Genomic DNA, 57,671 nt, shown 5'->3' on the forward strand with positions numbered 1-57,671 from the left:
TATGCGGATTTTATCGCCAATTTTAACGATATCTTCAACTTTGTTGACACGTTCAGTATCAAGCTGTGAAATGTGCACAAGAGCGTCTTTGCCAGGGAAGAGCTGAACGAATGCACCGAATTTTTCAATGCGTCGCACTTCACCGTTATAAATTTCGCCGACAGCCGCTTCGCGTGTAATATCTTCGATAATTTTACGAGCAGCCTGTATTGCATCCTGGTCGTTTGAAGCGATGTATACAGTACCATCCTGTTCGATATCCAGCTTAACGCCTGTTTCGTCGATAATTTCATTAATTTTCTTACCGCCCGGTCCAATAACGTCGCGGATTTTAGCAGGTTTAATATGCATAACTTCAACTTTCGGTGCATGCGCTGATAATTCAACGCGCGGCGCGCTGATTGTTGCAAGCATATTTTCTAAAATGTGCAGACGGCCGATGCGTGCCTGCTCAAGTGCTTCCTGTAAAATCGCTTCACCTAAACCGTCGATTTTAATATCCATTTGAATTGCAGTAATACCTTTAGGTGTACCGGCAACTTTAAAGTCCATATCTCCAAGCGCATCTTCCATACCTTGAATATCAGACAGAATCGTATAGTTCTCACCTTTTTTAACAAGCCCCATTGCAATACCTGCAACCGGTGCTTTAATTGGTACACCTGCATCCATTAATGCAAGCGTCGAACCGCAGATTGATGCCTGTGAAGATGAACCGTTTGATTCAAGCACTTCAGACACGACACGGATTGTGTATGGGAATTCAGTTTCGCTAGGAAGAACTTGCAGTAATGCACGTTCCCCTAATGCACCATGACCGATTTCGCGGCGGCCCGGCCCGCGGATTGGACCTGTTTCACCAACAGAGAAATTCGGGAAGTTATAGTGGTGCATGTAGCGTTTCTTATCTGCTTCGCCAAGACCGTCGATGATCTGGTGTTCACCAAGACCGCCGAGCGTTGCAACAGATAGCGCCTGCGTTTGTCCACGTGTAAATAAAGCTGAACCATGCGTGCGGGGCAATAGTCCTACTTGTGAATTTAACGGGCGGATTTCAGCCGGTTCACGGCCATCAGGACGGACTTTATCGTCTGTGATCTGACGGCGGACTTCAGCTTTAACTAGCTCGTCGAATACTTTTGAAGCCTCTGAAACTAACGTTTCGTAATCTTCAGCATCTTCGTCGAAACTCGCGATAATATTCTGCTTCACTGCAGTAATATTCTCTTCCCTTGTCTGCTTGTCGTTTTCCTGAATTTTAGCATAAAGCTCCTGCGCTTCGGCCTGAGCTGTTACTTCGGCGCGGAACTGTCCATCGATTTCATCGATAGTTACTTCGCGTTTAACCGGATTAATCTGTGCAATCGCGTCGTTTTGGAACTGCACAAGTTCTTTAATGTTTTCGTGACCGAAAAGAATCGCTTTTAACATAATATCTTCAGGAATTTCCTGTGCCGCTGCCTCTACCATGTTTACTGCGTCGTAAGTACCCGCCACTTGAAGTTCAAGTTCCGATTTTTCCATCTGTTCCACTGTCGGATTGATGATAAACTCCCCGTCGATTAAACCGACAGTTACGCCGGCAATCGGTCCGTCAAACGGAATATCCGATACACTTAGCGCCATCGAAGAACCGAGCATTGCTGCCATTTGCGGAGAAGCATCGTTGTCTGCAGATAAGACCATAGACATTACCTGTACATCGTGACGGTAGCCATCCGGGAATAACGGACGGATTGGTCTGTCGATTAAACGGCTAGTCAGCGTAGCATCTTCACTCGGACGCCCTTCACGCTTGTTAAAGCCGCCGGGAATTTTCCCTGCTGCGTACATTTTTTCCTCATAAGCTACTGTTAACGGGAAGAAGCCGATATTCTTCGGTTCTTTCGACCCTGTCGCTGTAGAGAGTACTACTGTATCGCCGTAACGCACAAGTACAGAACCACTCGCCTGCTTAGCCATTTCCCCGTACTCTATAATAAGCGGGCGACCGCCCCACTCAGTTTCAAACACTTGTTTAGTCTGTTCATTCATAATTTGTTTTCTCTCCTTAGCTTTGGCACTTATAATTATCATATCATTTTTGTTCTAAAATATATATATAAAAAGGAATTGGGGACGAGGATGTTAATTTCAAGAAAAATGTTGTCTGGAATGCCGTTACCTCTGACATGAAACCCGTTCATTGGTGAGATAAACCGTTACCTCTGACATGAAACCCGTTCATTGGTGAGATAAACCGTTACCTCTGACATGAAACCCGTTCATTGGTGAGATAAACCGTTACCTCTGACATGAAGTCCGTTCATTGGTGGGATAAACGGAAAACACAACATTTATTTTATTATTTTATCCTTATATCTTTGTAATCCCCGAGTTTTCGCGATTGCTGTTTTAAAGCTGTAGTCTTTGAGCGTATATGAAGTGCAAGGTCCATTTTTATTAATATAACAGTGTTTTTGTAACGCTCTATAAACCGTATTTTCATGGAACGTATAGGCTATCAGCTCCAGTATGGACCGCTTCGTCATTGGGTGATTGTAAAACAGAAACTTATGATCGCTCATCGCGCGGAGCAGGTGCGTTTCATTACTCTCTATTGTACCGCACTTGGCACATGTTAACTGGAACCTGCCCTTCTCCAGCTCAAAACTTCCGCATTCTCCGCAGTACAGTCCTTTACGAATCTGCCCAACATTCGAACTGCCGTTAAAATACGGGTTCACTGTTTCATGCTCGCGTATCAATGCTACCAGACGATCTGCCTTCTTTGTATTATAACTGTCTTTAAACTGCCTGAAATATTTCTTCATATCCATTCGAATGACGACGTTTTTCCAAATTGACGTATCTTCCGAATACAACCTGAAGTCATCGTTTGGAAAAATCACTTTCGCCTTAATATCAACAGTAACTTTAGCATTCTTGCATCTGCGAAACAATTTCCCGACTGCCCGGTCGACCTGTGTAAATGGATTATCAGGAATGACTTCATTATTTCTAATCAGCCTGCCGTCATTAAATTGATACTCGCCGCTGTAGTTTTTAATCTCATTAACAATCAGAGTGTCATTCGCAATTATAATACTGTCATACTGAGCACCTGATTTCCCTGCAGCAAGATAAACGTCTCTAAAAACATACAAGTTATCGTGGCCGGTTTCGTCGAATAATTTATCGTATAAACACTCGCCTGAAAATCCGTTCTCATATATTTTCAGTTCACGCTTATCCTCTGCACTTAAAACCTCCCTCCTGCTCAATGCTCTGTAATGTAAAAGTTCTGCCGTTGCATTTCTGTCATTTAAATACATTCATTTTCCTCCTTTTTAAAAAGCTCCTTCTACACTATATATACGGGAAAACAGCGATTTCCTTTTAAAAAAGTTACTTAAACACAAAAATAGCAAAACTGGTTTACTTATTACACAAATCCACATAGTTTTTACATTATTTGTATGCACTGAATTTACACATCAAAAAAACCCGCTCCTCAATGAGAAACGGGTTCAAAATTATTAATAATTTATAAATTAACGACGTAGACCAAGTTTAGCGATTAAGTCGCGGTATCTAACTACATCTTTGTTACGCAGGTAAGTTAGTAAGTGTTTGCGGCGACCTACCATTTTAAGAAGACCGCGTCTTGAGTGGTGGTCTTTCTTGTGCGTACGTAAGTGTTCGTTTAATGTGTTGATGTCCTCTGTTAATACAGCGATTTGAACTTCTGGTGACCCAGTATCAGTTTCGTGTACGCGGTACTCTTCGATTAATTCAGTTTTTCTTTCTTGTGAAATTGCCATTATAATTCCTCCTAATATTTTATATACACCTGTATCCGAGCATGCGTCGGAGTTTCAACAATGCCAAGATACGGTACTTGTCATATTATATACGTTTCCCATGCCTTTTTCAAGTGTTCATTTACACGATAAAAACCGGACCTCTTTAAAAGTCAGGACTATTTATCCTGCAGCATCCGTCGTGCAATCTGCGCATCGGAATCGATTGCAGCAATCAGCGGCTCGATGCCGTCGAATTTTTCTTCGTCTCGGACGAAATGGTGCCAGTGCACTGTGACGTTTTCTCCGTATATATCGCGGGCGAAGTCAAAAATGTAAACTTCTGTCGTTAAGCGCGCATTATCGTGGAATGTCGGTTTAACACCTACACTCGCCACACCTTTATAAACAGTGTCGTCGTTTTCGATTGTCATCGTGACAGCATATGAACCTTTTGCCGGCATAAAGTAGCGGTAGTTCGGTTCGATGTTTGCTGTCGGGAAGCCGATTGTCCGGCCGCGCTTCTCCCCTTGTACGACAATGCCTTCGATATCGTAAGCGCGCCCTAATGCAGCGTTGGCATTATCGAGCTCGTGGTTATCGAGATATTCGCGGATGCGTGTCGTCGATACTTTATCATCGTCGAGTTCGTGCTTGTCGACTTCCGTCGTATTGAATTCTTCATACTGTTTTAAATCAGCGACTGTGCCGCTGCCTTTTTTACCGTATGTATAATCGAATCCTGCAATGACTTCTTTAATTTTGCTGCCGATAATATATTCCTTAACGAAATAATCTTTATCGAGTCCTGCAAATGCACTGGAAAAGTTAATGACGAAGACATAATCTATGTCCAGTTCTTCCAGTTTCTTCATTTTAATATCAAACGGTGTTAAATAAGTTGTACGCTGTTTTTTTGGATCCAGTACGACAGACGGATGCGGATCGAATGTCATGACTGCTTTTTTTAAGCCGTTGGCTTCAGCAATCTCTTTCATCGTATCGATAACATCGATATGGCCTAAATGGAGACCATCAAAAAAACCTAATGCTGCAGCTGACGGCTCTATGTTTGAAAGTACTTCATCGTTTGGGTAGTGCAGTTTAATTATTTCCATAAGTCCCCCATAAGTTGTTAAACATTTTAAATGGTTTTAACTGATCAGGTTTTTCCGGATGTGTTTTATAAATTCCGAGCGGCATCTCACCGCGGGTAAATAATACAGTATCAAGTTCAGTTAACCCCAGCATTGTTAATATATCACTTTTTACTATTTTTTGCCCGTGTGTGATTTGGAATAATAAATCTTCATTATTTTGTATGTCGCGTCTTAATATATCGTCCAGCATATCGATGATTGGAATCGGCTCTGCTTTGACTGTGCCGTCTCTTAAATCATCTAAGCGAATGGCTTCGTCAATTGAAAATCCGCATGAGCCTGTCCGCCGGAGATATGACATATGTGCTGGATAGCCGAGTGCAGCCCCGATATCGACTGCAAGTGTGCGGATGTAGGTGCCTTTTGAGCATGTAACGTCGATATCAAATGATATTGACCCGTCCTCGTAACGGACGTCTGAAGTCAGTTTTAGATTTTTAATCTGCACTGTGCGGGACGGCCGTTCAACTTCAATGCCTTCGTGTGCATACCAGTACAATTTACGTCCATTTACGCGGACTGAGCTGTACAGCGGCACCATCTGATGATAGTCACCCTTGAACTTTTCAATGGCTGACAGAACATCCTTTTTAGTAATGCTGCCCTCAATGACCTCAGCGGTCTCCATCGTTTTACCTGTCGCATCTTCAGTATCTGTTGTGCGCCCGAGTGTGACAGTCGCGATGTAGCGTTTGTCCCGCTGCTGCAGTATTTCAGTCAGTTTTGTCGCGTCACCGATAACGATTGGAAGAACACCTGTAACGGAAGGATCGAGCGTACCTGTATGACCGACTTTTTTCGTGCCGAGTACGCGGCGCATTTTGTAAATCACGTCGTGTGAAGTCATGCCTGCGGGTTTATCGACAGGAATCACGCCGTGTATATTATTGTTTGCCATTATCTTCACCTGCTTATTTTATGTAAAAAAATAAAACCGCACCCGACTCCCGGCCGGGAAAACGAGTGCGGCTTATATTGTTTTGATTATTTATCCTGGTCTTTAATGTCGCTTAACAGTGATTCGATTTTTTTACCGTAGTCGATTGAAGTATCGTATTTAAATTTAACTTCAGGTGCTTTACGTAAACGAATATTAGATGCGACAGCTTTTCTGAATAGGCCGTTAAACTTATCCAGAGTTTCCTGGACGAATTCTCTATTATTATTTAATGACGTATAGTAAGCCGTCGCTGTTTCGTTTTCTTTCGTTACTTCGACTTCGGTCACTGTAACCATACCGATGTCCGGTTCTTTATCTGTAACTGTTGTACGGATTTCTTCGCTAAGCACTTTTTTAATTTCTTCTGCTATGCGTTCATTTCTCGTTGACATAATTATTTCCTCTCAATCTCTACCATAATGAATGGCTCTATTTGGTCGCCTTCTTTGATATCGTTGAAGTTCTTAATTGTAAGTCCACATTCATAACCTGTCGTTACTTCTTTTGCATCGTCTTTAAAACGTTTCAGCGTATCGAGTTCACCTTCGAATACAACGATGCCGTCACGAATGACGCGCACACCGCTGTCACGTGTAATCTTACCGTCTGTAACGTAAGCCCCTGCAATTGTACCCACTTTAGATACTTTGAAGATTTCACGCACTTCAACGTTACCGATAACTTGTTCTTCGAATTCAGGATCAAGCATACCCTTCATCGCAAATTCAATTTCTTCGATAACTTTATAGATAATACGGTGAAGTCTCATATCGATCTGGCTTTGGTCTGCTGCACGTTTAGCGTTAACATCCGGGCGGACGTTAAAGCCGATAATAATCGCGCTTGAAGCATTTGCTAAAGTAACATCTGATTCGTTAATTGCTCCGACACCCGTATGAATGATGCGGACGTTAACGCCTTCGACATCGATTTTCATCAGTGAAGCAGCAAGTGCCTCAACCGAACCTTGAGCGTCACCTTTGATGATAATGTTGAGATCTTTCATCTCGCCTTCTTTCATCTGTTCGAACAAGTTATCGAGTGACACTTTCTGGTTTACTTCTCTGTCTTTCATAATCTTGTTTTCGTGGCGTGCTTCACCGATTTGACGTGCTTTTTTATCGTCTTTGAAAACTACGAAACGGTCGCCCGCTTCAGGCACATCGTTAATACCCGTAATTTCAACAGGTACAGACGGGCCTGCTGATTTAATACGCTGGCCAGTGTCTGAAACCATTGCACGGACTTTACCGAATGTAGAGCCGACAACGATGGAATCTCCGACGTTAAGCGTACCGTGCTGGACGAGCAGGCTCGCTGCAGGTCCGCGTGATTTGTCGAGTTCCGCATCGATTACTGTACCGACTGCAGGCATGTTGCTCGTCGTTTTAAGTTCAGCCATTTCGCCGACTAAAGTAATCATTTCAAGCAGGTCGTCTATACCGTCGCCTGTTAATGCTGAAAGCTGAACGAAAATAGTGTCGCCGCCCCAATCTTCAGGATAAAGACCGTGCTCACCAAGTTCAGTCATTACGCGGTCTGCGTTTGCTGTTGGTTTGTCTGTTTTGTTTACCGCTACGATAATCGGCACTTCAGCCGCTTTCGCGTGGTTAATTGCTTCGATTGTCTGAGGCATTACACCATCATCTGCTGCAACAACAAGAATAGTAATATCAGTTACCTGAGCACCACGTGCACGCATTGTAGTGAAAGCTGCGTGTCCAGGTGTATCAAGGAAAGTGATTTTCTTATCGCCGTGTTCGATCTGGTAGGCACCAACGTGCTGAGTAATCCCGCCAGCTTCACCTGCAGTCACTTTCGTGTTGCGGATTGAATCAAGCAGTGTTGTTTTACCGTGGTCAACGTGACCCATAATTGTAACAACGCTTGGACGTTCTTCGTCGAGAGTCTGTTCTTCTAAGTTAAAGAAGTTTGTCAGATCGGTATCATCTACAAACACTTCAAGTTCAGAAGTGAAACCGTAGTTTTCAGCAACCACTTCAACTGACTCCTGGTCGAGTGACTGGTTAATGTTTGTCACAATACCTAACATGAATAAGTCTTTTACGATAACTGAAGATTCTACGCCGATTTTTTCTGCAAGTTCACCAACAGTGATACCTTCTTCGTAAGTGAAGTGTTTTGATTCAGGTTCCGCTTGTTTCGGTTCCTGTTTTTTAGCTTCAGCCTGTTTAGGCTTCGCAGTATTTGGCTTATTTTTCTGGTTTTGTTTTCTGTTGTTATTATTATTTTTTTGCTGGTTTTGTTTCGCATTGTTCTGTTTAGCTGCAGGTTTATTAGCAGCCGGCTTTGCATCAGCTTTTTTAGCGTTCTTTTTAAACTGAGCGTCGAGGACTTTAAGTACATCATCTTCTAATGATGACATGTGACTTTTTACCTCGATATTTTTCGATTCCAGGAAATCGATAATTTCTTTACTTGTTAATCCTGTTTCTTTGGCGTACTCATGAATTCTAATTTTACTCATTGAACCAATCCCTTCTATAGGAGCTCTTTTATCTTTCTGGCGAATCCCTTGTCGGAAATTGCCATTACGACCCTGTTATATGTGCCGGTCGCATGTGAAAGCTCTTCGTTTGTGTACTTGTCAATTACTGTGACATCATACGTTGCACATTTGTCTTTAATTCTCTTAGCTGTACTTTTACCCGCATTTGCCGCAAGTAACACAACTTTTGTTTTACCGGTTTTTATTGCCTCGAGTGTTTTCTCTTCGCCGGTAACAGTTTTCCCTGCGCCGGTTGCAAGCCCGATATAATTTAAAATTTTATCATTCATCGTTTTGGAATATCCTCTCTGTAAATAAGACGGATAATTTCATCGTATACCGGATCAAGTTCCTCAGTATTTTTACCGAGTGATTTTTCCAGCATCTTTTTGGCGCGTGCATTATTCACTTTGTCGAGATCTTTCACGACATAGCTGCCGCGTCCATTTTTCTTGCCTGTTTTGTCAGCGGACACTTCGCCTTCTTTTGTTACAACGATGCGGATTAAATCTGCTTTAGGATGCATTTCATTCGTCAGGATGCATTTGCGCATCGGAATTTTCCGTGCCATTTCTTCACCTCTAGTCGTGACTGATGCCAGCCTCGGCAGCATCTGTTTCGCTTTTAATATCGATTTTCCAGCCAGTGAGTTTTGCAGCAAGACGTGCATTCTGTCCTTTTTTACCGATTGCTAAAGACAACTGGTGGTCAGGAACGACAACGACTGTGGATTTAGAATCTTCATCAACTTTAACACTCACTACCTGCGACGGGCTGAGTGCATTTTTAACGAATACTTTCGGATCTTCATCCCACAGGACGATATCGATTTTTTCACCGTTCAGCTCATCAACGATAGCTTCAACACGTGCACCTCTGGCACCGACACATGAACCGACAGCGTCGACATCAGTGTTTTTTGCGTGAACGCTGATTTTTGAACGCTCGCCCGCTTCACGTGCAACGCTCATAACTTCAACAGTACCGTCAAAAATCTCAGGCACTTCTTCTTCAAATAAACGCTTCAGAAGATTCGGGTGTGTTCTCGACACGAAAATCTGAGGACCTTTAGTCGTCTGTTCCACTTTGTTGACGTAAACTTTAATACGTTCGTTTGGAATGTATGACTCATTCGGCATACGTTCTGATTCAGCAAGCACTGCATCAGTTTTACCAAGCTGAACATAGACGAAACGGTGATCTACACGGTCGATAAGACCTGTCAGAACTTCGTCTTCTTTGCTGATAAACTCGTCGTACAAAATGCCGCGTTCAGCATCGCGGATACGCTGCATAACAGCCTGTTTCGCAGCTTGTGCCCCTACGCGGTTGAAGTCTTGCGGAGTCACGTCTTCATCAAACGGATCGCCGATTTCATAAGCTGGGTTATAATTCTGTGCTGTTAACAGATCGATTTCTGCAGTCGGATCTTCGACTTCAGCCACAACATCTTTACGTGAAACCACATGGTAAGCACCTGTCTCCATATTTAAATCAATCGAGACGTTTTTATGATCTGTATAGTTTTTCTTATATGCAGTAATCAGCGCTGCTTCAATGGCATCCACAAGCACTTCCATCGGAATGTTTTTCTCTTTATGAATAAATTCCACTGCATTAATTAGTTCCTGATTCACTCAATTTTCCTCCATTCTAAAATAAGACGGCTTTTCTTATTGTTGCTATTTTTTCACGTTCCACTGTAATAGTTTTTTTGCGTGTTTTTACTTTGTAATCAATTGTTACTGAATTTTCATCGTAAGCAGTCAGTATGCCTGTCCACTCTTTTTCACCGTCAATTTGCTTATACGCCTTAACGTAAATACCTTTGTTCAGTGTGAGTTCCAAATCTTCTTCATCCTTTATCGGACGTTCTGCTCCGGGAGATGACACATCTAAGTAGTACGCGCCTTCGACAATATCCCACTCATCCAGTTCAGCACTGATTATTTCTGCAAATGCTGCACAGTCGTCGAGTGTAATACCACCTTTTTTATCCAGGAAAATACGCAGGAAAAAGTCTGGTCCTTCTTTAACGTAGTTAACTTCAACCAGTTTTAAATCGTTGTCTTTGGCAATTGGCTCGACATGAGTAAATACTTTTTGTTCGATTGCATTCATGTCAAAGTCCCCCTTTCAAAACTAAGAGAAGAACGGGGCAAACCCGTTCTTCTCCTGCAGACTGAGTATTTTTATTCACTAATATTATACCATAGGCTCCCATGGCGTGCAACAATGCTAGATGTCAAAGATTGACAGCTGAGCTTTGTCCGGTAAATGATCGAGACTGCCGAGTTCAGTTAAGTACTCGATCAGTTTCTGTGATACGCCGGCTTTCTTATTTAAATCTTCTTTAGAGATAAAGCCCTCGTCACGACGAGTTTCGACAACCCGTTTCGCAACCGAGGCGCCGAGTCCCGGTACTGAAATAAACGGCGGAATCAGCGTGTCGCCTTCGATAATAAAGTCGAACGCGTCCGACTTATCGATGCTGACAGGCTGCACTTTAAAGCCGCGCTGTGCCATTTCATTAACGAGTTCCAGAACAACGAGTGTATCTTTCTCTTTCTTTGACAGCTCCTGGAAGTTCTGGTTCAGTTCGTTCACACGGTGACGGATTGTATCTTTATCTTTGACCATCGTTAAGAGATCAAAATCCGTTGCACGTACTGTAAAATAGCTCGCATAGTAAAACAGCGGATGGTGCACTTTAAAGTAAGCAATTCTTACTGAGTTCAGTACGTAGGCAGCAGCGTGAGCTTTCGGGAACATGTATTTAATTTTCTTACATGAATCGATGTACCATTTCTCAACGCCGTTATCTTTCATTGCCTGTTCGTGTTCTTCTGTTAAACCTTTACCTTTACGCACTTTCTCCATAATATTAAATGCAACACTCGGCTCAAGTCCTTTATACATCAGCGTTACCATGATGTCGTCACGACAGCCGATAACGTTCGACAGATCACATGTACCTTTACGTATTAAGTCCTGTGCGTTGCCGAGCCATACGTCTGTACCGTGAGACAGTCCTGAAATCTGTACGAGTTCACTGAACGTCGACGGCCTGGTATCTTCCAGCATCTGACGCACGAAACCTGTGCCGAACTCCGGAATGCCGAGCGTTCCCGTTTTACATAAAATCTGGTCCGGTGTTACTCCGAGTGATTCAGGGCCGCTGAACAATTTCATCGTTTCCTGATCATCTGTCGGGACTGTAGTCGGATCAATGCCTGACAGATCCTGCAGCATGCGGATCATCGTCGGGTCATCGTGACCGAGTATATCCAGTTTTAATAAGTTACTGTCTATTGAGTGGAAATCGAAATGCGTCGTCATCCATTCAGCTTCAACATCATCCGCCGGATATTGAATTGGTGAGAAGTCGTATATATCCATGTCGTCCCGGACAACGATAATACCGCCCGGATGCTGCCCTGTTGTACGTTTAACACCGCTGCACCCAAGTACGAGACGGTCAACTTCCGCGCCCCGTTTGTGCAGACCGTTATCGTTTAAATAACCTTTGACGTAACCGAATGCTGTTTTCTCGGCAACAGTTCCGATTGTACCGGCTTTGTAAACGTAATCCACCCCGAACAGATCCTTCGTGTACTGGTGTGCTTTAGACTGATACACACCACTGAAGTTTAAATCGATATCCGGTACTTTATCCCCTTTAAAGCCAAGGAATGTTTCGAACGGTATATCCTGTCCTTCTTTAATTAAATCCACATTACAATTGCTGCATTTTTTATCAGGTAAATCATAACCGCTCGATACCGAACCGTCAGTAAAGAACTCTGACTCTTTACATTCCGGACAGACGTAATGCGGCGGCAGCGGGTTCACTTCGGTAATTTCAGTCATCGTTGCAACAAGACTTGAACCGACAGAACCCCTTGAACCGACGAGATAGCCGTCATCAAGCGAGCGTTTAACAAGCTTGTGGGAGATCAGGTAGATTACAGCAAAGCCGTTACCGATAATACTCTCGAGCTCTTTCTCAAGCCGGTCTACGACAATCTGCGGCACGTCTTCACCGTATAAAGCTTTCGCATTATCGTAAGTCATCTCTCTGATTTCTTCTTCCGCACCGTCAATTGTCGGCGGATATAAATCCTTTTTAATGACTTCAACGTTGCCGATCATATTAGCAATTTTCTGCGTGTTAGAGACGACAATTTCAAATGCTGTCTCCTCATCCAGAAAATCGAACAGCTCGAGCATTTCCTCAGTTGAACGGAAATGTGCTTCCGGCAAGTTGCCGCGGGACAGCGGATTACCCGGATTCGCTCTGACTAAAATATCACGGGACAGTTTATCAGATTCTTCCAGATAATGCACGTTGCCTGTTGCGACAACTGTTTTGTCCAGTTCTTTGCCGAGTTTAATAATATTTTCAATAATTTCTTCAAGCGTTGCTTCATCGCGTACGACTTCTCTGTCTAACAGCCGCTGGTACAGCGGTTTCGGGAAGACTTCCAGATAGTCGTAAAAATGCGCTTTTTTCTTCGCTTCTTCATATGACTTCTGCATCATTGCAGTGAATACTTCACCGTTATCGCAGGCGCTGCCGATTAACAGTCCTTCACGGTGTTCTTCAAGCACCTGGCGTTTAATACGCGCAGATTTATAAAAGTGGTCGGTCAGTGACAGACTCACAATTTTAAATAAGTTTTTTAAACCTGTATTGTTCTGCACTAATATCGAAATGTGTGTCGGCATCGCCCGTTTGTACGAGTCGCTGTTCGACAGACTCTTATTAATGTCTTTATGATTTGTAATACCATAGTCCGCTTTCAGCTGTGCCATCATCTTAATGAATATATAAGCTGTTGCTTCAGCATCGTAAATCGCCCGGTGATGCTGTGTTAAATCGACATTATATTTCTTCGCTAGAATATTCAGCCCGTGCTTTTTCATTTTGGTATTTATCGTTCTTGACAGCTCAAGCGTATCGATAACACCGTTTGTCGACTTGCCGAATCCTTCTTTACCATAAGCTTCATCGATAAAGCCCATATCAAAACTCGCATTATGCGCGACGAATATTGCATCGCCGACCCAGTCTTTAAAGTCTCTGATAACTTCACTGATGTCCGGCGCACCGACGAGCATATCGTCAGTAATTCCCGTCAATTCTTTAATCAGTTCGGAGAGCTTTTCTCCCGGATTGCTGAAGCGTTCAAATTTATCGATAACTTCACCGTTTTTAACTTTAACACCGGCAAGCTCAATAATTGAATCATATTTAGATGATAGTCCTGTTGTCTCAACGTCAAACACGACGAATTCATGATCTTCCAGTGAATAATCCTGCGGACGGTAGGCAATTGGTGCACCGTCATCGACGAGCAGGCCTTCCATGCCGAAAATCATTTTAAAATCATCATCGCTGTTCGTAGCGTTAAAGGCATCCGGAAATGCCTGGACGTTATTGTGATCCGTAATAGCGAGTGCTGAATGTCCGTACTGTTTTGCACGTTTAATATATTCTGTCACACTCGTCATGCCGTCCATCTGGCTCATCGTTGAATGCAGATGAAGCTCAACACGTTTCTCGTCTGCATTATCGCGTTTCGGTTTTTTATTAACCGCTGTTAAGTTGCGGATATTTAAGACCATATCCTTCGTAAACTCATCGTATTCCACGCGGCCTTCAATAATTACCCAGTCGCCTGATTCAAGTACTTCAAATACTTCATCGTCGTTTTTACCGTGGCGGGAAAACATTTTCGCCATAATTGAATCAGTATAATCCGTCAATTTCAGCTGCAGAATTTTACGGCCGCTTCGAAGGTCACGCACTTCTTTAGAGAAAATATGCCCTTCGATTTTCACGCTGTACTCTTCATCGAAAATATTTTCAAGCGGACGCACACCGTCGAAGTTTTGCGGCTTGCCGATTTGTTTTGGCACATTGCCTTGACGCTCCATCTGTTCGTCCATTTTTTCCTTGTCAGAAATAAACTGCGTAATGAGTGCTTCCCGTTCATCGCTGATACTTTTCTCCAAAGCTTCTGAACGCGATGATTGAAGTTCATCGTCAATTGTTACTTCAAGACCGTTTAAATGGATGCCGAAGTATTTATATGCATTTAACAGATTGCCGTTAATATGCTTATTGAAATGCGACTGTTCAATCGCATTTTTAACTGCGATATAAAGCACACCTTCATTCAATTTTATTTTAGTGCGTTCGAGCTGATGCTTTATATTATCATTGATCGACAGACTGTTTACTGCGGTCATGAAATAATCCAGAACGAGCTGTTCATCGAATTCACCCTCGGCCATAATCAGTTCTGTTTTCGCAATGTCCCTAAATGCTTTATTTATATTAGTACTCATCATTTGATACAGCGCGCTTGGTATAATGCGGTCTGTAGTCAGATGGAATTGCCAGATTCTGTTATCGTCATCGACGACAACGCGTGACAGCTCGGCATTTTCCAAATAGTTATTTTGAGTAATATTTGCCTGTTCAAGTAAAATCTTTAATTTATCGTGGCTTTCCAATTAGAAAACACTCCCAGTTAAAAATTCCATAGCCTGCACCGGTTTCCTTAGAAAAACGCGTAAATCTAAGATTTACGCGTAGTCATTGTCTGCAAGATATGATGTTAAGTCTGTAATCTGCACTTCTGTTGATTCTTCTTCCAGACGGCCTTTAACTTCTACAATGCCGTCTTTTGCACCGCGTCCGACGACAATTCTTACAGGCAGTCCAATTAATTCTGAATCGGCGAATTTAACTCCCGCACGTTCGTTGCGGTCGTCATATAATACCCGGTTTGTCTTCGATAAAATATCGTATAATTCCGACGCAGTATTTGTAATCGTCTCATCTTTCGTATTCGCTGTAATAATGTGAATATCAAAAGGTGTGACTGATTTAGGCCAGAAAATCCCTTTATCATCGTGGTGACTTTCGACAATAGCCGACAGCACACGTGAAATTCCGATACCGTAGCAGCCCATTAATACTGGTTTTGCACGGCCGTTCTGATCCAGCACGTTAAAGTTCATCGCCTCTGAATATTTAGTGCCCAGTTTAAATACCTGACCGACTTCAATACCGCGCATAAATTTAGCAGGACCTGATCCGTCAGAGACCATCTCACCTTCGTTAATAAATCTGAAATCAGCTATACCCGCCGCTTCAAAGTCACGTTCGTGGTTCACATTTAAAAGGTGGTAGCCTGTTTCGTTAGCGCCGACAGGATAGTTTCTCATCGCTGCCACCTGGTAATCCAAGTAAACCGGAATTGAAGACTCGACAGGACCAAGTGATCCTGGTGAAGCATTCAGTTCAGCTGTGATTTCAGTGTCTTCTGCCATTTCGATAATTTCTGAGTTAAAGTATGCTTTTACTTTAATATCGTTTAACTCCTGATCTCCACGGATAACAATCATTTTCAGTCCGTCATCAGTTTTAACAACCATCGTTTTAGTCGTTAACGTTAAATCTGTATTTAAGAAATCAGCAAGTTCTTTTACTGTGCCGATTTCAGGTGTTGCAATTTTTTCAGTATCTTTCATTTCTTCAGTGCTGTTTTCAGCCGGAGCTGTACATTCTGCTTTTTCAATATTTGCAGCATAGCTGCTTTCATCTGTATAAACGATAGTATCTTCACCGATATCAGCAAGTGCCATAAATTCATGTGTATGGCTGCCGCCGATAGAACCGCCGTCTGCTTCCACTGCTCTGAAGTTAAGGTCAAGTCTTGTAAAGATACGGCTGTATGCATCGTACATATCTCTGTATGTTTTATCGAGTGAATCTTCATCGATATGGAAGGAGTATGCATCTTTCATTATAAACTCGCGTCCCCGGAGCAGACCAAAGCGCGGTCTTAACTCATCGCGGAATTTCGTTTGAATCTGGAATAATGTTAACGGCAGTTTTTTATAGCTTTTCAGTTCATCGCGGACAAGTGAAGTAATAACTTCCTCATGTGTCGGTCCAAGTGCAAATTCTCTGTCGTGACGGTCGCTGACTCTCATCAGCTCTTTACCGTAAGCTTGCCATCTGCCTGATTCTTCCCATAATTCACGCGGATGAAGAACTGGAAGATGCACTTCGGCACCGCCGATATTCATCATTTCTTCGCGTACAATATCCTGAATATTGTTCAGTACCAGCTGTGTAATTGGCAGGTATGCGTAAATACCGCGTGCGAGCTGTTTAATCATGCCTGATTTCAGCATCAGACGGTGACTTAAACTTTCGGCTTCTGTTGGTGTCTCCCTAAGTGTAGGGATAAACATTTGTGATTGCCTCATACTGTTTCACTCCTATAAGAAAAATGTTTTAATGTCGTTCCAGGTGACAAGCACCATAATAACTAAAACGAATAATACGCCTATTAATTGTATGTTTAATTCTACTTTGCGGTTTAATGGACGTCTGAAGATTCCCTCGTATAAAACGAATAAAATTCTTCCCCCGTCGAGCGCCGGAATCGGCAGTAAGTTCATTATACCTAAATTCACACTGAGCAGTGCAGTGAAGTTCATCAGCACTAAAATACCCTGTGAAGCAACGGATTCCGTCACTTTATAAATACCGACCGGTCCATTCAGCATATCAAAACTGAATGTGCCTGCGAAAATTGTCCCGATCATATTAACAACGAGTTCAAATATTAGTGACATACTGGAGACCGTTTCCTGAATTCCCCACCATACCGGTGCGATAATTCCATTTTCGAAATCTCTGCCGACACCGATAATCAGACGTTTCTGTTCCGTACCGTCCGGCAGCTCTGTTGCTTCAACAGCAGGAACAAGCGTTTCTGTATGAGTGTTTCCTCCTGATTCAATAACGAGTTCCTGAGGGCTGCCTTCGCCTTCTTGAATCAGCTGTGTCATATGCGCCCAGCTGTCGACTATTGTCCCGTCGATAGACTGAATGCGGTCGCCTGCTTCAAGATCAATATCTGCTGCTGGCGTATCTTCCACAACTGTGCCGACAATCGGTTCATCCATCGGTTTACCCTGAATATAGAACAGAATTGTAAACAGTACAAATGCCAGCAGGAAGTTGAATAAGGGACCGGCAAACAGCGTTAAGAAACGCGCCCATACACTTTTCGTTTCAAATCTTCCCGACAGGGGCGCAATGCGTTCAAGCTCGGAGTTTTCTACGAAGTAGCATTCCTCGCTGAAATGATAAGTCACTTCGCTGTTATCATTCAGTTTTAAACCTTTTACATACATCGCTTCTGAAATGTCGCTTTCAACAACTTCAATTTCTTCGACGTGCTGGAAATTATGTTTATCATCTAATAGAATATGTGTAATTTCATCGTTCTCATTTAACTTAATATTGATACGCATACCGGCATTCAGCGGATTGACTTCCATATCTTTTGATGCCATTCGCACGTATCCGCCGATAGGCAGAAGACGCACCGTGTATTGCGTATCATTGTATTTATATGAAAAGATTTTCGGCCCCATGCCAATGGCAAACTCCGGACACATAATGCCTGCGCGTTTTGCGAAGAACATATGCCCGAATTCATGCACGGTAACAAGCAGACCGAAAACGACTATAAAAGCTAAAATTCCTGTCACTTACTTCACCTCATATTTGATTTATAGCGCGCGTCAAGGCTCAGTATCGTTTCAAGATCGGGATTTTGAATATTCTCGTGCTGCAGCATGCGGGATTCAACGATTTCTTCAATTTCCAAAAATGAAATTCTGCCCTGTAAAAATTCACCAACTGCATATTCGTTCGCAGCGTTCATTACAGTAGCGAGAGTACCGCCTGCTTCCAGCGCATCATAAGCGAATTTTAACATTTTAAAGCGGTCAAAATCCATTGGTTTGAAGTTAAGCTGTGATAATTCATTTAAGGACAGCGGATTATTTTTATGTAACCGCTCCGGATGAGTAAATGCATATTGAATGGCCGTTCTCATATCGGAGTTGCCAAGCTGTGCCATAATACTGTTGTCAATAAATTCCACCATCGAGTGAACGATGCTCTCTTTATGAAGAAGTGTTTTAATCTGGGCAATTTCGACATCGAATAAATGCTTCGCTTCAATGACTTCAAAACCTTTGTTCATCATCGTCGCAGAATCAATTGTAATCTTTTGCCCCATCGACCAGTTCGGGTGATTTAATGCATCTTTCAAAGTGACATTGCCGAGGTCAGCACGCGTCAGATCTCTGAATGAACCGCCGCTTGCTGTTATAATAATATTGCTGATTTCTTTTTCATTTTCACCTTTTAAACATTGGAACAGAGCTGAATGCTCTGAGTCCACAGGAATAATCTGCACATTTTTGAGAGCCGCACGCTCCATCACAATAGCGCCTGCTGCAACTAATGTTTCTTTGTTCGCGAGTGCAATATCAATGCCGGCGTCTATTGCAGCAAGTGTTGGTTTTAGGCCGACACTGCCGAGAATTGCTGTTAAAAGTAAATTGCTGTCAAATGTTGCAACATCGATAAGACCTTTGTCTCCCGATGTAAATTCAATATGCGGATACTGAACTTTCAGCCCGCTGACGGCATTCTCATCCTGTACTGAAACGAGCAATGGTTTAAAGTCATGTAAAATCTCATGCAGTTTAGAAAGGTTCCGTCCGGCTGAAATTGCACCGAGTTTAAAGTGTTCCGGATTATTTTTAATGACGTCAAGCGCCTGGGTTCCGACAGAACCCGTGACACCGAGTATAGAAATGGTTTTTATCATATAATTCACCTGTTATTATGAAATAATCGGTAAGATGTTCATCAGGGGCAGTACGAAGATGAAACTGTCAAAGCGGTCTAGAATACCGCCGTGTCCCGGTAAAAATGTGCCTGAATCTTTCACGTCAAAGTGACGTTTTAATGCGGATTCCACGAGGTCCCCCATCTGCCCGAATATACTGAGAACTACCGTAAACGGAATTAAGAGCCACAGTGACCCTTCCATCAAACCCGCCATAACGAAAACAATCGGTATAATTATCGATACAAGCGTACCGCCGAGTGAACCTTCAATCGTTTTGTTTGGACTGATCTGCGGCCACAGTTTACGTTTGCCGAATGATTTACCGAACAAGTAGGCACCCGTATCTGTAAGCCAGACAATCAGCAGTGCATATAAAATATAAATAAGTCCTGATTCACGCGTTTCAAAAAAGTACATAAAACCGATGCCGATATATGCAACTGCCATGACGCAAAAACTCATATCGACAAAGTTAAATCTGTTCTTCGAAACAACTGTCGTCGACAGCATAATAAGTGCGAGTGCAACGATAATCTCCAGCTGGAAATCAGCGATGGCCGGGGAATAGGATTCCTGCGGTATTAAGACCATACAGAGAGCAATTAAAGATAAAACCCCCGGCAGAGAAAATATATGGATACGGTTCATCTTTAAAATTTCGTAAAGAGCCGTAATTGCCATGAGGTAGACTAATATTAGCAGCGGCCATGAGCCGAGAATTACAATCGGCAAAAATAACAGCAGCGCAATGACTGCAGTTATCGTTCTAGTCTTCATCTATTACATCCTCCTCATTTAAGCCTCCAAAACGCCGTTCTCTCTTTTGATACTGGCCGATTAAATCATCCAGCTCAGCAGTCGAGAATTCCGGCCACAGCGTATTTGAAAAGAATAATTCGCTGTAGGATGCCTGCCATAATAAGAAATTACTCAGCCGGTATTCACCTGACGTTCTAATAACCATTTCAGGGTCCGGCATATCTTTAGTCATTAAATAATCTTCGAATCTTTTGCTGTCGAGTGAATCAGCATCAAGTCTTCCTGCCTGAACGTCAGCGATCATCTCTTTGACCGCGCCAATCAGTTCGTCACGTCCGCCGTAGTTCAGTGCAAAAACGAGTGTTAGACCGGTATTTCCGGCAGTTTTATCGATGGCAGTCTGAACTGCTTTACGCGTATGTTTCGGCAGTGCTTCGAATTCACCAATCGTTTTAACAATAACGTTTTTTTCGATCAGTTCCGGTAAAAACGTACCGAGAAAATCGGTCGGCAGTTTAAGTAAGTAGTTCACTTCACTTTTTGGACGGGACCAGTTTTCAGTTGAAAACGCATAGAGCGTTAAATACTTTAGTTTTATATCTGCAGCATGTCTCACGATGCTCTTAATATTCTGCATGCCTTCATAATGGCCTTTTATGCGGGGCATGCTGCGCATCTTCGCATATCTGCCGTTGCCATCCATAATAATCGCAATATGTTCCGGTATTGGTCTCTCAGTCAGAGATTTGTTTTTAGTCGCATTAAACATGACGATCCTCCGTGCCAAATATGTATCTGTAATTAATTTTAATATACTTCTTCAATTATTTTATTTTAACATAGTTATACAATAAAAAAACAGGTAAGTCCCCTTACCTGTTTTTATAATTAAACTTCCAGAATGTCTTTTTCTTTAGCGTTACACATTACGTCGATTTCAGCGATGTGTTTATCTGTTAATTTCTGAACGCTTTCAGTCAGACTTCTAAGTTCATCCTCTGAGATATTACCTTCTTTTTCTGAAGCTTTCAGCTCGTCATTTGAATCGCGGCGCACGTTACGGATTGCAACTTTAGCGTTTTCGCCTTCTTTGCGGGCATCTTTAACAAATTCTTTACGTCGTTCTTCAGTCAGCTGAGGTATAGATATACGAATCAGCGTGCCATCACTCGTTGGATTCACGCCGAGGTCCGCCATTTGAATTGCTTTCAATACGCTGTCAACTGAACTCTTATCGTAAGGTGTCACTACAAGCATACGTGCTTCAGGAATACTGATGCTTGCCAGCTGATTAAGCGGCGTTGGTGCACCGTAATATTCAACATTTACACGGTCAAGCATACTTGAGTTTGCAGCACCTGTACGGATTGATGCAAGTTCTCTCGCCAGACTGTCAATTGACTTCTTCATTTTGTCTTCGGATGTTTTCAAAACGGATTCACTCATATTAATATCTTCTCCTATTGCTTTGTAATTGTCGTACCGATTGTTTCTCCTGCAACGGCACGCTTAATATTACCTTCTTCTGTAATCGAAAATACCACAAGCGGGATGTCATTGTCCATACAGAACGATGATGCTGTTGCATCCATTACCTGAAGATTTTCCTGTAACATTTCAATGTAAGTCAGTTTGTCGTACTTAACAGCTGACGAATCGAGCTTCGGATCTGCAGAATACACACCATCTACGTTATTTTTACCCATCAGGATAACATCTGCTTCAATTTCTGCTGCACGGAGTGCTGCTGTCGTATCTGTGGAGAAGTACGGGTTGCCTATACCGGCTGCAAAAATAACGATGCGCCCTTTTTCAAGATGACGAATTGCACGTCTTCTTATATAAGGTTCAGCGACCTGTTTCATTTCGATTGAAGTCAGCACTCTTGTCTCATGACCGAGCTGCTCTAAACTATCCTGCAGTGCAAGGGAGTTCATTACTGTTGCAAGCATTCCCATATAATCCGCTGTACCGCGGTCCATACCGAGATCGCCGCCTATTTTGCCGCGCCAGATATTCCCGCCGCCGACGATAATCGCCATTTCAACGCCTAATTTCTGAGCTTCCGAAACCTGTGATGCGATATTTTTAATGATTACCGGATTAATTCCGAAACCATCGTCGCCAGCAAGTGCTTCCCCGCTGAGTTTTAACACGATTCGTGTAAATTTAGAAGATTCAGCCATGTTTTTCAATCCTTTTCATTGAATTTATTACTTAGAAAAAAAGACACCGAAGTGTCTTTTTTAATAAAATTATTTTTTAACTTGTCCGAGTACTTCTTCAGCGAAGTTTTCTTCGCGTTTTTCAATACCTTCACCCAGTTCGTAACGAACGAATGAACGGATAGATGCATTTTTAGAATCTAAGTACTGCTGAACAGTCTGATCAGAATCTTTAACAAATGGCTGATCTACGATGCAGATTTCTTCTAAATACTTACGAACTCTTCCTTCAACCATCTTGTCGACGATTTTTTCAGGTTTACCTTCGTTTAAAGCCTGCTGACGCAGTACTTCACGCTCGTGATCAAGTTCTGCCTGATCAACCTGGTCGCGTGAAACGTATTTAGGGTTTAATGCTGCAGCGTGCATCGCAACATCTTTTGCGATAGTTTCGTCAGTTGTACCTTCTACTACTGTTAACACACCGATACGCCCGCCCATGTGCATATACTGGCCGAATGAGTCGTTATCAGTCTTAGTTTCAACTGCAAAACGTCTGATGTTTAAGTTCTCTCCAATTGTTGACACTGCATTGTTCATGATCGAAGTAACAGTTTCACCGTCAATTTCAGAGTTATATAAAGCTTCTACATCTGCAGGTTTAGTTGCAAGGATGTGTGCAGCAATTTTCTTAACAAGTTCCTGGAAAGATTCGTTACGTGCTACGAAGTCTGTCTCAGCATTGATTTCAACGATTACTGCTTCGTTTCCTTCTGCAGCAATGTAAACAGCACCTTCTGCAGCAATGCGGTCAGCTTTTTTAGCTGCTTTCGCAATACCGTTTTCACGTAGGTAATCGATTGCTTTATCGATATCTCCATCAGTTTCTACAAGCGCTTTTTTACAATCCATCATACCTGCGCCAGTTTTATCACGTAGTTCTTTAACTAATTTTGCTGAAATAGCCATTATTCAGTCCTCCATTTAATTGTTGTAAAAAAGGTGATAAGAGTATTACGCTTATCACCAAGATTTCAATTAATTATTGTGCTTTCTCTTCTTTAGTCTCAGCTGAAGCATCTTCTTTTAAGTCGATATTTTGTTCTGCTGCTACTTCTGCGTCAGAAATACCACGCTGACCTTCTAAAACAGCATCTGCCATTTTGCTAGTCATCAGTCTAACCGCGCGGATAGCGTCGTCGTTAGCTGGGATTACGTAGTCGATTTCGTCCGGATCACAGTTAGTGTCGACCATTGCAACGATAGGAATTCCTAATTTTTTAGCTTCTGCAATCGCATTGCGTTCTTTGCGTGGGTCAACGATGAAAATTGCGCTAGGCATTTTCTTCATGTTGCGGATACCGCCAAGGAACTTGTTTAAGCGTGCATATTCTTTACGTAATTCAACAACTTCTTTTTTAGGAAGTACGTCGAAAGTACCGTTTTCTTCCATTCTTTCGATTTCAGAAATTCTCTTAATACGTTTGTTGATAGTTTGGTAGTTAGTTAAGAGTCCACCTAACCAGCGTTGGTTGATGTAAAGCTGACCAGCACGTTCCGCTTCTTCTTTAATAGCGTCCTGAGCTTGTTTTTTAGTACCGACAAAAAGAACTTGTCCGCCTTCTTCAGAAACTGACTTAACGAAGTCGTATGCTTCTGCAACTTTCTTAACTGTTTTCTGTAGGTCGATAATGTAGATGCCGTTACGTTCCGTAAAGATATATCTGCTCATCTTAGGGTTCCAGCGGCGTGTCTGGTGTCCGAAATGTACACCTGCTTCAAGCAATTGTTTCATAGTAATTACTGCCATGATTTGTTTCCTCCTAATGGTTTATACCTCCAGCATCGTGCTGAATAACCACCTGTTTAAAGGCACCGGTTAATCCCTTACTCTGCTGTGTGTATTTGGTCTTTTGACCGATTAATACTATATCATATATATTGTCTTTTTGCAACCTTAGCTGTCTTTACGAAGCTCGGGCAGGAAATCTTCTTTTTTAACTTTGATAAACGTCCCTTTCATTCCTAATGAACGGGATTCGATTACGCCTGCACTTTCAAGTTTACGAAGTGCGTTAACGATAACTGAACGCGTAATGCCGACACGGTCTGCGACTTTAGAAGCAACAAGTAGTCCTTCGTCTGCATTAAGCTCATCAAAAATGTGCTCGATTGCTTCACGTTCAGAATATGATAATGAACGGATCGCCATAGAAATACTCGCTTTATCGCGCGCTTTCTGTTCAACTTCTTCATTTTTCTCGCGCAGGATTTCCATACCGACAACTGTACCGGCATATTCAGCAAGTACTAAATCGTCTTCTGAGAATTCATTTTCTCTGCGGCCGAGTACTAATGTACCTAAACGGTTGCCTCCGCCGTAAATCGGCACGATGCACGTTTCAGAATCCTGATACGAATCTTCCGCCGGGAAGATAGTTAAATCATCTTCGAATGCGATGTTTTCGCGAGTTTCTGTAATACGCATAATCTGGTTAACGTAATACTCAGGGAACTGTCTGTTTTCAAGCATATCGACAATACGTTCGTTTTCGATAGTCTGTTCAACACCGATTCCGAGTAACTTACCTCTTTTTGACACGATGAATGTATTACATTCTAAAATACCGCTTAATTTGTCTGCGACTTCTTCGAAATCTACTTTAATATTTGAACTGCCTTGAATTAAATTGTTAATCTCACGTGTTTTCTGTAATAAACTAGCCATGATATTTCACTCCTGTTATTTTATAAAATAAATTCACTTAAATCTTTATCTGTAGAAATATGATCCAGTTTCGAATCGACGTAGCGCTTCGTAATCTCAACGTGCGCACCCTGCATACTGCTCGCTTCAAACAACAGCTCTTCGAGCAGTGTTTCTAATATTGTATGAAGTCTTCTTGCACCGATATCATCTGTCGATGAGTTTACCTTGTAGGCAATCTCAGCAAGTGCTCTGATTGCTTCATCTGTAAATGACACCGATACTTCTTCTGTTTTCAGCAAGGCTTCGTACTGCTGCAGCAATGAATTCTTCGGTTCTTTTAAAATGCGTTCGAAATCATCTGTCGTCAGTTTGTTCAGTTCGACGCGGAGCGGGAAACGCCCCTGCAGTTCAGGAATTAAATCACTTGGTTTGGCAACGTGAAATGCACCTGCTCCGATAAATAAAATATAATCCGTTTTAATCGAACCGTATTTAGTCTGCACTGTTGAACCTTCAACGATTGGTAAAATATCGCGCTGCACACCTTCGCGTGAAACGTCACCCGAGTTCTGGCTGCTTTTAGCGATCTTATCAATTTCATCGATAAAGATAATTCCCGTTGTTTCTGCCAGTTCAATCGCCTCGTCATTTACATTATCGAGGTCGATCAGCTTTTCAGCTTCTTCATCGATTAAATACTGACGTGCTTTTTTCACTGTCATCGTGCGTTTGTTTTTCTTCTTCGGCATTAAGTTTTGCAGCATGTCGCCCATGCCGTTGTTATCCATACCCGGCATCATCATGCCAAGCTGATTTGAACTTTCAGCCACTTCAATCGTCACTTTTTCATCTTCAAGCTTGCCGGCCAGGAGCTGACTTTTTATATCGCGGCGTTTCAGCCTGATTGAATCATCTATTTCTTCCAGCTCTTCTTCTTCATTCTGCTGGTTCATCAGCATTTCAAACGGGTTATTACTTGCCGGTTGTTGTTTTTTTCGTCCCGGTGCAATTAAACCTGTCAGACGTTCATTTGCTAAATCCAGCGCATCATCGGCGACTTCATTTTTCTTAGCCTCTTTGACCATGCGGACAGCACTGTCGACCAGGTCTCTGACCATAGATTCAACATCGCGGCCGACGTAACCGACTTCCGTATACTTAGTCGCTTCAACTTTTGTGTAGGGGCTGCCGGTAATTTTAGCAATGCGTCTTGCGATTTCTGTTTTCCCGACACCGGTCGGTCCAATCATCAGAATATTTTTAGGAATAACTTCCTCTTTCAGTTCATCGTCAAGCAGCATTCTTCTGTAGCGGTTGCGCATTGCAATCGCGACTTTTCGTTTTGCTTCATCCTGCCCGATAATACTTTCATCGAGGCGGGCTGTAATTTCTCTTGGAGAAAGATTGGTGTTTGACATTTATCTCACTCTTTCTTTAATCGATTGTTTCTACTATTATATTATCGTTAGTAAATACGCAGATTTCACTTGCCAGAGTCAAGCTGTCACGCGCAATCATTTCAGCACTTAAATCTGCACCGTGTTTCTTCAGTGCGCGTCCTGCTGCGAGCGCGTAATTGCCGCCGGAACCAATTGCCAGAATGCCGTCATCCGGTTCAATCACTTCACCTGTACCGGAGACGAGCAGCAAATCGTTTTTATCCATTACAATCAGCATCGCTTCCAGCTGGCGGAGCATTTTATCACCGCGCCATTCTTTAGCCAGTTCAACTGCAGCACGCTGCAGATTGCCGTTGTACTCATGCAGATTCGCTTCAAATTTTTCAAACAGTGTAAAAGCATCTGCCACACTGCCTGCAAAACCTGCTACGACCTGATCGTTAAATAAACGGCGGACTTTTCTTGCGGTATGTTTCATTACGACCTGATTGCCGAGTGTTACCTGGCCATCACCTGCAATCGCCATTTGGCCATGATGCTTAATCGCGAATATCGTCGTCATCTTGTCACCTCTTTTTATTACTCGGGTGTGCATTTAAATAAGTCTTTTTAACCTGATCAGTCGTCACGTGCGTATAACGCTGTGTCGTTGATAAAGACTCATGGCCGAGCAAATCCTGCACTGCCCGTAAATCTGCTCCGTTGTTCAGTAAATGCGTTGCAAACGTATGCCGGAAAGTATGCGGATGAATGTCCAAGTGGAGTGCGCTGCGCTTCACCGTCATATCGATAATATGGCGGAGTCCGCGAACTGTGAGCGGCCCTCCTCTGTGATTTACCCACATTGCATCATTCTTAAGTATTTCTTCGCTGTATGTTTCTGCATAACTTTCCAAAGCACGGGCTGCACGGTCATGAAACGGTACGACCCGCCATTTGCGTCCTTTCCCGAGCACCCTGACAATCTGTACTGTGAAATCAATGTCCTTCAGCCTTAAACCAATCAGTTCACTCGCCCGCATACCGGTGGCGTAAAGCAGTTCCAGTATTGCGAGGTCACGTTCATACATTTTATGATTCTGATCCAGACTTTCAAATAGCGCTTCGATTTCATTCTCGTACATAAAATCCGGGAGCACTTCTTCCTTTTTTGGAAAAGGCAGTGCCGTAAACGGATTTATATCGACGCATTCTCTGTCAGCTAAATAATTATAGTAGCTTCTAAGCGTCGATATTTTTCTCGATACGGTTGATTTTTTAAAATTGCGGTCATACAGCATTGCCAGGTAGTTTCTTGCATCCATATATTTAAATGCTGGTACCGATAAACTTTCAGTCTTCAAAAAAGTTATGAATTCATGAATATCATGATCATAACTTTTTATAGAATGATCGGAAAAATTACGCTGATACTTAAGCATTCGTAAATAATCATTGACGTAAATTTCGACCACCTCATCCTTTGTCTGAATTTTATCATAATTTAAATTATTTAGCCAAGCAATACAATGTAAACTAGTCCGCAAGTAAACAACAGTAGTTATATTAAACCATTTTTAATTAAATTGCACTTAATTGTACAAATATTTATAATTCTGTCAAAAAGGAAGACAATAAAGGCGCTTTCATTTCGTTTACCTTGTAATTGCCTGCAGGATGGGATTCAGAGTGGTGTTCAAATAAAGTTAACACATACCGAAGATTTAAAAAAACCGTCCCCGAATCACCGGGGACGGTTCATTAATTAGCTTGCGTCTTCTTTATATTCACAGTTCGTACATTTAACCTGTGCTTTTTTACCTTTTTTCGTTTCAACCAGGTGATGTTCACATTTCGGACAGTCGCGACCGATTGGACGATCCCACGATACATAGTCGCATTCAGGATATCTTTCACAGCCGAAGAAAATACGGTTTCTCTTCGATTTGCGTTCGACGACTTCTCCTTCTTTACAAGTTGGGCATTTAACGCCGATTTCTTTGACGATTGCTTTCGTGTTGCGGCAGTCAGGGAAATTCGAACATGCCATGAATTTACCGTAACGTCCCATTTTGTAAACCATCGGAGAACCGCATTTTTCACAGTCTTCTCCAACCGGTTCGTCTTTAATTTCGATTTTTTCCATTTCTGCTTCCGCGCGGTCAACCTGCGGACTGAAGCCTTTATAGAATTCGTCGATAACTTCGCGCCATTCTTTTTTACCGTCAGCTACTGAGTCGAGGCTTTCTTCCATATTGCGGGTAAAGGCAATATCGATAATATCCGGGAAGTATTCCACAACCTGCTCGTTGACGATTTCACCGATTTCTGTCGGGATAAAACGTTTCTGGTCCATGCGGACATAGTTACGTTTTTGAATGGTATCGATTGTCGGTGCGTAAGTTGACGGCCGTCCGATTCCCGATTCTTCCAATGTCTTAACTAGACGAGCCTCAGTAAATCTCGGCGGCGGCTGTGTGTAGTGCTGCGCCGGTTCAATTTTTTCTGATGTTACCGTCTCTCCTTCATTCATTTCAGGAAGTTTACTGTTTAAATCATCTTCAGTGTCATCAGTGCCTTCGATGTAAATTTGCATAAAACCTTTAAATTTAATCGTCTGGCCGGTACTTCTGAAGAGTACGCCGTTGTTGCTCAAATCTATTTTAACTGTATCTAATATTGCCGGCGCCATCTGGCTTGCAATGAAGCGGTCCCAGATCAGTTTATACAGACGGTGCTGATCGCGGCTCAAATACTGCTTCATATTATCCGGTGTACGGTTTGCAGATGTCGGACGGACTGCCTCGTGCGCATCCTGTGACGCAGCTTTAGCTGCTGATTTCTGCGTGCCGGTATATTCTTTGCCGTATGTCGACTCGATTAAATCGTATGCTTCATCCTTGGCAGTATTTGAAATACGTGTCGAATCCGTTCTCATATAAGTAATCAGACCGACTGTACCTTCTTTTTTAATATCGATACCTTCATACAGCTGCTGAGCGAGCATCATTGTTTTACGCGCTTTGTAGTTCAGCTTGCGCGCTGCTTCCTGCTGCAGTGAAGAAGTTGTAAACGGCTGTGCCGGATTACGTTTTTTCTCTTTTTTCTCAACAGAATCGATATTGAAATCCGAACCTTTTATTTGACCCATGACTTTATCGACATCGTCTTTATTCTGAAGTTTAGTTTTCTGCTTATCTGAAGCAAGCTTGTTAAATTTACCTGTGAATTTCGAGCGGCCAGTTTTAAATGTTCCTTCAATAGACCAGTATTCTTCAGGAACGAATTTACGGATTTCGTTTTCACGGTCGATAATTAATTTCAGTGCAACCGACTGAACACGTCCTGCCGATAATCCTTTTTTAACTTTCTTCCATAATACAGGTGAGATGTTGTAACCTACAAGGCGGTCAAGTATGCGTCTTGCCTGCTGCGCATCTACCAGCTGCATATCGATTTCAGATGGTGTTTTAAAACTTTCTTTAACTGCATCTTTTGTAATCTCATTAAAGACCACACGGTAGTAATCATTGTCTGCCCCAAGTGCATGGCTCAGATGCCAGGCAATTGCTTCCCCTTCTCTGTCGGGGTCACTTGCTAAGAATACTTTCTTCGCTTTTTTCGCTTCTTTTTTCAATTCTTTTAGTAACGGGCCTTTACCGCGTATCGTAATATATTTAGGTTCGTAATTATTTTCTGTATCAATTCCAGTCTGACTGCGCGGAAGATCTCTCACGTGTCCCATGGAAGCAATTACTTTATAACGTTTACCGAGGTACTTTTCAATCGTCTTTGCTTTCGCAGGTGATTCTACGATCACTAAATTGTCTGCCACTCTGCTGCCTCCTAATTTGCTTTTAATCTATTCAAGTCCAAATGATACACAGTTAAATTTTACTTTGTCAATGAAAATCCACTTATTATAATATTTCGTCTTGCTGCTTTCAGTCGAAATCTCTCTGAATATCATCTGCTTCTGTCACAACTGATGCGCCTTCTTTTATACGTAAATTTGTTCCTTTTGACAGTGCGGATGTAATATTTCCCGGCAGACAGTATGCGTTCCGGTTATCGTCGAGTGCCATCTCAAGCGTAATTAAACTGCCGCTTTTTTCTTCCGCTTCTGTTACAAGGACACCTCGGGCAGAGCCGGCAATAATTCTATTGCGTGCAACGAACTGCCATTTCCGGATTGGTGTGTCCGGCGGATATTCGCTGATTGTCAGATGACTCTGTTCCATCTCCCGGCGGATATCCGCAGTTGTTTTTGGATAGTGTGTACTGTGCCCGAATGCAAGCACACCAATCGTCTTCATATTATTGCCGATTGCCGTCTTGTGTGCCGCTTCATCCGCACCGTAGGCAAGTCCTGATATAATAGCAATGTTTTTAAGACTCGGCAAGAGCACCTCCAGAGATTTAGCTGTATAGCTTGTCGATTTTCTGCTGCCAACGACACCGAGCATATCTTCCATTAAGTACCTGGGGTTCCCGCGGTAATATAATATGTAGGGAAAATCATAAATTTCTTTCAGTAAAGGCGGATAAAGTGAGTGTTCATGCGTAATATAGCTGATATTCAGCCTGTCCAGATCTGTGATAATTTTCTTTCTGTCAAGAGTATTTGCAAACTCAATTTTGCGCTTTAATTCAGGCGAAATAAAACCGTTATTTAAGAGTGATAAATATTCTTTTGAAGTAACCCCTGCATAGCTCATAAGTAGTAAATCCATATGTGCCTCCCCTGATATTATGATACTTATATTATAAGAGATTTCAGGCTTATTCAGATTTCAATTTACCGACAAATATTTCCAGAAAAAGACAAAAAAAGACGATAATCCATTAGGATTACCGCCGTTTTTCACTCACATGCACGAGTTATATTACATTTATTTTACTGTTAAACATTTTTCGTAAAGACCGTCTTCTTCTTTGATGCGCTCGATAAGCGTTTCACCAATTTCAGAAGGTGTTGCAGCTGTTTTAATTCCGCATTCGTTCATGACACGGATTTTTTCGTCAGCTGTCCCTTTACCGCCTGAAATAATCGCACCGGCATGGCCCATACGTTTTCCTGGAGGTGCAGTTTGTCCGCCGATGAAGCCGACAACAGGTTTAGTCATGTTATCACGAACCCACTCTGCAGCTTCTTCTTCAGCAGTACCGCCGATTTCCCCGATCATTACTACAGCGTAAGTTTCTGGATCTTCGTTGAATTCTTTAAGCACATCGATAAAGTTCGTACCGTTAACAGGGTCTCCGCCGATACCGACAGCAGATGTCTGGCCGACACCTTCCTGAGTTAACTGATGAACTGCTTCATAAGTTAGTGTACCTGAACGTGATACGACACCAACGTGTCCTTTTTTGTGGATATAGCCGGGCATAATACCGATTTTAGTTTCATCGGCAGTAATAACACCTGGACAGTTCGGTCCGATAAGACGCGTGTTTTTACCTTCTAAATAACGTACTACTTTAACCATATCGAGTACCGGAATATGCTCAGTAATACAAATTACGAGGTCCAGTTCAGCATCTGCAGCTTCAATGATTGAATCTGCAGCGAATGGTGCCGGCACGTATACTACTGATACTGTTGCGCCAGTTTCTTTTTTAGCTTCTTCTACAGTGTTGAATACAGGAACGCCTTCAACTTCCTGTCCGCCTTTACCAGGTGTCACACCAGCAACGATTTGAGTACCATACTCAAGCATCTGCTTTGTGTGGAATAGTGCTGTTGAACCGGTAATACCCTGTACAATTACTTTAGTATTCTTATCTACAAATACAGCCACAATATATTCCTCCGTTATTATTTATTTTCGTTTACAGCAGCGATGATCTTCTCGGCACCTTCAGCCATTGTGCTTGCCGATGTGATTGCAAGACCTGAATCTGCAAGAATCTGTTTACCTTCTTTAACGTTTGTACCTTCCAGACGAACGACAAGAGGAATTTCAAGACCAACGTTATTTACAGCCTCAACGACACCTTCAGCGATAACGTCACACTTCATAATACCGCCGAAAATGTTTACAAAGATACCTTCTACAGCTTTGTCACTTAAAATAAGTTTGAATGCTTCGGTAACTTTTTCAGCAGTCGCGCCGCCCCCTACGTCAAGGAAGTTGGCAGGTCTTCCGCCGAAGTGGTTAATCGTATCCATCGTTGCCATAGCAAGTCCGGCACCGTTAACCATACAGCCGATATTACCTTCTAAAGCGATATATGCTAAATCGTGCTTAGAAGCTTCGATTTCTTTTTCATCTTCTTCATCAAAGTCGCGTAATTCAACGACATCTTTGTTTCTGTATAATGCATTCGCATCGAAGTTAACTTTCGCATCAAGCGCAATAACTTCGCCGTCACTTGTAGTTACAAGCGGGTTAATTTCCATAATTGCAGCATCTTTTTTGATAAATACATCGTATAAAGAAAGCATTAATTTAGCTGCTTTGTTTACAGACGCTGTTGGAATATTAATATTGAACGCAAGTCTCTTAGCCTGGAACGGCATAAGACCTACAGCAGGATCAATAACTTCTTTAAAAATCTTTTCAGGAGTTGCTTCTGCTACTTCTTCGATTTCTGTTCCGCCTTCTTCAGAACCCATTAATGTAACGCGGTTCGTCGCGCGGTCAATTACAAAACCTAAGTAGTATTCGCTGTCGATATCGCAGCCTTCTTCAACGAGAAGACGTTTGATTTCAGTCCCGTCCGGACCGTTCTGATGAGTAACTAAGACTTTGCCTAATAATTCTTCAGCATATTCCTTAACCTCATCGACAGATTTCGCTATCTTAACGCCGCCTGCTTTACCACGGCCACCTGCGTGGATTTGAGCTTTAACAACGTAGACATCTGAATCAAGTGTTTTTGCAACTTCAACTGCTTCTTCTGGTGTAAGAGCAACGTCACCTTTAGGTACGTTTACACCCATTGAGCGAAAAATTTCTTTTCCTTGATACTCATGGATATTCATGATTTTCCTCCTAAGACTTTTTAATAAAGCTTACATTCCTAATTATAGGAAACACTCACTCGAATGTAAACGTGTAAGTGGCAACTAATCAAACAAATTATTATTATTTTGCGAAAGTTTGAAAAATAAATCACAAGTTACCCGGAATATGGTTCGAAACCGCAGTATTATTGAAATTTAGAACGTTTATCGCGCTAATGATTGTGAAATAAAACACTTAGTTAATTTAGAAACATACTTTTTACCGGTTCAAATGTCTTCCGGTGGATGGGCGTTGCTCCGTATTTTTCAAGTGCTTCAAGATGCGCTTTCGTACCGTAGCCTTTATGATTTAAAAATCCATATTCCGGATATTCTATAGCGTATTCTTCCATCATTAAATCACGCGTCGTTTTCGCAATAATTGAAGCTGCAGCGATAGAGTTCGACACTGCATCTCCTTTAATGATAGACGTCTGCGGCACACCGTTGTCGAGCGTCATTGCATCGATCAGTAAATGTTCAGGCTGACCCGATAAATTATCAAGCGCACGCTGCATCGCAATTTTCGTTGCCTTGTAAATGTTATGCATGTCGATTTCTTCAGCTGTTGCAATACCCACTCCGTAATCGGCATATTCCATAATTTCTTCACGCAGTGCGAGCCGTCTCTTCAGCGGAACTTTTTTAGAATCATCGAGTCCGATTATTTTATAATCCTGCGGCAGAATAACAGCTGCTGCCACGACATCGCCTGCCAAGGGACCCCGCCCAGCTTCATCGATACCGGCAATAATGATATCCGGGTGTTTGTTTTCATGCATCATCATCGCGTTGAAATGTTCAGCGAGCGCCACTTCTTTTTGGAGTACGCGCGCCCGAGATTTAAGCGCGCCCTGTACACCTTTGCGCTCGTCTTCGTTATAGGCCGAGGCCGTTAAATCGGCCATGGTTTTTATCTTGTTAATCTCCAGTTTAATATCGCTTATCTTCATATTATTATTCAGCATCCTCAGGCAAATCGAATGTAAACTGACCGATTTTCGCATCGCGTGTATCGTAAATCACTTTTTCCGCAACGCGTTCGTAGTCGATTTCATTGCCGCTAATTTTAAAGCCGCGCGACTGGCCGATGGCGTCAAAGATTTCCACGATTTCAGAATTTTCATCGATATTAATATTATAAAATTTATTAATTGCATCAAGGTGATGTTCCCGCATGAATTTGAGTGCAAATATCGCAATGTCATCAAGGTTTACGACGTTATCTTTAATCGCACCTGTCAGAGATAGTTTACGGCCGATCGACTCATCTTCAAATTTGGGCCAGAGTACGCCCGGCGTGTCGAGCAGTTCCATTTTCGACCCTGCTTTAATCCACTGCTGTGCTTTAGTTACGCCCGGTGTATTACCCGTTTTCGCAACTTTACGTTTTGCTATATTGTTAATAATCGTTGATTTCCCAACGTTCGGAATTCCGACAATCATCGCTCTGATGGCGCGCGGATTAATGCCTTTTCGTTCCATACGTTCAAAGATTTCCTTGGTCGCTTCGACTACTGTATTTTCAATCTTCTTCAGCACGTTCGGCTCCTTGCCGTTCAGTGCTATAGGATAAACTCCGTCAGCTTTCAGCCGTTTAATCCAGCGATCCGTCTCTTTATTGCTGGCCATATCCTTCTTGTTCAGCACAACGACTCTCGGCTTGTCACCGATAACATGATCCAGCATCGGATTTTTGGAAGCATACGGTATACGCGCGTCCAGTATCTCGATAACTACGTCCACTTTCTTCAGACTCTCTTCAATTTGGCGGCGAGCCTTCGCCATGTGCCCCGGGAACCAGTTAATAGACATATCAGGTTGCCCCTTTCTGTATTGTTTCGATTTTGTAGTTTGTTTTATATATTCCTTTTACATTTTATCATGATTTTGACGTGTGATGTGAGGATGATTGGCTTGCAGAGTTTGTTATTTACTGACAGTGTCTGACAAATCCGTTTATCGGACAGTGTCAGTTCTACAGTGTCTGACAAATCCGTTTATCGGACAGTGTCGCTTCTACAGTGTCTGACAAATCTGTTTATCGGACAGTGTCAGTTCTACAGTGTCTGACAAATCTGTTTATCGGACAGTGTCAGTTCTACAGTGTCTGACAAATCCGTTTATCGGACAGTGTAGAACCAAAAGTATTAGATAATATCGAATTAGCTGAGATAGTCCTTATATTTACGGGTTTGCTGCTCTTTTCTCATGGCTTCATCGAAATCAAAATACTTAAATATATAATTACTAGTTTTATAGATTCCTTTGACATAACAATACTTATTCAGTACTCGCTGAAGAGTGCGAACATTCACGGCATTTCCCGTAAACTCCATCAGCCGCCTGCTTGTCATGGCTAAATCTCCAAACAGATATTTAAAATCGCTCATTGCCCGGACGAGATGCGTCTCATTGCTTTCACGTGAACCGCAGGTCATGCACAGCAAATGAAATTGCTGTTTTTCCAGCTGAAAACTCCCGCACCCGCCGCAGTACAGCCCATGTCTGACTGAATCGAATTCGACTCGATGTTTAAAGTATGGATTCTGCACGATGTGCCGTTCGATTATATCGGCAAGCTTAGATGCGCCTTCTCCGCTGTATTCGTTATAAAATCCGTTAAAGTGTCTTTTGAAATCAGCACGGAGTACTACTTGATTCCACACTTGGTCATCCTTCGTGAACAGCCGGAATGATTCGTTTGGGAAAATTAATTTCCCCGAAACTTCAAACTTAAATCCAGCGCCTCTCTGCAGATTCATCAGTTTTCCAACGGCCCGCCTGAGCTGACTCATCGGATCGTCGGGCAGCGTTGCCCCTCCACTTCGTGTCCACATGGAGGCTTCCACTTGATAGTCTCCAGTAAAGTTTTTAATTTCATTAACGATAATACCGGATTCACTGACAATCAGCGTATCGTACTGTGTAACGGACCCTTCAATCAGCAAATATAAATCACGGAATATGTACAGGTTCTCATGCCCTGCTTCATCTAAAATCATATCATAAACGCGTTCTCCTTCAACTCCCCGTTCCAGTCTGTGCAGTTTATCGAGATGATTTGCTCTCTGTATTGAACGATGCTTCAGTGCATAGTAGTGGAGCAGTTCCTCAGGTAATTTTCGAGCAGTTATAAACAAAATCTAACCCCCCTGTCGTTTCAGTTAACATAGTTATACACTAAAAAATAACATTAACACAACAAAATTTAACATATTGATAAACAACCATCTTATAATCCTCGATTAACTTCACTCATTTCCGGGTATAAACTAACAAACAACAAAAGGAGACATATTATGGGCAGACCGATTATTGGAATTACAACGGCAATAGAAGAGAAAAACATGAGTTTAAGACCGCACTACATAGAAGCGGTGACAGATCTCGGCGGTGTGCCGCTGCTGCTGGCGAAAAATGATGACGAACAGTCGATAAAAGAACAAATTGATGTGCTGGATGGTTTATATTTAACGGGCGGCAAGGATATTAATCCGAGTACTTATGATGAAGAACCGCATCCAAAACTAGAGGCTGTCGAGCACGGGCGTGATGAGTATGAAATTGAAGTCATTAAACATGCATACAAAAGAGGAATTCCGATTCTGGGAATTTGCCGCGGCAGCCAGCTGCTGAACAGCTTAACCGACGGCACGATGTATCAGGATTTGGAAGCTCAGTACGAAGGTGAAGATTTAATTCAGCATAAGCAGAAGTCAAACAGAGATTATCTTCAGCACAGCGTGCTGATTGAAGAAGGCTCCAGATTGCACAAAATCGTCGGCACGGATAAAATCAGGGTTAACAGTCACCATCATCAAGCGAACAAAGACGTTGATAATAAGGACTTTATCGTGTCTGGACGCGCGCCGGACGGTGTGATAGAAGCGCTCGAGGGTACGGGCAATACTTTTATAATGGGGCTGCAGTTCCATCCGGAGGATTCGTATAAATTTGATGAGCCTTCGAAGAAAATTCTGGAGGCCTTTCTGTCGGAAGCTCAGCAGTTCAGAGCTGAAAATAAATAAAAAAACACCCGGACCTCTAAAGGTTCGGGTGTTTTTAAAGCGGTCTTATCGGATTTCTCTAATACGAGCAGCTTTACCACGCAGGTTGCGCAGGTAGTAAAGTTTAGCACGACGTACGCGTCCACGGCGAACAACATCGATTTTCTCGATTTTAGGCGTGTGAACTGGGAATGTACGCTCAACACCGACACCGTAAGAAATCTTACGTACAGTGAAAGTTTCAGAAATTCCGCCTCCGCGGCGTTTGATTACAACACCTTCGAAAAGCTGGATTCTTTCGCGGTCTCCCTCTACAATACGAACGTGTACTTTAACTGTATCTCCTGATTTGAATTCAGGAAGATCAGATTTTAACTGGTCTTTAACGATAGAATTTAATAATTCCTGTGACATAATATATCTTCTCCTTCTTCCAGTTATCTTGCCCAATTTCTAAGCAGCGGATGACTGTGATATTTACGTGTATTTACACTCGTACAATATTACCATACAAACCCCAGTCCTTCAATCACTTTTACGAATAAAATTGAGCTTTATTCGTCTAGTAAATCCGGACGGCGTTCTCTTGTTCTTTTCAAGCTTTGTTCGTGACGCCATTCATCAATTAACTTATGGTTTCCCGATAATAGAACGTCCGGCACTGTCATGCCGCGGTACTCCCTCGGACGGGTATAATGCGGATGCTCAAGCATGCCCGTTGAGAATGAGTCTTCCTGGTGGCTGGCTTCATTGCTCAGCACATCGGGGATTAAACGGACGATAGCATCAGTCATTGTCAGTGATGCCAGTTCGCCGCCTGTTAAGACATAATCCCCTATAGATACTTCATCGGTTACAAGCGTACGGATACGCTCATCGTAACCTTCGTAATGACCGTTAATAAAGACAATATTGTCTTCTTCAGCCAGTTCCTCAGCCAGTTTCTGATCAAATGGTCTTCCCTGCGGACACATTAAAATAACGCGCTTCTTGCCTTTAATTTCAAGACTCTCCATTGCGTTGAATACAGGTTCCGGTTTTAAGACCATACCTGCCCCGCCGCCGTATGGATAGTCATCGACTTTGTTATGTTTATCATTTGAAAAGTCACGGAAATTAATCATGTGATAATTAACGATACCCTTGTCTTCAGCGCGTTTTAAAATAGAAGCACCGAGTATACCTTCATACATGTCCGGGAACAGTGTTAAATAATATATATTCATTAATCCAACAATCCTTCGAGTGGTGTAATTTCAACTATCCCGCGGTCAAAATCGACAGTTTTAACAACCTGTTCGATATAGGGAATTAAATATTCGCGCTCGCCGTCAATCACCCAGACGTCATTGGCGCCGGTGAACATGACATCTGAAATTTTACCAAGTTCTGTATTATCGTCCAGATTAATGACGGTTAAGCCGACAATATCACGGACGTGGTATTCATTGTCATCGAGTGCTAATTCTTCAGCATGGTCTTCGATAAAAACATCTTTGCCTTTTAGATGGATAATGTCATTTATGTTCGACACACCTTCAAACTTCAGCATATGAAAGTTTTTATGCGTGCGGTAAGATTCAATCGTCAGCTCGCCGCTGCCAATTTCAACTTTATTTCCCGCCTTGAAGCGTTCAAACAAAAAATCCGAGTCGCTTAATATTTTAACTTCGCCGCGCACACCGTGGAAATTTACCAATTTACCAATTTTAATTCGCAAGATGAACACCTCTTATAAAGAATAAAAAGACACACTGTTAAAGTGTGTCTTAATGCAAATCAACAAACACTTTCTTTGACGCGTCTCTGTCAGCGTTTGAAACTACAATGCGGAGCGCTTTAATAAAACGGCCGCCGCGGCCGATTATTCGTCCGACATCGGATTCATGTACGCTTATTTTATACGAAACTTTATGCGGCGTCTCATCACGCTTAATGACGAGTTCTTCCGGATAATCCAGCATCGGTTCAAGAATTGTTTGAAGTAATTTGTCCATCGGAATTATTTCCCGAATTTAGCATTGTGGAACTGTTCCATGATGCCTTTGTCACTGAAAATATTACGTACAGTGTCGCTTGGTTTAGCACCATTTTGCAACCACTCTAACGCTTTTTCGTTGTCTAATACAACGTTATCTTCAGATTTTGAAACCGGGTTATATGAACCGATTTGTTCGATGATTCTACCATCTCTCGGGCTGCGTGCATCTGCAACAACGATACGGTAGAAAGGATTTCTTTTAGAACCCTTACGAGTTAATCTAATTTTTACTGCCATGTGTGAAAACTCCTCTCTATACTTCTTTTCGACTTACTTATCATAACAAACGACAACACACATGTAAAGAGTTTATTCTTTACATGTGTGTATTTTATTTTAAAATGGAAGACCCATGCCGCCAAACGGATTTTTGCCTTTCTTTTTACCGCTTGTCATCTGTTTCATCATTTTCTTCATATCGTTAAATTGCTTCAGCAGGCGGTTAATTTCCTGCAGTGAACGGCCGGAACCTTTTGCAATACGCTTTTTACGGCTGGCATTCAGTTTTTCCGGGTGCTCGCGCTCATCGAATGTCATCGATCGGATAATCGCCTGGACGTGGTCGATTTCCTTGCCTGAGAACTGCATTTTATCGAGTCCTTTAATTTTATTCGCACCGGGCATCATTTTTAAAAGATCATCAAGCGGGCCCAATGTTTTCACCTGGTCCATCTGGCTGAGGAAATCATCCAGCGTGAAGCTTGAATCCTTAAGTTTTTTCTCGAGCGCTTTCTGTTCGTCTTCGTTCACATTATCCTGTGCTTTTTCAATAATAGAAAGCATGTCACCCATACCGAGTATACGTGAAGCCATGCGTTCCGGATGAAATGCTTCCAGTCCGTCCATTTTCTCTGACACACCAATAAATTTAATCGGTTTTTGTGTCACGGAACGGATAGACAATGCTGCCCCGCCTCGTGTATCGCCGTCGAGTTTAGTCAGCGTTACGCCGGTAATATTAAGCAGATCGTTAAAGCTTTCTGCAACGTTAACTGCATCCTGCCCTGTCATCGAGTCGACAACGAGCATAATTTCATCAGGATTAGTAATATCTTTGACGTTTTTAAGTTCATTCATCAGCGTTTCATCGATGTGCAGACGGCCTGCCGTATCGATAATTACCGTATCGAGATGTTCTTCTTTTGCATGCTCAAGTGCTTTCGTCGCTATTTCTTCAGGTTTAACCTGATCACCGAGCGAGAATACCGGCACATCAATCTGCTTGCCGACTGTTTCGAGCTGATCGATTGCTGCCGGACGGTAAATATCTCCCGCCACTAAGAGCGGACGCTTATTGTGTTTTTTACGCAGATGCAGCGCAAGTTTCCCTGCTGTCGTTGTTTTACCTGCACCTTGCAAACCGACCATCATAATGACTGTTGGCGGTTTCTGAGACAGATTAATCTTCTGATTTTCTCCGCCCATCAGTGATGTTAACTCTTCCTGTACGATTTTAATGACCTGCTGGCCGGGTGTTAAACTGGTCATTACATCCGAACCGAGTGCGCGTTCTTTAACGTCGTTGACGAACTGCTTCACAACTTTAAAGTTAACGTCGGCTTCAAGCAGTGCAAGGCGCACTTCGCGCATCATTAATTTAACGTCAGATTCAGTAACTTTACCTTTACCTTTTATGCGGTCCATCGTGGACTGCAGTCGTTCTCCAAGACCTTCAAAAGCCATAGTGCCATCCTCCTTAATCCAATTTCTCTAAGCTCTCAATTATTTTTTTAACGTCTCTTGTTATATTGTCGCCGAGCTTATTTTTAAGCTCCGCATACAATTCGAGGCGTTTGTTAAAGTTTTTATACATACCAAGTGTTTCTTCATATTGCTCCAGCATATCGCGCGAGCGTTTAAGATTATCATACACAGCCTGCCGTGTCACGTTCATCTCTTCTGCTATTTCACTGAACTGAAAGTCTTCCAGATAATACAGTTCAATGTATTTCTGCTGTTTGTCAGTTAACAGAGACTGATAAAAATCATACAGATAATTCACCCGCATCGTGCGTTCTAAATCATTTGTCATCTGTATCTTCCTCTAATTTTTCTTCTAGTGTATCGCTCTCCTGAATCATATCAGCAAATAAGCCGTACACATAGTTTTCCGCATCGAACGGCTGCAGATCATCGAGCTGTTCACCAAGTCCGACAAACTTAACCGGAATACCCAGTTCATTTTTAATCGCCAGCACAATTCCGCCTTTAGCAGTACCGTCCAGTTTCGATAAAATAATCCCCGAAACATCAGTCACTTCTTTAAATGCCTTCGCCTGGCTGAGTGCGTTTTGTCCTGTCGTGGCATCGAGTACAAGCAGCACTTCATGCGGTGCTTCCGGCACGACTTTTTGAATGACTTTTTTAATTTTAGACAGTTCATTCATTAAGTTACCTTTGTTTTGCAGACGTCCTGCAGTATCACAGAATAGAATATCAGCGCCGCGTTTTTTCGCAGCGTTTACCGCGTCGTACATTACTGCCGCCGGATCAGATCCTTCTGCCTGTTTAATGACATCGACACCTACACGGTCGCCCCATACTTGCAGCTGGTTAATCGCGCCTGCACGGAACGTATCTCCCGCAGCGAGCATAACTTTCTTGCCTTCTTGCGTATACTTGTGTGCGAGCTTGCCGATCGATGTCGTTTTGCCGACACCGTTCACACCGACCATTAAAACGACAGTCAGGCCGTCTTCGTTAATCGTCATCTCATCTGAAACGTCACCATTACGCTCATAGATTTCAACCATTTTTTCAACGATTGTCTCACGCAGTTCTGACGTTTCAGTAATATTTTTAAGCTGTGCTTCACGACGAAGTTCTTCAGTTAATTCCATTACTGTATTAAAACCGACATCAGCTGAAATTAGTACTTCTTCAAGTGCTTCGAAAAAATCTTCATCAACAGTACGGTAGCGGGACATTAAAGCGTTGATATCCTGCTGGAATTTGTCACGGCTCTTTTTAAGACCCATTTCAAATTTATAACTGAGCTGATCCTGTTCCCATTCCTCGAACTCATCAATCGATATCAGGCCGTCGTCCAGTTTATCCGTCTGTGTTTCGAGCGACGCAGGTTTTTCTTCCTGTATTTTCTTTTTACGTTTAAAACGGTCAAAAATACCCATTAATTCCCTTCCTCTCTTACTGGTTCTTCGTAATTTTTTAAATCAACACTGATTAGTTTTGTTACACCTTTTTCCTGCATCGTGACGCCGAACAGGCGATCCGCTTCTTCCATCGTCCCTTTGCGGTGTGTAATAACGATAAACTGTGTATCAGCTGACAGTTTTTTCAAATACTTCGCGTATCTCGTTACATTTGCTTCGTCGAGTGCTGCTTCAACTTCATCGAGAATAATGAAAGGGCTGACTTTCACACGCAGCACACTGAATAACAGACTGATTGCAGTCAGCGCACGTTCGCCGCCTGACAGCAATGACAATGAAGACAGCTTTTTACCAGGCGGCTCAGCAAATATTTCTATGCCTGAATCCAGATAATTACCTTCTTCCAGCAGTCTAAGCTCCGCACGGCCTCCGCCGAACATATCGGTAAAGACTTCCTGGAAGTAATGGTTCACCTGATAGAACGTCTCTTTGAAACGTTCTGCTACTGCTTCATCCATTTCACTGATCACATCTAAAAGTGTCTGGCGTGCATCGATTAAATCTTCTTCCTGTTCTTTTAAGAACGTAAACCGTTCATTAACGACACTGAACTCTTCAATCGCACCGATATTTACCGGCCCGAGTTCTTCAATACTCTTCTTATTCAGTGTTATTTTTTGACGTTTCGCTTCAATGTTATCAAATGACTCAAATTGTTCACGTGCCAGTTCATAAGTCATTTTATAATTGTCGCTTAAGTATGTCATTTTATTTTCAATCTGCGTACCCAGACCTTCACGAGCACCGGAATCAGTTCTTAACTGCTGCTGGCTCATGTCTGCGGCTTTACGCAGTTCACTTTCTGCTTCGGTGTTCTTCTTATGGTCCTCTTTTATAGTCTTCAGCTGATCAGTTATCGACTGCAGCTTATTGTTAACCTGACTGAGCACTTTGGATAATTCCTTTTTGTTCTCCTCGAGTTCTGAAATATTCAGCGCTGAGAGATCATCATTAATCATATCCGCTTCCGACTTCGTGTTATCGATGTTGTGCTGCACATTATCTATGTTTAAAGAGATACGTTCGATTGCTGCATCGGTAAAACGCATTTCGCCGTCCAATGTTATTTTATCATTGTTCAGCTGCTGCAGTTCACTCTGAAGCTGTGTAATTTGTGTATCTTTTTCACTTTGCGAGCGGCTCATCATATCGATACGTGTAGTGATATCGGTCATCTGATGAGTATAGTCTTCTATCTGCTCATCATAATTGCCAGTTTCTTCATCAGGTGACAGTCCTGCCACTTCACTTGTCAGTTCGTTTACTGCATCTGTTTTACTCGATAGTGTAAAGCCAAGCTGCGTAACTTCCTGCTGAAGGATATCGTGGGTTTCACCGAGCGCCGCTCCAGATTCTTCGAGCTGTTTAAGCTTGACGGTATAATCCGCAATCTGCTCTCCGGCATCGTCGACTGCTTTTTTCAATGACGCTGTCTGCGATGTGTATTCTTCAATTTTTTCGGTAATTTCCGCAATCTCTTTCTTCGACTCCATAATTGAGCCTTTACGGTTTTTTGAACCACCGCTCATCGCCCCGCCCGGCATAATCGTTTCGCCGTCCATCGTAATAATGCGGACTCGCTGATTCGTTGCTCGTGCTAGCGCTGAAGCATCACTCATATTTTTAACGACGACTGTCGTATTTAACAAGTGCAGAATTACTTTGCGGTATTCACGTTTAATATCCGCAACTTCCGATAATACCTCGTAATCAATATTCGACGCTTCAAGCGATTTTTCCACGTCGACCGACAAGTGGCGTTCGCGGATCGTATCAAGCGGCAGGAATGTCGCAAAGCCGAAGTTTTTCTGTTTTAAAAATGCGATTGCCGTGCGTGCATTATGCTCAACATCCATAACGATGTTCTGGCTCGCCTGGCCAAGCGCTGTATCGAGCGCCGTCATATACTCTGAAGGTGCCGATATCAGTTCACCTACTGCACCGATCACCCCCGGAATACTGTCTTTATTTTTCAGTACTGCACGGACTCCCGGATAATAGCCCTGATAGTTTTCTTCCATATTTTTCAGCATATCGAGTTTCGACTGCTGATTCTGGATGAAATTCGCTGCACGGTTATAATCATTTTTAGATTTATCATACAGCCCGTTCAGGTCAGTCAATTCTTCCCGGACATTTTTATAAGCAGTACGCGCAGCAGTTAACTGTTCATCCGCTTCACTGAGCGCCTGTTTTTTCTCAATTAGAGTCTGTTCGAGTTCCGATACTTCAGCACTGAGTATTTCCAGACGTTCTTTTTTGTACTGAATGCTGTCTGCCAATTTTGACTGTTCATCGCGGCTGCGGCGTTTATCGTTTTCGAGCGTCGTCTTTTTAACCATCAGCTCGTAATATTCATCTTTCAGCTTTTCAATGTTGCTGTCATCTGTCGACTGTACAGCGGCAAGTTCTCGCCTTTTATCTCCCTCCGACTTTTTCTGTTCTGTTCTTTGTTCAGTTAATGCAGTTTTCTTACTCTGTTCACTCTCCAGTGATGCGGTTAATTCTGTCAGTTGTGCTTCGTACTGCTGTAAACGGGTCTTTAAATCTTCTTTCAGCGTTTCTTTGTTCGTTTCACGCTCTGCGTATAAAGCAATGCGTCCTTCGATTTTTTCAAGCTCACGCGTCGTTCTAAGAAGCTCCTGATTTTCGGCACGCTCTTTTTGCTGCAGTGTTTCCCGTTCTTTTTCAAGTGTATCAAGTACCGTGAGCACTTCTTTTAACGTTTGACGTGCAGTTTCCAGTTCTGATTCTTCTTTTTGAATACGTGCTGTAATATCATCAAGTTCTGTCAGCAGGTGCATCGTATCGTAGACATTCACTTCGATATCGCTCTGTGTCATCTCTTCCTTTAAGGCAAGATATTCTTCTGCAATCGCACTTTCACGCTCCAGTCTCGCCACCCGTGAACTGATTTCTTCAATGATATCGTGTACACGTGATAAGTTCTGTTTTGTTTCATCGAGACGTTTTTCAGACTCGTGTTTACGGTTTTTATATTTCATTACGCCGGCAGCTTCTTCGATGATTTTGCGGCGTTCGACTGGTTTCGCTTTTAGTATTTCATCGACCTGGCCCTGGCTGATAATGTTATACGCATTTTTACCGAGACCAGAGTCTAAAAATAGTTCTGTAATATCTTTCAGTTTTGATTTTTCACTGTTGATAAAATACTCACTGTCACCGCTCCGGTACAGTTTTCTTGAAATAACGACTTCCTTATCTTTACCGAGTGTATAATCGTCATTGTTTAAAATCAGACTGACCGATGCATAGTTCATCGCCGTACGGTTTTCTGTACCATCAAAAATGATGTCTTCCATTTTCGCACCGCGCATCACGCGCGCCGACTGTTCACCGAGCACCCATCTGATGGCGTCGGTAATATTACTTTTGCCGCTCCCGTTAGGACCGACGACAGCAGTCACGCCGCTGTCAAATTTTATATTGACCTTATCTGCAAATGATTTAAAGCCATGTGCATCGATCTGCCTTAAAAATACCATATGTCTCTACACCTCTTGGCCAAGTGCTTTCAATGCACTCTTAGCTGCTTGTTGTTCTGATTCTTTTTTCGATAAACCCGCACCGGTACCGTGTACTTTATCACCAATAGAAACTTCTGTTTCAAACTGGCGGTGGTGGCTCGGTCCCGTCGAGCTTACGAGTTCGTATGTGACACTTTCTGAAAACGCCTGATGCGAATATTCCTGCAGCATCGTTTTATAGTCGATAACTGCATTATAATCCTCAGATGAAATATGCGGAAAGACGAAATCGCTTAAAAACTGCCATGCGCCTTCATTTCCCTGATCTAAATACAGTGCGCCTAAAAATGCTTCAAACGCATCGCTCACTATCGACGGACGGCTTCTGCCGCCTGTTTTTTCTTCGCCGCGTCCGAGCAGGATTAATACCGGCATATCGAGTTTCGAGGCAAATACTACAAGTGAAGGTTCACACACGATATTTGCACGAAGTTTTGTCAGTCTGCCCTCAGGCAATTCTTCGTACTTGTTAAAAATATGATCTGACACCATCAATTCTAGTACTGCATCGCCGAGAAATTCGAGCCGTTCATTGTTATATCTTTTATCGAGTCCTAAATCATTAATATAAGAACTGTGCATAAATGCCTGCTGATAAAGACCGATTCTGTCGACGTTAATATTAACTTTGTCCGCAAATTCTTTAAATTTCACGTTAAATTTTTCGAGCCTTATTTGTGCTGCTGAATCCGTTTTAACTTTATCCAGCACTATTTGGAAGTCCATATATCCACCTCATTCATTTTACTATTTTCTGCATTTATTCACAAAGAAAAATCCACTTCATCATAAGTGGATTTTTCAAGTGTTTTATTGTTCTTTTTCTATTTTGTCAATGAAATTCAATGCGTCGCCTACTGTGTTGATTTTTTCAGCTTCCTCATCAGGAATTTCCATATCAAACTCATCTTCAAGTTCCATCACTAGTTCAGCGATATCAAGTGAGTCAGCACCAAGGTCATCTTTGAAAGATGCTTCTGGTGTTACTTTTTCTTCATCGATTCCAAGTTTGTCAACGATGATGTCTTTAATTTTGTCAATATTAGCCATTGTTTCTTCACCTCCCTTAAATAATATCACAGCTTTTAACCCATGTACATACCGCCGTTGACGTGTATTACCTGTCCTGTGATATAAGATGCTTTGTCGCTCGTTAAGAAACTGACAGCATTCGCAATATCTTTCGCTTCACCGAAATGTTTCAGTGGAATCTGCTGCAGCATGCCGTCTTTAATATCATCTCCGAGGACATCTGTCATATCACTTTTAATGAATCCGGGTGCCACACCGTTAACAGTAATATTTTTTGATGCCAGTTCACGTGCCACTGATTTCGTCATGCCGTCGATTGCCGCTTTTGTTGCAACGTAGTTCGTCTGTCCCGCATTGCCGAGTGACCCGACGATGCTTGAGATGTTTACAATGCTGCCGGATTTCTGACGGATCATCGGACGTGACACGCTCTTAATAACGTTAAAGACACCTTTTAGGTTTACATCTACAACGTCGTCGAACTCACTCTCTTTCATGCGCATAAGAAGATTATCGCGTGTAATTCCAGCATTGTTGACAACGATGTCGATTGAACCGTACGTATCTGTAATATGTTTAATCATTGCTTTCACGTCATCTGCGTTCTGGACGTGACACTGATAACTTTCGGCAGTACCGCCGTTTGATTCGATTTCTTTAACCACAGCGTCTGCTTTATCTTTTGAACCTGAATAGTTCACAATAACCGTGTGGCCTTCCTTACTAAGTGTCAGTGCAATTTCACGGCCGATTCCGCGTGAAGCACCTGTAACCAATGCTATTTTACTCATTTAAAAACACCTCTGCCTGTTCGAATGTATCGATATTTGAAGTAGATATTTCTTTCGTAATTTTACGCACCAAGCCGGATTGAACTTTTTTCGGACCGACTTCAATTGCTTCAGTCACACCGTGTTCTGCCGCAGTTTCAACGCACTCCACAAACCGTACCGGATGTGTAATCTGCTCAACGAATTGATGTTTAATCGTCCGAGCGTCTGTTTCAGCTTGTGCACTGACGTTTTGAATAACCGGAATTTCTGCATCTTTAAAATCAATCGTGTCGACGAATGATTTAAACTGCACGCGTGCCGGCTCCATTAGGTGAGAGTGGAATGCCCCCGATACTTTTAAAGGAATAATACGTCTTGCACCGCGCTCTTTTGCAAGTTCTTTAAAACGCTCAACCGCAGCTGTATCTCCCGATACGACAACCTGATCTGGTGCATTAATGTTGGCAGGTGCAACTTTAGAGTTATCATCCGACGCACTGATGCATGCTTCTTCAAGATCTTTAAAGCCCATACCGATAACAGCAGCCATTGCGCCGCTGTCTGCTTTACTCATTAACTCACCACGTGTTGTGACGAGTTTAACCCCGTCTTCCAGTGAAACAACACCTGCATGTACAAGTGCAGGCAGCTCACCAAGCGAGTGTCCGAGGAGGTAATCTCCTGTCAGCTCAGTCGCAGCCAGTACTGCAAGACTGTGAGCGAATAAAGCGGGCTGTGTGTATTCCGTATCGTTCAGTCTCGCATCTTCTTCTGAAAACATAATCTCTTTTAAGTCAAAATCAACATATGAAAAAATTTCATCTAGTACAGCTTTGGCTTTATCGTTGTTCTCGTATAAATCTTTTGCCATGCCGCCGTACTGGGCACCTTGTCCCGGAAAAATAATTAATCTACTCATTATCTTCACCTATTAAGTCTTTTATTTTGTCAATCGTCCCTGAGTCTGCCATAATTTTCGCTTGTTTTACAGCATTGACAATTGCAGTAGCATCCGATGAACCATGTGCTTTAATAACATTGCCCTGCAGTCCCATCAACGGCGCGCCGCCGAATTGTCTGTAGTCGAGCATATTTTTAAGTTCTGCAAAGTCTTTTTTCATTGCCAGTGCCGCAAGTTTATTTACGGGGTTTTTCAGCATAATTTTCTTCACTTCACCGAGCAGGCTTGAAGATGTTCCTTCAATTGTTTTTAAAACGACGTTGCCGGTAAAGCCGTCAGTCACCGCGATATCTACATCGCCAGTTAAAATATCGCGTGTTTCAAAGAAACCGTGGAAATTAAGGCCGCTGTGTTTTAACAGCTGATACGTTTCTTTAGTCAATTCAGTTCCTTTAATTTCTTCACTGCCGTTGTTGATCAAACCGATTGACGGGTTTTTACGCCCTTCAATATTTTCCATATACACGCTTGCCATCTGTGCAAACTGCAGTAAATGATTCGGCTTGTTTTCAGAGTTCGCACCCATATCAAGCATCAGCATACCTTTACCTGAAGTTGTCGGCAGCATAGTCGTAATTGCAGGACGTTCTATTCCTTTAATACGCTTAACGCCAAACAGTCCGGCACTCATAATCGCTCCGGTATTACCCGCTGACACAATTGCATCCGCTTGACCGTCAGCTACAGCTTTCACTGCTCTAACGAGCGAGCTGTCTTTTTTTCTTCTGACAGATTTAACCGGATCATCTTCCGATTCAATTTTTTCCGTTACTTCGATAAAAGTTACACGCGGATGATTTCCGCTGTAGCTCCCCGGTATGCCGAATGCCAGAATTTCTATATCCTCAAAAGTATCAGCCGCCTGGATTATACCTTCTTCTATCGCTTTTGGAGCATTATCTCCGCCCATTAAATCTACAGCAATTTTAGTCATGCTCTATTCACCTTCATCTTTATAATACATTTCAAATTTACCAATAAAAATTACTTTGCCGTCGACTTTTGATTCCACTTCGATGTGCGCTTTATTATTGTCCATCGCCGTTACTTTCGCTTTCGCAACGACTTTATCGTTTAATTTCGCCGGACGCTTAAAATCCACCGCCGCATGCTGCGTTAACGCCAGCGGCTCGTCGATTAAAGCAACGCAGAGCGAGTTCGCCTGCGCGAACAAAAAATGCCCCCGTGCAATATGATTCTTTTCAAACACGTGGCTCTCTTCAACGATAAAAAGCGACAGCGCGCTCTTATTAAGCTCAATATCGATAATCTCTCCGACTACTTCCTGGATAGAAAGTGAGCGGATCTTATCAACACCCTCACGCGCTACATTTTTAATGCGTGCACGCAGCTCAGGAATGTTCAGTTCCAGTCGGTCAAGACGTATCGTTTGAATCGACACACCGAAAATATTCGCCAGCTGCTCATCCGTTAAAAACGGATCCTCGGAAATATGAGACTCTAAACTCGATTGACGCTCCTGTTTTTTTAGCTTCACCATTCTGATTCCTCTTTTTAGTAGTTGGTATTAATATCTATATATAGCACTAGAATCAGTATATAAAACCTGGCTCCTGATTTCAATTAATTTAAAGAAGTATTTTAAATTTCGCCGTGGAATCTGATCGAGTTTTTAAAGTTTACCGTTGAATGTCGGAAACGACACTGTCCGATAAATGGATTTGTCAGACACTGTAGAAGTGACACTGTCCGATAAATGGATTTGTCAGACACTGTAGAAGTGACACTGTCCGATAAATGGATTTGTCAGACACTGTAGATATGACACTGTCCGATAAACGGGTTTGTCAGACACTGTAGAAACGACACTGTCCGATAAACGGGTTTGTCAGACACTGTAGAAACGACACTGTCCGATAAACGGATTTGTCAGACACTGTAGAAACGACACTGTCCGATAAACGGATTTGTCAGACAGTGTCGCCCGGGAAACACGCTGAAAACTCTGTCGAGTGTTATGGGGTTATTCTCGTCACAGCCCAATATAAAAAGCACCTAAATCCACTCGATAAAGGGATTCAGATGCTTATGAGTTTACATAACTTCAAATTCACTAACGCTCTTGCACCAAATATATTAGCCCTCAACAATTTCGGCTTTCACTATCAGCCGCTTTTCAAACAGCAGCGTTTCCGGGTTATACTCCTCGCATGTAATCAGTGTGAGTTCCTGCGGGTCGCCCGCAGTCTGATCGAGGACACCGACTTCCGATGGATCGACTTCGAACATTTCAGTAATTTCATAGACGCGGGTTTCATCCCGTGTAATGAAGTTTATCTCGTCGCCGACGCTCGCACGGTCAATATAGTTGAAGCGGATACCGGCGCCTTCGACGCGGTGGCCTGCTATCGGGATGTTTTGCATATCAAGATTGTCCGTGTCTTCTAAAAAGCTCACACCATTGCGCAATTTTTCTTCTGACAGAGGACCCATGTAGACGGGCTCGAGTATATCCGCACTGGCAATCTCAAGGACGCCGGCCATATCGTCACCGATATTAATGCCTTTAGTGTCCTGCCTGGCGCCGGTGACGAATGTTTCAATCGGGTTCAGCTTAACATCGTCGTCACCGGCCTGGTAGGCGGTTATTAAACGGTCGTTGACCTGATCTGTAAAATATTCGCGTATATCCTGCCAGAAAAACAGCACGATCGCAGCGAAAATCATTAATACACCAGCGGTTCTTACTAAGACTCTCATGGGGGCCCTCCAATCATCTGCACATTTTATAAATTATTATTTTCATATACTTTAACCGCTTCTTCACGTGCCACTTCAAGTATTCTGTAATCTTCTGTAATATCCGCTACTTTAAACTGAGGCAGTCCGCTTTGGCGTACGCCGAAGTAATCGCCGGGCCCCCTCATTTCAAGGTCGCGTTCACTTAAGACAAAACCATCTGTCGTGCTCGTCATAATATCCATACGCTGTTTCGCATTTTCCGTTGCCGGATCGCTGACTAAAATACAGTAACTCTTTTTACTGCTTCTCCCGACCCGCCCGCGCAGCTGGTGCAGCGTGGACAGTCCGAAACGTTCAGCATTAAATATGACAATCGCAGTCGCGTTCGGCACGTTAATGCCGACTTCAATTACCGTCGTCGAGACGAGCAGTGGTTTTTCCAGCGCTTCAAACGAACGCATTGCTTCATTTTTCTCTTCAGCTTTCATCCGCCCGTGGACTAAGACAACATCTTCCGAACTGAAATATTCTTCAAAAATTTCGTAAATTTCATAGACATTTTTCAAATCGAGCGTCTCCGATTCTTCAATTAAAGGCGCAACGATATAGGCGCTGTGCCCTTTATCGATTTCGGATTTAACGAACTCCAGCACGTAGTCGATTTCTTTAAACCGGCGCCATTCAGTGTCGATTGGAATGCGGCCCTTCGGCATTTCACGTATTACGGAAACGTCCATATCACCGTAAGATGTAATCGATAAAGTTCTCGGAATCGGTGTTGCGGTCATGTACAGCACGTTTTTGCGGTAAGCCTTGCGGTTCAGTTTTTCCCGCTGATTGACACCAAAACGGTGCTGTTCGTCGGTAATTATAAATGATAGACGATCGAATACAACGTCGTCCTCTATCAGCGAATGTGTCCCGACGAGAAGATCAATTTCACCTGAAGCGAGCCGCGCAAGTATTTCCCGTTTCTCGGCAGGTTTAGTCGTCCCCGTGAGTTTAGCAATTGTCAGCTCGCTGCCGTACGTATCTTTAAAGCTTTCGTAGTGCTGATTCGCCAGCACTTCTGTCGGCACCATCACGGCACTCTGCTCGCCGATTGTTTTCACGGCATATACACAAATGCCCGCGACTATCGTTTTACCGCTCCCGACATCTCCCTGCAGAAGCCGGTGCATCGATATATTCTGCTTAAAGTCGCGGCATATATCATTGACACTTTTTTTCTGATCACCTGTTAAATCAAAAGGCAGCGTGTCGATAAATTCTCTTAACTCATCGATTTTATAATCGACTATAAACTTCTCGTTTCTGACGCGTTCTTTTTGACGGCGCTCCATAATTTTAAGCTGATATTGATACAGCTCATAAAATTTAATCGTCCGCCTGGCGGCAGCGACCATTTCATGGCTGTCCGGGAAGTGCAATGCATACAGCGCATCACGCACCGGCATCAGCTTGTACTTCCTCTTTAAATCCTCCGGCAGATCAACATTAAACGTTGCACTCTCAAATGCTGAACGGACAATTTTCTGGAAAGTTTTTGCCTGCATCACACCGCCAAGCGAGTATTTCACCTGATAGCCGCCGCCTGCTTCAAAGATTAATTTTGTGCCGTTAATTTCAAGCTTATTGCGGTTAAACTTACCGTACAGCCGCGCAAATTCACCATTGATGATTTTACTCTTTAAATACGGCTGATTAAAAAATGTTACTTTAACGTAAATACCATCGACATCCATAAAGAACGTCAGACGGCTTTTACCCTTACGGAAAAAAGCCACCTGAGGTTCTGTCTTTACCGTACCTTCAACGGTCAGGTTTGCACCATCTTCTGCGTCATTTAAGTTGACGACACTGTGATCTATGTAAGCCGTCGGCAGGCAGAAGAGCACATCGTTCATGCCCGTAATTTCCAGAGCAAACAATTTATCCGCCACCTTGTCGCCGACGCCTTTTAATTCTTTAATACTTCTATCGGGACTTTGAACAGCGTGAATGCCGCTCATTATTTCGCACCGAAAAGTTCAGCTTTCAAGCGTTCTCCCGTCGGAGTTGCAGCAAGTCCGCCGCGTCCTGTTTCACGTAGTGCCGACGGCATTGTTAAACCGATTTTGTACATCGCTTCAATAACTTCGTCAGCAGGAATACGTGATTCAATACCAGCTAAAGCCATATCTGCCGCAGTCAGCGCGTTCGTTGCACCTGCTGCGTTACGTTTAACACATGGCACTTCTACGAGTCCTGCAACAGGGTCGCACACCAGACCCAGCATGTTCTTCATTGCAATCGCGAATGCATGCGCACTCATGTCAGGCGTACCGCCTGCGAGTTCAACGAGTGCGGCTGCAGCCATTGCGCTGGCACTGCCGATTTCCGCCTGGCAGCCGCCTGCAGCACCTGAGATACTTGCATTATTCGCAACAACAAAACCGAATGCTCCCGATGTAAACAGGAAGCGTATTTTCTGTTCTTCTGTAATCGATGGATCTTTTTTAACCATCGCAAATAATACTCCCGGCACAACGCCCGCAGAGCCTGCTGTCGGTGTCGCACAGATTTTACCCATTGCTGCGTTTACTTCATTCGTACTGACTGCATACGCAATCGCCATAAGGTTAAGATCACCGCTCAACCCTTTGCCTGACTCGATGTACTTTTGCATTTTAACTGCATCCATACCTGTCAAACCTGTCGTTGAATTTACACCTGCAAGGCCTTCTGTGACTGCACTTTCCATCGTCGTTAAGTTAGTTTTCATTAAATTATATATATCGAGGTAACTTTGACCCGTCGCTTCCATTTCCTGTCTGACCATTACTTCCGACAGTGAAATACCTTCTGACAGTGCACGTTCTGTTAATTGATTTATACTGTTAAACATGAATTATCCTCCTGTCATTTCAATTACGCGGTCGACACCTTTAACAGCTCTTATTTCCTCTAATGCGCCCGGTAAAATTGTATCATCGAGTTCAACGGTCATTAAAGCAACCTGTCCCTTTTCTTTACGGGACACACTCATCTGTGAAATGTTCAGCTTTTCATCGCCGAGTTTTGTCGTTACCCGTGCAATCGTTCCAAATTCATCTTTATGAAACACGAGCAAGGCGTGATAGTTACCTGAAATATTAATGTTGTAGCCGTTAATACTCACGAGCTCTATCTTCCCGCCGCCAATTGATACTCCTTCGATGACGAGCTCTTCTTCGCCTTTATATAAATGGAGCACCGCTGTATTCGGATGAGAGCGTTCTTCATTCATTTCGATAAAACTATAAGTTAAGTTATTGTTTTCAGCTTCTTTTTTGGCGTTGATAATTCTTTCGTCGTCGGTGTCATAGCCGAGAATTCCGCCAAGGAGTGCAACGTCTGTCGCGTGTCCCTGATATGTATCGCGGAACGAGCCGTACAGATAGATGTCCACCTTGTCCGGCTGACCGCCGAACAGACTTCTTGCAAGCAGCCCAATTCTTGCAGCTCCTGCTGTATGTGATGATGACGGTCCGACCATTACTGGACCGATTATATCAAAAACACTTTTAAACTTCATATATATCCCCCCCTAAAGTCCAAAAAGCCACATCGGAATCACCGATGTGGCTGATATTGCTATTCTACAGATATTAAATAGCTGTAGACTGGCTGTGCACCATTATGAATTTCAAATTCAACATCTTCATGTGCGCCTTCAATATCTTCAATTACTGATTCAACTTCTTCTTCAGTACCGTCTTCACCGATCAGTATTGTAATGATTTCAGTATCTTCGTTAATCATTTTACTGATAAGCGTATGAAGTGCGTCCTTTTTAGAATCGTTGGCAGTAATAATCTTACCTTCGGCAATACCCATATGCTGGTCTTTTTTAATGTCCACACCATCTATTTTAGTGTCTCGGACTGAATAAGTCACCTGTCCTGTTTGAACATGTTCAAGTGACTCGCTCATTGCAGCTTTGTTATCTTCAAGTGATGCTTCCGGATTAAAGCTTAGCATGCTTGCAAGTCCTTCTGGAATCGATGTTGACGCTACAACAATCGCCGGAATTTCAAGTACTTCCACCGCTTGTTCTGCTGCCATGATTATATTTTTATTGTTCGGCAGAATAATAACCTTTTTAACATCCTCGCCTTTAATAACGTTCACAATATCTTCCGTTGCCGGATTCATCGTTTGACCGCCGTTAATGACGTGTGTAACACCGATACTCTTGAACAGTTCATTGATGCCGTCTCCTGAAGAAACAGTAATAATTGCCGTATCGTAAGACTGCTTTTCAGCAGCTTTATTTTTCTCACCGTGAACAGTTCTGAATTGTTCACGCATGTTTTCGACTTTCATCTTAATGAGCTCACCGTAAGTTGCAGCATAAGTGAAAGCTTCTCCCGGTCTCTCAGTGTGCACGTGTACTTTGACAATTTCATCGTCATTTATTACGAGCAGTGAGTCACCGAATTCACTCATTTCATTACGGAAGTCATCTTCATTGAACTGGCGTTTATCATCTTCAAAACGCACCATAAACTCCGTACAGTAGCCGTGTTCAATGTCGTCTACGCTCATAAAATCGTTAAAGTCGTTATCGTGGTCATGCCCATCGTCAGTAAATGACTCGACTGCCTGTGCAGGATTATCGGGAATTTCTTCGCCTGTAAGTGCGCTTAAGAAACCTTCATATACGTACACGAGTCCCTGGCCGCCTGAATCAACAACGCCGACTTCTTTCAGTACAGGAAGCAAGTCTGGTGTGCGTTTAAGTGAAGCTTTTGCTTCTTCAAGCGTCGTAGTGATCAGCTCGACCATCGATACATCACTTCCATTAAACTCTTCCGCTTTTTTCCCTGCATCTTTTGCGACAGTTAAAATTGTACCTTCAACTGGTTTCATTACCGCTTTATATGCAGTGTTTACACCTTGCTTTAACGCTTCGATAAAGTCATCTGTGTCGATTTCTTCTTTTGTTTCGATCGCTTTAGAGAATCCTCTAAATAATTGCGAAAGAATGACACCTGAGTTCCCGCGTGCACCCATAAGAAGTCCTTTAGAGAAATGTTTCCCTACGTTTCCTATATGAGCGTCGTCAAGCGGTTCAACTTCAGCTGCCCCTGAAGACATCGAAAGATTCATATTAGTACCCGTATCACCGTCAGGGACGGGGAAAACGTTTAATGAATCTACATAATCAGCATTTTTTTTCAGGTTACTCGCCCCGCTCAAAATCATCCGGCGGAACATCAAGCCATCTATCTTATCCATTGTATTGTAAATCCTCCCTAACTATTCGTCTCCGCCGATAATGCGTACACCTTGTACGTGTATATTTACAGCTTCAATACTTAAGCCTAATGTTTTTTCAAGTTTATATTTTACTGTTGATTGTACGTTTGTCGCCACTTCTGAAATTTTCACGCCGTATCCAACGATAATATACAGTTCAATCGTCAGTTTACCTTCATTGTGCTCGACAATTACGCCGCGTGAATAATTTTCTTTACCAAGCAATTCCGCAAATCCGTCGCGGACCTGGTTTTTAGAAGCCATACCGACTACGCCGTAAGATTCGACGACGGTACCGCCAGCAATGTTTGCTATTACGTCTGTAGAAATCTCAATTTTTCCTAATTCATTTTCAATTTCCAGCGCCATTTATTTCGCCTCCTAATACATCATTTAATTATAAGCAAATCACCGGTGTAAATACAAGTGTTATTATAGTATTTACCAGGCTCTTAAGTTAACTTTTCGTTTGTTTGTTATCGTTAATATTATATCATACTGCATTTTGCTTAAACACTCATAATACGTCCTCAGGAGAAATTCTGCAGCCGATAAAAGCATTCTCAAGCCTTTCATATACATCGCAGTTATAAAAAACACGCTCAGTCCCAGAGGAACAGTGCGTGTTTTATCAATATTTTTTATTCTTCTGCTGCTTCTTCCTCTGGCTCGGCCTGCGGCAGATCTACGATAACACCTTCGCCGCCGATTGAGATTGGCTGTGTACCATTCCATTTCTCAATTAACTGCTGCATCAATACTTCTTCGCTTAGGGATTCCTGAACCACTCTGTTGGCCTCGGCTTCACCTTCTGCTTCAATACGTTTACGTTCAGCTTCTTCAGTTGCAATCAGCTTGTCTGTTTTTTTGCGCTCCAGCTCCTGAGTTGCTTTCACACGGTCATCTATCGCTTTTTGAGTTTCAGCATCCGGCTGAGGTGCGCTCAGCATAATGTCCTCAATAATAATTCCGTCTTTTTCAAGATCGTCTTT

55 protein-coding genes (2 of these 55 running past the window's edge) are annotated in these 57,671 nt (G+C 42.7%); 1 reads left to right on the forward strand and 54 read right to left on the reverse strand.

The annotated features are described in order from the left end of the window. The 32 genes from pnp to H625_RS13180 form a co-directional block, all read right to left on the reverse strand. Positions 1–2,034: the 5' portion of a polyribonucleotide nucleotidyltransferase gene (gene pnp, locus H625_RS0101915; RefSeq protein ID WP_026858381.1), read on the reverse strand. Its footprint begins 87 nt before the window's first position; 2,034 of the gene's 2,121 nt are visible here — the first part of the coding sequence; the start codon lies at positions 2,032–2,034; its stop codon lies off the left edge, out of view. A 302-nt stretch (positions 2,035–2,336) separates the two neighbouring features. Further along, positions 2,337–3,314 carry a nuclease-related domain-containing protein gene (locus H625_RS0101920; protein ID WP_026858382.1) on the reverse strand — a complete coding sequence of 326 codons (978 nt, stop codon included), beginning with the start codon at positions 3,312–3,314 and terminating at the stop codon, positions 2,337–2,339. Between the two features lie 219 nt (positions 3,315–3,533). Further along, on the reverse strand, positions 3,534–3,803 hold the full coding sequence (rpsO, locus tag H625_RS0101925) for a 30S ribosomal protein S15 (protein WP_026858383.1): 270 nt from the start codon (positions 3,801–3,803) through the stop codon (positions 3,534–3,536). A 158-nt stretch (positions 3,804–3,961) separates the two neighbouring features. Further along, on the reverse strand, positions 3,962–4,900 hold the full coding sequence (ribF, locus tag H625_RS0101930) for a riboflavin biosynthesis protein RibF (RefSeq protein ID WP_026858384.1): 939 nt from the start codon (positions 4,898–4,900) through the stop codon (positions 3,962–3,964). Continuing rightward, on the reverse strand, positions 4,887–5,840 hold the full coding sequence (truB, locus tag H625_RS0101935) for a tRNA pseudouridine(55) synthase TruB (protein ID WP_035784938.1): 954 nt from the start codon (positions 5,838–5,840) through the stop codon (positions 4,887–4,889). Before truB ends, ribF begins: the two co-directional genes overlap by 14 nt. Positions 5,841–5,926: 86 nt before the next feature. Next, entirely contained in the window at positions 5,927–6,274 is a 348-nt protein-coding gene (gene rbfA / locus H625_RS0101940; RefSeq protein ID WP_026858386.1) for a 30S ribosome-binding factor RbfA, read from the reverse strand. Between the two features lie 2 nt (positions 6,275–6,276). Next, the gene (infB, locus tag H625_RS0101945; RefSeq protein WP_026858387.1) at positions 6,277–8,370 is read right to left on the reverse strand and encodes a translation initiation factor IF-2; all 2,094 of its coding nucleotides are present in this window, start codon (positions 8,368–8,370) and stop codon (positions 6,277–6,279) included. Between the two features lie 14 nt (positions 8,371–8,384). Continuing rightward, positions 8,385–8,681: a L7Ae/L30e/S12e/Gadd45 family ribosomal protein gene (locus tag H625_RS0101950; RefSeq protein WP_026858388.1), complete on the reverse strand. Its 297-nt coding sequence runs from the start codon at positions 8,679–8,681 to the stop codon at positions 8,385–8,387. Continuing rightward, positions 8,678–8,962, reverse strand: coding sequence for an RNase P modulator RnpM (gene rnpM, locus H625_RS0101955; RefSeq protein WP_026858389.1), 285 nt, complete (start codon positions 8,960–8,962; stop codon positions 8,678–8,680). The genes H625_RS0101950 and rnpM overlap by 4 nt, the downstream gene beginning before the upstream one ends. Positions 8,963–8,972: 10 nt before the next feature. Beyond that, positions 8,973–10,028 (reverse strand): transcription termination factor NusA, encoded by a 1,056-nt coding sequence (gene nusA / locus H625_RS0101960; protein WP_026858390.1) that lies wholly within the window; start codon positions 10,026–10,028, stop codon positions 8,973–8,975. Positions 10,029–10,044: 16 nt separating this feature from the next. After that, positions 10,045–10,512, reverse strand: a complete 468-nt coding sequence (rimP, locus tag H625_RS0101965; protein ID WP_026858391.1) for a ribosome maturation factor RimP — start codon at positions 10,510–10,512, stop codon at positions 10,045–10,047. Positions 10,513–10,629: 117 nt separating this feature from the next. Then, a complete protein-coding gene (locus tag H625_RS0101970) occupies positions 10,630–14,913 on the reverse strand; it encodes a PolC-type DNA polymerase III (protein ID WP_026858392.1) in 4,284 nt (1,427 codons plus the stop codon). Positions 14,914–14,985: 72 nt separating this feature from the next. Next, on the reverse strand, positions 14,986–16,680 hold the full coding sequence (locus tag H625_RS0101975) for a proline--tRNA ligase (protein ID WP_026858393.1): 1,695 nt from the start codon (positions 16,678–16,680) through the stop codon (positions 14,986–14,988). 12 nt (positions 16,681–16,692) lie between these two features. Further along, on the reverse strand, positions 16,693–17,976 hold the full coding sequence (gene rseP, locus H625_RS0101980) for an RIP metalloprotease RseP (RefSeq protein WP_026858394.1): 1,284 nt from the start codon (positions 17,974–17,976) through the stop codon (positions 16,693–16,695). Between the two features lie 5 nt (positions 17,977–17,981). Next, on the reverse strand, positions 17,982–19,106 hold the full coding sequence (locus H625_RS0101985; protein ID WP_026858395.1) for a 1-deoxy-D-xylulose-5-phosphate reductoisomerase: 1,125 nt from the start codon (positions 19,104–19,106) through the stop codon (positions 17,982–17,984). Positions 19,107–19,124: 18 nt separating this feature from the next. After that, positions 19,125–19,910: a phosphatidate cytidylyltransferase gene (locus H625_RS0101990; RefSeq protein ID WP_026858396.1), complete on the reverse strand. Its 786-nt coding sequence runs from the start codon at positions 19,908–19,910 to the stop codon at positions 19,125–19,127. Then, complete coding sequence (locus H625_RS0101995; protein ID WP_026858397.1) at positions 19,900–20,661, reverse strand: undecaprenyl pyrophosphate synthase; 762 nt, start codon at positions 20,659–20,661, stop codon at positions 19,900–19,902. Before H625_RS0101995 ends, H625_RS0101990 begins: the two co-directional genes overlap by 11 nt. Positions 20,662–20,780: 119 nt before the next feature. Continuing rightward, a complete protein-coding gene (gene frr / locus H625_RS0102000; protein WP_026858398.1) occupies positions 20,781–21,338 on the reverse strand; it encodes a ribosome recycling factor in 558 nt (185 codons plus the stop codon). Positions 21,339–21,352: 14 nt separating this feature from the next. Then, positions 21,353–22,078 carry a UMP kinase gene (gene pyrH / locus H625_RS0102005; protein WP_026858399.1) on the reverse strand — a complete coding sequence of 242 codons (726 nt, stop codon included), beginning with the start codon at positions 22,076–22,078 and terminating at the stop codon, positions 21,353–21,355. A 69-nt stretch (positions 22,079–22,147) separates the two neighbouring features. After that, positions 22,148–23,026, reverse strand: a complete 879-nt coding sequence (gene tsf, locus H625_RS0102010; RefSeq protein WP_026858400.1) for a translation elongation factor Ts — start codon at positions 23,024–23,026, stop codon at positions 22,148–22,150. Positions 23,027–23,099: 73 nt separating this feature from the next. Beyond that, positions 23,100–23,867: a 30S ribosomal protein S2 gene (rpsB, locus tag H625_RS0102015; RefSeq protein WP_026858401.1), complete on the reverse strand. Its 768-nt coding sequence runs from the start codon at positions 23,865–23,867 to the stop codon at positions 23,100–23,102. Between the two features lie 147 nt (positions 23,868–24,014). After that, positions 24,015–24,785 (reverse strand): GTP-sensing pleiotropic transcriptional regulator CodY, encoded by a 771-nt coding sequence (codY, locus tag H625_RS0102020; protein WP_026858402.1) that lies wholly within the window; start codon positions 24,783–24,785, stop codon positions 24,015–24,017. Between the two features lie 20 nt (positions 24,786–24,805). Continuing rightward, a complete protein-coding gene (gene hslU / locus H625_RS0102025) occupies positions 24,806–26,185 on the reverse strand; it encodes an ATP-dependent protease ATPase subunit HslU (RefSeq protein ID WP_026858403.1) in 1,380 nt (459 codons plus the stop codon). Positions 26,186–26,201: 16 nt separating this feature from the next. After that, positions 26,202–26,729: an HslVU peptidase proteolytic subunit gene (gene hslV, locus H625_RS0102030; protein ID WP_035784944.1), complete on the reverse strand. Its 528-nt coding sequence runs from the start codon at positions 26,727–26,729 to the stop codon at positions 26,202–26,204. Positions 26,730–26,733: 4 nt separating this feature from the next. Beyond that, the gene (gene xerA, locus H625_RS0102035; RefSeq protein ID WP_281170638.1) at positions 26,734–27,612 is read right to left on the reverse strand and encodes a site-specific tyrosine recombinase/integron integrase; all 879 of its coding nucleotides are present in this window, start codon (positions 27,610–27,612) and stop codon (positions 26,734–26,736) included. Positions 27,613–27,911: 299 nt separating this feature from the next. After that, entirely contained in the window at positions 27,912–29,981 is a 2,070-nt protein-coding gene (topA, locus tag H625_RS0102040; RefSeq protein WP_026858406.1) for a type I DNA topoisomerase, read from the reverse strand. Between the two features lie 109 nt (positions 29,982–30,090). Then, on the reverse strand, positions 30,091–30,879 hold the full coding sequence (gene dprA / locus H625_RS12410; protein ID WP_035784947.1) for a DNA-processing protein DprA: 789 nt from the start codon (positions 30,877–30,879) through the stop codon (positions 30,091–30,093). Positions 30,880–31,038: 159 nt separating this feature from the next. Further along, positions 31,039–31,947, reverse strand: coding sequence for a succinate--CoA ligase subunit alpha (gene sucD / locus H625_RS0102050; RefSeq protein ID WP_026858407.1), 909 nt, complete (start codon positions 31,945–31,947; stop codon positions 31,039–31,041). Positions 31,948–31,964: 17 nt separating this feature from the next. Further along, complete coding sequence (sucC, locus tag H625_RS0102055) at positions 31,965–33,134, reverse strand: ADP-forming succinate--CoA ligase subunit beta (RefSeq protein ID WP_026858408.1); 1,170 nt, start codon at positions 33,132–33,134, stop codon at positions 31,965–31,967. Positions 33,135–33,355: 221 nt separating this feature from the next. Then, positions 33,356–34,108, reverse strand: coding sequence for a ribonuclease HII (locus H625_RS0102060; RefSeq protein WP_026858409.1), 753 nt, complete (start codon positions 34,106–34,108; stop codon positions 33,356–33,358). A gap of 4 nt (positions 34,109–34,112) precedes the next feature. Next, positions 34,113–34,970 (reverse strand): ribosome biogenesis GTPase YlqF, encoded by an 858-nt coding sequence (gene ylqF / locus H625_RS0102065; protein ID WP_026858410.1) that lies wholly within the window; start codon positions 34,968–34,970, stop codon positions 34,113–34,115. Between the two features lie 350 nt (positions 34,971–35,320). Then, positions 35,321–36,298: a nuclease-related domain-containing protein gene (locus tag H625_RS13180; protein WP_026858411.1), complete on the reverse strand. Its 978-nt coding sequence runs from the start codon at positions 36,296–36,298 to the stop codon at positions 35,321–35,323. A 159-nt stretch (positions 36,299–36,457) separates the two neighbouring features. Here H625_RS13180 and H625_RS0102075 point away from each other — a divergent pair, with 159 nt between their 5' ends. Further along, the gene (locus H625_RS0102075; protein ID WP_035784950.1) at positions 36,458–37,186 is read left to right on the forward strand and encodes a gamma-glutamyl-gamma-aminobutyrate hydrolase family protein; all 729 of its coding nucleotides are present in this window, start codon (positions 36,458–36,460) and stop codon (positions 37,184–37,186) included. 45 nt (positions 37,187–37,231) lie between these two features. On the opposite strand, the gene rplS is transcribed toward H625_RS0102075, so the two are convergent. The 22 genes from rplS to H625_RS0102185 form a co-directional block, all read right to left on the reverse strand. Continuing rightward, the gene (rplS, locus tag H625_RS0102080) at positions 37,232–37,579 is read right to left on the reverse strand and encodes a 50S ribosomal protein L19 (RefSeq protein WP_026858413.1); all 348 of its coding nucleotides are present in this window, start codon (positions 37,577–37,579) and stop codon (positions 37,232–37,234) included. A 140-nt stretch (positions 37,580–37,719) separates the two neighbouring features. After that, positions 37,720–38,391 (reverse strand): tRNA (guanosine(37)-N1)-methyltransferase TrmD, encoded by a 672-nt coding sequence (gene trmD / locus H625_RS0102085; protein WP_026858414.1) that lies wholly within the window; start codon positions 38,389–38,391, stop codon positions 37,720–37,722. Next, positions 38,391–38,885, reverse strand: a complete 495-nt coding sequence (gene rimM / locus H625_RS0102090) for a ribosome maturation factor RimM (RefSeq protein WP_026858415.1) — start codon at positions 38,883–38,885, stop codon at positions 38,391–38,393. The genes trmD and rimM overlap by 1 nt, the downstream gene beginning before the upstream one ends. A gap of 49 nt (positions 38,886–38,934) precedes the next feature. Continuing rightward, positions 38,935–39,162, reverse strand: a complete 228-nt coding sequence (locus H625_RS0102095) for a KH domain-containing protein (RefSeq protein ID WP_026858416.1) — start codon at positions 39,160–39,162, stop codon at positions 38,935–38,937. A 5-nt stretch (positions 39,163–39,167) separates the two neighbouring features. Further along, on the reverse strand, positions 39,168–39,443 hold the full coding sequence (gene rpsP / locus H625_RS0102100; RefSeq protein ID WP_026858417.1) for a 30S ribosomal protein S16: 276 nt from the start codon (positions 39,441–39,443) through the stop codon (positions 39,168–39,170). 99 nt (positions 39,444–39,542) lie between these two features. Then, positions 39,543–40,889 (reverse strand): signal recognition particle protein, encoded by a 1,347-nt coding sequence (gene ffh / locus H625_RS0102105; RefSeq protein WP_026858418.1) that lies wholly within the window; start codon positions 40,887–40,889, stop codon positions 39,543–39,545. Positions 40,890–40,902: 13 nt separating this feature from the next. Beyond that, on the reverse strand, positions 40,903–41,238 hold the full coding sequence (locus H625_RS0102110) for a putative DNA-binding protein (RefSeq protein WP_026858419.1): 336 nt from the start codon (positions 41,236–41,238) through the stop codon (positions 40,903–40,905). Beyond that, entirely contained in the window at positions 41,228–42,337 is a 1,110-nt protein-coding gene (ftsY, locus tag H625_RS12420; protein WP_051238931.1) for a signal recognition particle-docking protein FtsY, read from the reverse strand. The genes H625_RS0102110 and ftsY overlap by 11 nt, the downstream gene beginning before the upstream one ends. Next, positions 42,337–45,885: a chromosome segregation protein SMC gene (gene smc / locus H625_RS0102120; RefSeq protein WP_026858420.1), complete on the reverse strand. Its 3,549-nt coding sequence runs from the start codon at positions 45,883–45,885 to the stop codon at positions 42,337–42,339. The genes ftsY and smc overlap by 1 nt, the downstream gene beginning before the upstream one ends. A 6-nt stretch (positions 45,886–45,891) precedes the next feature. Then, complete coding sequence (rnc, locus tag H625_RS0102125; RefSeq protein WP_051238932.1) at positions 45,892–46,653, reverse strand: ribonuclease III; 762 nt, start codon at positions 46,651–46,653, stop codon at positions 45,892–45,894. An 84-nt stretch (positions 46,654–46,737) separates the two neighbouring features. Further along, a complete protein-coding gene (locus H625_RS0102130; RefSeq protein ID WP_026858422.1) occupies positions 46,738–46,977 on the reverse strand; it encodes an acyl carrier protein in 240 nt (79 codons plus the stop codon). 35 nt (positions 46,978–47,012) lie between these two features. Then, the gene (fabG, locus tag H625_RS0102135) at positions 47,013–47,750 is read right to left on the reverse strand and encodes a 3-oxoacyl-[acyl-carrier-protein] reductase (protein ID WP_026858423.1); all 738 of its coding nucleotides are present in this window, start codon (positions 47,748–47,750) and stop codon (positions 47,013–47,015) included. After that, complete coding sequence (fabD, locus tag H625_RS0102140) at positions 47,743–48,651, reverse strand: ACP S-malonyltransferase (protein WP_026858424.1); 909 nt, start codon at positions 48,649–48,651, stop codon at positions 47,743–47,745. Before fabD ends, fabG begins: the two co-directional genes overlap by 8 nt. Next, a complete protein-coding gene (gene plsX, locus H625_RS0102145; protein ID WP_026858425.1) occupies positions 48,644–49,627 on the reverse strand; it encodes a phosphate acyltransferase PlsX in 984 nt (327 codons plus the stop codon). Before plsX ends, fabD begins: the two co-directional genes overlap by 8 nt. 3 nt (positions 49,628–49,630) lie before the next feature. Next, on the reverse strand, positions 49,631–50,194 hold the full coding sequence (gene fapR, locus H625_RS0102150) for a transcription factor FapR (RefSeq protein WP_211222568.1): 564 nt from the start codon (positions 50,192–50,194) through the stop codon (positions 49,631–49,633). Positions 50,195–50,790: 596 nt separating this feature from the next. Next, a complete protein-coding gene (locus tag H625_RS0102155; protein WP_026858427.1) occupies positions 50,791–51,414 on the reverse strand; it encodes a sortase in 624 nt (207 codons plus the stop codon). Positions 51,415–51,440: 26 nt separating this feature from the next. Next, positions 51,441–53,408 carry an ATP-dependent DNA helicase RecG gene (recG, locus tag H625_RS0102160; RefSeq protein ID WP_026858428.1) on the reverse strand — a complete coding sequence of 656 codons (1,968 nt, stop codon included), beginning with the start codon at positions 53,406–53,408 and terminating at the stop codon, positions 51,441–51,443. Next, positions 53,408–54,283, reverse strand: coding sequence for an L-serine ammonia-lyase, iron-sulfur-dependent, subunit alpha (gene sdaAA, locus H625_RS0102165; protein WP_026858429.1), 876 nt, complete (start codon positions 54,281–54,283; stop codon positions 53,408–53,410). Before sdaAA ends, recG begins: the two co-directional genes overlap by 1 nt. 3 nt (positions 54,284–54,286) lie before the next feature. Next, the gene (sdaAB, locus tag H625_RS0102170) at positions 54,287–54,952 is read right to left on the reverse strand and encodes an L-serine ammonia-lyase, iron-sulfur-dependent subunit beta (RefSeq protein ID WP_026858430.1); all 666 of its coding nucleotides are present in this window, start codon (positions 54,950–54,952) and stop codon (positions 54,287–54,289) included. 59 nt (positions 54,953–55,011) lie between these two features. Beyond that, positions 55,012–56,658, reverse strand: coding sequence for a DAK2 domain-containing protein (locus H625_RS0102175; RefSeq protein ID WP_026858431.1), 1,647 nt, complete (start codon positions 56,656–56,658; stop codon positions 55,012–55,014). 21 nt (positions 56,659–56,679) lie between these two features. Further along, the gene (locus H625_RS0102180) at positions 56,680–57,048 is read right to left on the reverse strand and encodes an Asp23/Gls24 family envelope stress response protein (protein ID WP_026858432.1); all 369 of its coding nucleotides are present in this window, start codon (positions 57,046–57,048) and stop codon (positions 56,680–56,682) included. Positions 57,049–57,320: 272 nt separating this feature from the next. Beyond that, positions 57,321–57,671: the 3' portion of a prohibitin family protein gene (locus H625_RS0102185; protein ID WP_026858433.1), read on the reverse strand. 474 nt of this gene lie beyond the right edge of the window; only the last 351 of its 825 coding nucleotides appear in the window; its start codon lies off the right edge, out of view; the stop codon is at positions 57,321–57,323.

The sequence above is a fragment of the Jeotgalicoccus psychrophilus DSM 19085 genome, assembly GCF_000425845.1.
Taxonomy (GTDB): Bacteria; Bacillota; Bacilli; order Staphylococcales; family Salinicoccaceae; genus Jeotgalicoccus; species Jeotgalicoccus psychrophilus.

Coding starts and splice junctions, on each gene's coding strand:
- H625_RS0101920 (WP_026858382.1), bottom strand. CDS start 3,314: ATGTATTTAAATGACAGAAATGCAACGGCAGAACTTTTACATTACAGA.
- rpsO (WP_026858383.1), bottom strand. CDS start 3,803: ATGGCAATTTCACAAGAAAGAAAAACTGAATTAATCGAAGAGTACCGC.
- ribF (WP_026858384.1), bottom strand. CDS start 4,900: ATGGAAATAATTAAACTGCACTACCCAAACGATGAAGTACTTTCAAAC.
- truB (WP_035784938.1), bottom strand. CDS start 5,840: ATGGCAAACAATAATATACACGGCGTGATTCCTGTCGATAAACCCGCA.
- rbfA (WP_026858386.1), bottom strand. CDS start 6,274: ATGTCAACGAGAAATGAACGCATAGCAGAAGAAATTAAAAAAGTGCTT.
- infB (WP_026858387.1), bottom strand. CDS start 8,370: ATGAGTAAAATTAGAATTCATGAGTACGCCAAAGAAACAGGATTAACA.
- H625_RS0101950 (WP_026858388.1), bottom strand. CDS start 8,681: ATGAATGATAAAATTTTAAATTATATCGGGCTTGCAACCGGCGCAGGG.
- rnpM (WP_026858389.1), bottom strand. CDS start 8,962: ATGGCACGGAAAATTCCGATGCGCAAATGCATCCTGACGAATGAAATG.
- rimP (WP_026858391.1), bottom strand. CDS start 10,512: ATGAATGCAATCGAACAAAAAGTATTTACTCATGTCGAGCCAATTGCC.
- H625_RS0101975 (WP_026858393.1), bottom strand. CDS start 16,680: ATGAGGCAATCACAAATGTTTATCCCTACACTTAGGGAGACACCAACA.
- H625_RS0101990 (WP_026858396.1), bottom strand. CDS start 19,910: ATGAAGACTAGAACGATAACTGCAGTCATTGCGCTGCTGTTATTTTTG.
- H625_RS0101995 (WP_026858397.1), bottom strand. CDS start 20,661: ATGTTTAATGCGACTAAAAACAAATCTCTGACTGAGAGACCAATACCG.
- frr (WP_026858398.1), bottom strand. CDS start 21,338: ATGAGTGAATCCGTTTTGAAAACATCCGAAGACAAAATGAAGAAGTCA.
- pyrH (WP_026858399.1), bottom strand. CDS start 22,078: ATGGCTGAATCTTCTAAATTTACACGAATCGTGTTAAAACTCAGCGGG.
- tsf (WP_026858400.1), bottom strand. CDS start 23,026: ATGGCTATTTCAGCAAAATTAGTTAAAGAACTACGTGATAAAACTGGC.
- rpsB (WP_026858401.1), bottom strand. CDS start 23,867: ATGGCAGTAATTACTATGAAACAATTGCTTGAAGCAGGTGTACATTTC.
- codY (WP_026858402.1), bottom strand. CDS start 24,785: ATGGCTAGTTTATTACAGAAAACACGTGAGATTAACAATTTAATTCAA.
- hslU (WP_026858403.1), bottom strand. CDS start 26,185: ATGTCAAACACCAATCTTTCTCCAAGAGAAATTACAGCCCGCCTCGAT.
- hslV (WP_035784944.1), bottom strand. CDS start 26,729: ATGACGACGATATTCGCGATTAAGCATCATGGCCAAATGGCGATTGCA.
- dprA (WP_035784947.1), bottom strand. CDS start 30,879: ATGGATTTACTACTTATGAGCTATGCAGGGGTTACTTCAAAAGAATAT.
- sucC (WP_026858408.1), bottom strand. CDS start 33,134: ATGAATATCCATGAGTATCAAGGAAAAGAAATTTTTCGCTCAATGGGT.
- H625_RS0102060 (WP_026858409.1), bottom strand. CDS start 34,108: ATGAAGATAAGCGATATTAAACTGGAGATTAACAAGATAAAAACCATG.
- ylqF (WP_026858410.1), bottom strand. CDS start 34,970: ATGTCTATTAACTGGTTCCCGGGGCACATGGCGAAGGCTCGCCGCCAA.
- H625_RS0102075 (WP_035784950.1), top strand. CDS start 36,458: ATGGGCAGACCGATTATTGGAATTACAACGGCAATAGAAGAGAAAAAC.
- rplS (WP_026858413.1), bottom strand. CDS start 37,579: ATGTCACAGGAATTATTAAATTCTATCGTTAAAGACCAGTTAAAATCT.
- trmD (WP_026858414.1), bottom strand. CDS start 38,391: ATGAATATATATTATTTAACACTGTTCCCGGACATGTATGAAGGTATA.
- H625_RS0102095 (WP_026858416.1), bottom strand. CDS start 39,162: ATGGACAAATTACTTCAAACAATTCTTGAACCGATGCTGGATTATCCG.
- rpsP (WP_026858417.1), bottom strand. CDS start 39,443: ATGGCAGTAAAAATTAGATTAACTCGTAAGGGTTCTAAAAGAAATCCT.
- ffh (WP_026858418.1), bottom strand. CDS start 40,889: ATGGCTTTTGAAGGTCTTGGAGAACGACTGCAGTCCACGATGGACCGC.
- H625_RS0102110 (WP_026858419.1), bottom strand. CDS start 41,238: ATGACAAATGATTTAGAACGCACGATGCGGGTGAATTATCTGTATGAT.
- ftsY (WP_051238931.1), bottom strand. CDS start 42,337: ATGGGTATTTTTGACCGTTTTAAACGTAAAAAGAAAATACAGGAAGAA.
- smc (WP_026858420.1), bottom strand. CDS start 45,885: ATGGTATTTTTAAGGCAGATCGATGCACATGGCTTTAAATCATTTGCA.
- rnc (WP_051238932.1), bottom strand. CDS start 46,653: ATGGACTTCCAAATAGTGCTGGATAAAGTTAAAACGGATTCAGCAGCA.
- H625_RS0102130 (WP_026858422.1), bottom strand. CDS start 46,977: ATGGCTAATATTGACAAAATTAAAGACATCATCGTTGACAAACTTGGA.
- fabG (WP_026858423.1), bottom strand. CDS start 47,750: ATGAGTAAAATAGCATTGGTTACAGGTGCTTCACGCGGAATCGGCCGT.
- fabD (WP_026858424.1), bottom strand. CDS start 48,651: ATGAGTAGATTAATTATTTTTCCGGGACAAGGTGCCCAGTACGGCGGC.
- plsX (WP_026858425.1), bottom strand. CDS start 49,627: ATGACTAAAATTGCTGTAGATTTAATGGGCGGAGATAATGCTCCAAAA.
- fapR (WP_211222568.1), bottom strand. CDS start 50,194: ATGGTGAAGCTAAAAAAACAGGAGCGTCAATCGAGTTTAGAGTCTCAT.
- H625_RS0102155 (WP_026858427.1), bottom strand. CDS start 51,414: ATGAGAGTCTTAGTAAGAACCGCTGGTGTATTAATGATTTTCGCTGCG.
- recG (WP_026858428.1), bottom strand. CDS start 53,408: ATGAGCGGCATTCACGCTGTTCAAAGTCCCGATAGAAGTATTAAAGAA.
- sdaAA (WP_026858429.1), bottom strand. CDS start 54,283: ATGTTTAACAGTATAAATCAATTAACAGAACGTGCACTGTCAGAAGGT.
- sdaAB (WP_026858430.1), bottom strand. CDS start 54,952: ATGAAGTTTAAAAGTGTTTTTGATATAATCGGTCCAGTAATGGTCGGA.
- H625_RS0102175 (WP_026858431.1), bottom strand. CDS start 56,658: ATGGATAAGATAGATGGCTTGATGTTCCGCCGGATGATTTTGAGCGGG.
- H625_RS0102180 (WP_026858432.1), bottom strand. CDS start 57,048: ATGGCGCTGGAAATTGAAAATGAATTAGGAAAAATTGAGATTTCTACA.